We start from the raw sequence: 57,671 nt of genomic DNA on the forward strand, positions 1-57,671 counted from the left end.
AAGGTTACCGTCCACAGTTCTACTTCCGTACAACTGACGTAACAGGTACTATCGAATTACCAGAAGGTGTAGAAATGGTAATGCCTGGTGATAACATCAAAATGACAGTATCATTAATTCACCCAATCGCGATGGCTGAAGGTTTACGTTTTGCGATTCGTGAAGGTGGTCGTACTGTTGGTGCTGGTGTTGTTGCTAAAGTTATTAAGTAATTCAAGCATTAGCGACCATAGAGAGGGTATCGATTGATGCCCTTTCTTATCTAGTCTGTTTAGCAAAATGCTTTTTTGAAAGAGCATTTTGGAAAATAGATATTATTATACACAACATAATCATAGGTTTTATATGCTAGTAAGTAACGAGAGTCAAGATACAAATATTATTCTAGACAAAACAAAATGGATTTTAGTTCTAGTATTGATTGCGTTTGTTGTTTGGGGAAATTTTTATTTTGCTAAACCTAATGATATTTATCAACCTAATACAATCGTTCGGACTATTGCGGTTGTAGTCGTTTCCCTATTAACTTTGTTCATTGCGTTCACAACAAATAAAGGCAAAGCGTTCTTTGTATTTTTACAAGAATCCCGAAAAGAGTTAAGAAAAGTGGTATGGCCTACGCGTAAAGAAACAGGTCAAACAACTTTATTAATTGCGGCAATTACTATTATTGTTGGCTTGTCGCTTTGGGGAATGGATTCTTTATTTCGTTCAATAGTCTTTTATTTAACTTCAATAGGGCGTTAATATGAGTGAAACACAACAACAAAAACGATGGTATGTTATTCAAGCTTATTCTGGTTACGAAGCGCGTGTTGCACAATCATTACGTGAATATATCAAATTGCATAATATGGAAGATGCATTTGGTGAAGTATTAGTGCCAACGGAAGAAGTCGTTGAAATGAAAAGTGGTCAACGTCGTAAAAGTGAACGAAAATTTTTCCCTGGTTATGTATTAGTTGAAATGATGATGAATGATGCAACTTGGCATTTAGTGAAAAGTGTGCCAAGAACAATGGGCTTTATTGGTGGTACTTCTGATAGACCAGCACCTATTAGCCAACGCGAAGTTGATGCTATCATGAACCGTTTGCAACAAGTTGGTGATAAACCGCGTCCTAAAACCTTGTTTGAGCCAGGTGAACTTGTTCGTGTTAACGAAGGTCCATTTGCTGACTTTAACGGCGTTGTTGAAGAAGTTGACTACGAAAAAAGCCGCTTAAAAGTATCCGTTTCTATTTTTGGACGTTCAACGCCTGTAGAGCTTGATTTTAGTCAAGTGGAGAAAAGCTAATCTTTTGATATAGTTTTTTCACTGAATTAGCAGTATCTTTTACAAAACCACAAGAGTCTATCTTGTGGTTTTTCTTTTATAAAATAAATATAATACCTTTCGAGAATTTGAGAATAATAGTTCTGTTTCTAATATATTTAATCAAAGTGAGTCGCCAAGGTAGATAAAACCACTATCGGATCATAATTTAACTTATTATTAATATAATACAGGCAATCTATTCTTTTTTAGATTTTTTTATTCTTTTACCCATATCAAAGTGATATCCCAACTAATAGTTAGGCCAACGTGCTTCGATTCCTATATTATTAACTATTAAAGCAATCATGACTAATAAAACCGAACCTATAAGTACTGGTGTTATCAAGAATGAATAGTCAGTAATTCCGGACATCATGATTAGAATAGGGTTTGCACCAGCTGGAGCGTGAACTACACGTAGTAACTGCATCAATGCGATAGATGTCCCAACTGCTAATGCTATCGGTATAATTCCATTACTAAATAAATTAATGAACAACACACCTATAAAAGACGAAATAAAATGCCCTCCGATTACACTTCTTGGTTGCGCTAATGGAGATTTAGGTACAGCAAATAACAAGACGCATGTTGCGCCAAATGGAGCCATAATTGCTAATGTACCTCCCCACTGAGTGATTACGAGCAAAGTCAAAATCCCTAAAGCACCCCCAATAAATCCTCTCAATATAGCTACTGCGTGAGGTTTAGGCGGCATCACCTCTCTTCCTTTTAATTTTTCTAGCATAAATCTCTCCTGTTTGGTTAATGTGGGATTTTAATAAAACTAGTAATCGCATTAAGTAAACGGCACTGTTTACTTAATGTATATTTATTAATCATAAAGGTCAAATATTATTTATAATTAACTATATTAGAGTTGTTGTGATAGAATCAAAAATATTCTAGCAATTACAAATAATAAAAAATGAAATTTAAACCTGAAATTGTTGATACGATACTTGTTGCGGCTGAATCGCTGTTTAATGAATATGGTTATCATCCTGTTAGTTTAGAGCTTGTTGCAGAAAATGCAGGTGTATCAAAAAGAACATTATATAAATATTTTGGTGACAAAAATGGGCTTGTAAGTAAAGTGTTACTTAAGCGGAATGATTTTTTTAAAAAATCACTTACAGATGTTATCGCTGTTTTTTCTGAGAAAAAAGACAAAATCAATGCAATTATTTCATGGCATATAAAATGGTTTAAGAATGATAATTACCGCGGTTGCATGTTTGTACGAGCTAAGTCTGAATATAACAATAAAAGTGAAGAAATATGCGCTATTGTTAGTGAACATAAAAAATGGATTCAAGATAGGATTTTTGAATGTCTAGGAGGCACAAAGTCATGTGAACAAGCATCTTGTCTAATTATGTTGATACTTGAAGGTATGATATCTTGCACATCCGTTTTTGGTATTGAGGGATATGATTTTGAACAGGCAAAAATGTATATCTATGATATCGTCGATAACATTGGCGAGGATAACCTATGAATTTAAATAGCTGGCTTATAGACAATGGATAGCCATTACCTAAAGCCTCTTAATCGAAATGATCAATTTAATCTAAATTAAACGATTCCAGCTGTTGTTGTAATTCTAACCATTGTAGTTCTGTTTCTTCTAATTGATTTTTAAGTTGGCTTTGCTCTAGTAACAAAGTTGTAAGTTCGTTTTTATTGCTCGCGTCATAGATTGTAGGATCAGAAAGTTGTTCTTCAATTTGCTTTAATTGATGGGTTAATTTATCAAGCATCTGTTCTTCTTTTTGTAACTGTTTTTTTATTGGCTGCATTTGTGCTCGTAATTCAGCTTGTTTACGTTTTTGCTCTTTACGATCTTGAGCTGATATATTACATGTATTTTCTTTTTTTGGTGAATTTATTTCGTCATTTGATTGGTTATCATTTTTTTGTGCTTCGGCTAACCATTTTTGATAATCATCAAGATCGCCGTCAAATGGTTCAACTTTATGATCATGGACTAAATAGAATTCATCGGTAGTCGAACGTAGTAAATGGCGATCATGTGACACCACAACTAATGCACCGTCAAAATCAATTAGCGCTTCAGTCAACGCTTGTCGCATATCTAAATCTAGATGGTTAGTTGGTTCGTCTAATAAAAGAAGATTCGGTTTTTGCCAGACAATTAAGGCTAAAACAAGCCGCGCCTTTTCACCACCCGAGAAAGTTTTAACTGGCTCGGTGACTTTATCGCCTTGAAAATCAAATCCACCTAAATAATTACGCAGTTCTTGCTCTGTATTTTTCGGTTCGGCAAGTTGCGTTAAATGCCAAAGTGGTGACTCATCGGGGCGTAGATATTCTAATTGATGTTGAGCAAAATAGCCTAATTTAACACCTTTAGCGAGATTAATATGTCCTTCTTTAGGTGCAAGTTCTTCGGCGAGTAATTTAATAAGCGTTGATTTCCCTGCACCATTGCGCCCTAATAAGCCAATGCGCGAGCCCGGAACTAAATTAAGTTTAATTTTTTCTAGTATAATTTTATCATCGTAACCCGCTACGACTTTGTCCATCATTAACAAAGGGCTTGGTAAGAATTCTGATGGCTTAAAATTAAAATGAAATGGATTATCAACATGCGCAGGTGCAATCAGTTCCATTCTTTCTAACATTTTTATACGGCTTTGTGCCTGTTTAGCTTTTGTTGCTTTGGCTCTAAAGCGATCGATATAATTTTGTAAGTGTGCAACTTTGAGTTGTTGGCTTTCATAAAGAGACTGTTGTTGAGCAAGTTTAGTTGAACGTTGGATCTCAAAGGAGGAATAATTGCCCGTATATTCAAATAAACTTTTTTGTTCAATATGAATAATTTTATTGACTAAAGGATCTAAAAAATCACGGTCGTGAGAGATTAAAATCAACGTTCCTGGATAGTTACTTAACCATTTTTCAAGCCAAATGACGGCATCTAAATCAAGGTGATTGGTTGGTTCATCAAGCAATAATAAATCAGAACGACACATTAATGCCTGAGCCAAATTTAATCGCATTCGCCAACCACCAGAATAGGATTTAACCGGTAACATTAATTGTTCATTAGAAAATCCCAGTCCATGTAGTAGCGTTGCGGCTCGAGCGCGAATTGTCCATGCATCAATGGTATCAAGCTTTTCATGAATAACCGCAATTTGCTGACCATTATTTTGTTCATTAGCGGTATCTAACTGTTTTTCTAATTGTCGATACTCACGATCGCCATCAATGGCATATTCAATCGCAGGGATATCTAATGCCGGAGTTTCTTGATTGACCCAAGCGAGTTGCCATTGCGATGGTATATTTAACGTGCCAGCATCAGCTTGAATTTCACCTTTAATCAGTGAAAAGAGCGTCGATTTTCCACAACCATTTTTACCCACTAACCCAACTTTTTGTTGAGGATTAATGGTTGCTGAAGCATTATCTAAAAGCAAGTTAACGCCTCGGCGCACTTGGATTGAATCAAAAACTATCATGATATTTTTGTCTATTATTCAAAATAAAATAGGTTAATAAAAATTGTTTTAATCATCCAAAATCAGGGACGTTATAAAACAATCAATTTAAACAAAAAAGCCCTTTGTTAAAACAAAAAGGGCTTAAATTTAATTATTCACAGGACTATTTTTTTATTGCTGATAAAGCACGACGAATAAAGAACGTACATATACCAACAAAAACAAAGAGACCTAAAAGTTGAGGTAACATACCTAAATCGAGCGGTAGTGCAAGTGGAGCATCATTTCCACCATTGGTGATGCTAATCACAATCACAATGGCTAATAAAACGCCCACTAAGCTTTCACCAACAATCAAGCCTGATGCAATTAATGCCGCTTTACGATCAGCTTTTTTGAATTGCTCTTCTGGATCTAAATTTTGTGCTTTGGCTTTTTTGTAAGCATTACGTTTAATTACCCATGATAATAAAGTGCCAATAAAAATTGGTGTTGTGATGCTTGGTGGTAAATAAATACCTAAACCAACAGCAAGTGCAGGTATGCGAAAGTTAGATTTATTTTGGGCAAGAATTAAATCAATAATAATAATGACAGCACCTAAAGCAAGCCCTATTAAAATCATTGTCCAGTCAAGTTGATGGGCAAAAATACCTTTAGCAATTGTTGTCATCAGTGTTGCTTGTGGTGCAGCCAAAACTTGAGTTGCATCCATGTCCGAACGAGGTAAAGCGCCAGTAAAGCCGTAAGCGTTATATAAAATCTCTAAAATAGGCGCAATAACAATTGCACCAACAACACAGCCAATTAATAATGCCACTTGTTGTTTCCATGGGGTAGCATTAACCAAATGACCTGTTTTTAGGTCTTGTAAATTATCATTTGAGATACACGCTATTGCCAAAACAGCACTAGTAGTAAAGAGTGCAAGGGCTGTGGCAAAGTTGGAGCCTTCAATAGAAGCTAGCATACCATTCGCTTCACCTAAGCCTAATAAAATTAATGAAATGACAACCACTGCAACAATTGCTATTCCTGATATTGGGCTTGCTGATGAGCCAACAAGTCCAGCCATATAACCACACGCGGCAGCTACTAAAAAGCCCATAATAAAAGCAAATAATACAGCGCAAAAAACTAATGTCCAAGCCATGCCTGCTGATAATCCACTATCGGCAATAAAGCTATAAAAAGTCACTAACAAAATAACTAACATACCACCCATAATTAATAAAATAGCTTTAGGTGATAAATCCCGCTCGGTTGATGCAATATCGTTGCCAGACACATCTGAACGCATACTTTTAAATGATATTTTTAAACCTTCAATCATCGGTTTGATTAATGTTAGTAATGTCCAAACCGCTGCAATAGCAATGACTCCCGCACCAATAAAACGTATATCTTTTGCCCAAAATCCCATTGCAACTTTAGATAAAGGCTGACTGGTATCATAATCGGTGATTGCACTTAAAATTGGAACACCAAATACCCAACCAATAATAGTTCCAATTAAAATAGCAATGCCTGACATAATTCCGATCAAATAACCCGCACTCAGTAACGCTAACGAGAATCCCATAGGCAGTTGAAAAATGGATTTGCCAGCGGTAAACCAATAAGCAGTACTTTCAGATAACAGGCGAAAACCATTAGTAAAAAGACTAACAATAGAGGCAATGATGCCGCCAAATAAAATATCCTTTAAACCATCATTAGCTTCTTTATTATCGGATTTAGATCCCGCCTTTAAAATTTCAGCAGCGGCCACCCCCTCAGGATATGGCAAATTACTTTTAACGACCATAACATGACGCAATGGAATTGAAAATAAAACCCCAAGCATTCCGCCTGCGGCACATATTGCGAAGGTTAGCCAAAAGGGAAAGTCTTGCCAGTAACCAATCATTAACAAACCCGGAAGCACAAAAATAATTGAAGATAATGTTCCTGCTGCTGATGCCTGAGTTTGCACCATGTTATTTTCTAAAATAGTTGAACCCGAAAACAGTTTCAATATTGCCATTGAAATCACTGCCGCAGGAATTGCGGATGAAAACGTTAATCCAACTTTCAAACCAAGATAAACATTTGATGCAGTAAAAATGACAGTAATAAGAGCGCCAAGAATGGTGCCCCTTAAAGTAAGTTCACGTAAATTATTCATATATCAATAAAGTTAATTTAATAGGGGAGTATTATATACTTAATTCGCTTTTATCGCCTAGAAGTTCCGTAAATAGCTCTAGTTTAGTGGCTTTTATCATTATTTTGGGTGAAATAATTAGCAAAAATATCAAAATATATTGGCATTAACCTTTAAAAAAATAACCGTTTTATTATGAAACCTTTACAATGACGCTGATTAATTACTTATTTGTGGGGGATATTTTGAACGCATTACAGCGCTTACAAGCTATTATCAAACAACTTCGCGATCCTGTTAATGGTTGTGAATGGGATCGAGTTCAAACTTTCGCATCACTAAAATCGTATACTTTAGAAGAAACTTATGAAGTTTTGGATGCAATTGATAAGCAAGACATGGATGAATTAAAAAAAGAACTTGGTGATTTACTATTTCATATTGTTTTTTATGCTGATTTAGCCCAAGAACAAGGAAGCTTTGATTTTGATGAGGTCTGTTTAGCGGTTGCTGATAAGTTAGTTTATCGTCATCCCCATATTTTTACCGAAAATAAGGTAGAAAAACCTAACTGGGAACAACTTAAACAAAAAGAGCGTGATCAAAAAGCACAATACTCATTGCTCGATGATATTCCCCAAGCAATACCCGCCTTAATGCAAGCTGAAAAAATTCAAAAACGTTGTGCTTCGGTTGGTTTTGATTGGCATGATATAAAACCTGTGCTCGATAAAGTTAAAGAGGAAGTTGGTGAAGTTGAGCAAGAGCTTGAACGAAACAAGCAAGATCCACAAAAAATTGAAGAAGAGTTAGGTGATTTACTGTTTGCGACCGTCAATTTAGCTAGGCATTTAAAGGTTAAATCTGAACTCTGTTTACAGCAAGCTAATAAAAAATTTACTCGGCGATTTCAACAAGTAGAATCGATACTTAAACAAAAAAATCTGGCTTTGACTGATGCAACGCTTGAACAAATGGAAGACGCGTGGCAAAGTGTTAAACAATTAGAACAGATTAAACTCAATAGCGAAGTGGATAAAAATGACTGAACAAAAAAATGAACTGTATCAAGAAATCGAAGCATGGGCACAAAATGCGATATTAAATAGTCCAACATGGAGCATTAATCAGCTTGATTACTCAGAAAAAAGCATTACGGTTGTTGAAATGATCATCAGTGAACTGGCTGAAAAGAACTTCAGCATATCAGAAGAACAACTCAACATGATATCGCAAGAATACGGATGTTATTTATTACTCACCGCTCATAAATTATACGGAGGTGAATTTTATTGGAACGAAGAGTTTGAACAACCCATGTTAATTTGCTGTGAACCTGATGCCATGATAGTCCTCATGACATGGAACAAAGTCAAAGGGCGTTTAGTGGGCGATAAAGCTGATCATATTGCCTATTTCTTAGATGAATTTGGTAAAGCGACTTTCCAGCCAGAAAAAGGCAAGCATGTGGTTTATTTGTAATAAAAACAAAACGACGAAAACAGATAAATATGAATTATCCATTATGTTATTAAATTAAATGGAGATTGGACGTGAGTTACAAACTTTATATAGGCAATAAAAACTACTCAACATGGTCTATGCGACCTTGGGTTGCAATGAAGCATTTTGGCATCCCTTTTGATGAACAGCTTATTCGATTTGATAACTTTGACGATAATTCTACTTTTAAAGCAACCGTATCTGCAATATCGAAATATGGAACAGTCCCCATTTTAGTTGATAATGATGTGGTTATATCTGATTCTTTGGCTATTTGTGAATACTTGGCTGAAAAACATACCAATTTAGCTTTATGGCCGACAGATACTAAAAAAAGAGCTATCGCTCGAAGTTTAGTGGCTAAAATGCATTCAGGGTTTCCTGCAATACGAAACCATTTACCGATGAATATTGAAGCGGAGTTTTTCGAAATAGGGCAAATTATTTTACGCGATCATGCTGATGTTAAAAACGAAATTTCTCATCTTGATGAATTGTTATCTTCCTTCTTAAGTCTTAATTCATCTCAATCTAACTACTTATTTGGTGAGTTTACTCTTGCTGATGCTTTCTATGCGCCAATGTGCTTAAGACTCAAAAATTTTGGTATTAAAACATCGGCAACGTTAGCCAACTACATTGACACTATTTGTCAAACTAATAGCATCAAAGAATGGATAAATGGCGCAATGCAAGAAAAACACTTTATTGTAATGGATGAACCTTATCGCCTACATAGATAATGAACACGTTCTTTGATATTTCAAGTAGTTGTGTGATAGTAGCTTCGTATATTTGAAGCTATATTATCATTTTCATGAGGAAAACTTCAGGTAGTTTATACTTCATGATGAAAATACTTTTATAAAAACTTATAAGGCGTTTTGTCGAAAATCGTTTGAATTTTTAGCTTTCTATTTTTTAAATAGCTAACCATTTGCTGATTATGCCTCGTCTCTATTAAAGTGCGTAGCAAAATTTCCGCTTACTCATTTATTTGAGGGCTGGTGTGTTTGGTGAATTTTTAATTGATACGATGATTATCACACGTTTTAAAAAATGGGATACAGTGAAATTGCTATTCATTACCAAACGGTATAGAATCCTGAATATTTTTTACAAAAATTTAGCTTAAAAAGTGAATGGTTGTGTCAATGCCCGATAGTGAGCATACAGCTTATCTATAAAATGACGCTATCTGTTCTCGTGTTTTATATTCAATGGGAATCGTGCTATTTAATGTCTCATTAGGTCCTTCGGTGCGATAAATGGTTGGGCAACTGACCGTAAAGTGGTTAGCCAAATCGGTCATGGTGATTTTTCTTTATGATATAAGCGCACTATATTGCTTGTTTGAGATACGGCGTTATGTCTATGCATTACAGCCATTTTGCAAATTACGGTAAACAACGCGCGTAATTCCTACAATTAGTGAATCAGCATAGATGCTGATATATAATTAAAAAATTATCAAGATAAACAACTATTGGGAGAAATGAAATGAAAATACCTACTTATTTACAAAAATACGCAGTAGATATTAAAGAAAATGACCCTGATTATAATGGGCTAACATCTTTGTATATCCAATCATCAAATAAAGAACAATGGTTCGAGATTTACTATTATGGTGAATTATACAATGGCTATATTACTGGAACAGAACCAACATTTTGCAACATGAAAGTTATTGCAAAATCCATTGAAAGCAAAGAAGAAATATTGCTGTTTGATGCCACAGAATACGGATATAATGGGATGCTCTGTGATGGTCACTCTAAAGAAGAGAAAAAGAATAGACCACTTACCAAACTTGATGTTCCTGCGTCAAGAATAAAACTAGCGATTGGATACAGTATTGATTATGAAGAAGAAAAAGAATATTTTGACTTTGATGAAAATGGTCATGTAATACTGATTGATGATCGTAGAATAACGTGGCAAAACTTACAGCATGATGGTTTTGATTGGCTATATATTTTATTAATTGATAAAAATGGAGATGAGTTAGAAGTAGTCAATGCAGAACTTGCTTAAACTTGAGTTATTTTATTAACGACGATAGCACTGTTAAACCACATGCAGCGATTTCAAGTAAACTAGCTTATGAGTTTTTGATGGATTATTTTAACTGTGTAAATAACTCGGCGTTTTGCTATATATCATTTTTAATAATAACTAGTTGTTAATTAATAAAATATTGTCATTAACTAAATCAAATAAGCTACAGTAAAAGCAACAAATATGTACCAGCAATAAATATTGTAATGGACAATAGCATCTATAATATCCTTTATCTTTTGTATAAATAATATGTTGTCAGGAACATTATTTAGAATTTCTCTATTGTTTTTATACTAAAACGCATAGTTATCTGAAAGTTTTTGACAACTTTTTAGAATTTTAATCTAAAATCCAATAAAAAGACGATTTGGCTTTAATGCTACTGTAGTTGATATTGGTCGTTATACCGCACTTGTTTGTTATTTGCTACTATTTGAGCGATATATCTCGTATTGAGTTATCGCCATTCTTATCCGACTTAGTGCAAATAATGAGCTTTATTATCATGGTTTAGCTTGTTTGTTAGCCTAATTTATAAAATCTAAATTAAAAACCCATTTGTGCAAAAAATAATTTCCGAATGATGTTGAGATTTGTCAGTAATCTGATAGCAAAAATATTTGATATATTTTTATAAATCATTAATTAAAAAAATTTGACTGTAAGATGCTTTTGCGGTGAACGCAAAATCGAGTAAACTAGCAAAAAAACATTAATTAGTTTTAATAAATTCCGTAACCAAAGTAGATAACGTAATGAACGAACAATTAAACTCAGATAATGAAAATATTAAATCAAAAAGAGCCATTCGTAGTTTTGTTTTGCGACAAGGTCGTTTAACAAAAGGTCAAGAACAAGCTTTAATAAACTTATGGCCTATATTTGGTATTGAATATGATGCAAATGCACCTATTTGTTTTGATGCTAACAAACCGCTAGTCCTTGAAATTGGGTTTGGTATGGGGGCTTCTTTAATTGAAATGGCCAAAAATGCACCTAATAAACACTTTTTAGGAATCGAAGTGCACAAGCCAGGGGTGGGCGCTTGCTTAATGGCGATTGAAGAAAACCAATTATCAAACTTAAACGTGATGTGCCATGATGCTGTTGAAGTATTAGAAAATATGATCCCAGATCATTCACTAGACAAAGTGCAAATCTTTTTTCCTGATCCTTGGCATAAAGCCAGACATAACAAACGCCGTATTATTCAACCCCAATTTGTACAGCTAATTCGGCAAAAATTAAAATTAGGTGGTATTTTGCACCTAGCAACGGATTGGCAACATTATGCTGAACATATGTTAGAGGTTTTAACCCAAGCAGAAGGTTTTGAAAACTTATCACCAAGCGGCAATTACATTCCAAGACCTGCTGATAGACCAATTACCAAATTTGAAAAACGAGGACAAAATTTAGGTCATGGCGTTTGGGATCTCCAATTTGTAAATAAATAATGATGCTAAGGAGCCACTATGCAAAATGAAACGATCGATCTACTTTGTCGGCATCGCTCTATTCGTGCTTATAAAGCAACTAGCTTAACTCAAGAGCAAATAGCTTTAATTGTTAGCGCAGCACAGTCGGCTTCTAGTTCTAATTTGATTCAATGTTCAACAATTATTCGTATTACAGACCCCAGCAAACGCGAAAAACTAGCTCATTATGCAGGCGATCAAAAGTATGTTATCCAAGCACCTGAATTTTGGGTGTTTTGCGCCGATTTTAATCGCCATTATCAAATTGATCCAAAACTTAATCTTGGCAAAGCAGAGCAGCTATTATTGGGCTGTGTTGATACAGCAATTATGGCACAAAATGCCGTAACCGCAGCCGAATCATTAGGATTAGGTGCTGTATATATTGGCGGATTGCGTAATCATCTTGATAAAGTAACGCAATTACTTGATATACCGAAATACGTCCTGCCACTTTTTGGGCTTTGCCTTGGCTACCCCGATCATCATCCAGAACTAAAACCAAGATTACCAAAAGAGTTAGTGTTTTTTGAAAACCACTATCGACCAATTGATCATGCTATTTTGAAAAAGTATGATGCTCAAATGGATGATTACTATGAAACCCGTAGTACCAATCAGAAAGTCGGTGGTTGGAGTGATAAAATTGCTAATACAATAAATAATGAGCAACGCGATTTTATTCTCAATTATTTGCATAAACAAGGATGGATCATAAAATGAACAATAACCATTACCAATTAGATAAAGTCGTTATACTTAGCCGTCATGGTATTCGCACACCATTACAAAACACGTTACAATTTTTAGAGAAAGTCACTCGCTTTAAATGGCCAAAGTGGGATCACCCTTATGGTTATTTAACCACGCGTGGTGGAGTATTAGAAGCCTATTTTGGCCGCTATTTAGCAACTTGGCTTGAAAAAAACAATATAAAATTATCAACACATAATACTGAATTATTTGTATATGCTAACAGCTTGCAAAGAACCGTCGCGACGGCTCAATTTTTGATAACAGGTGCCTTTGCTGGATATGATATTCCTATTCACCATAAATTCCCGATTGAAAAAATGGATCCGATCTTCGATCCTAGTTTGCAATACGATTCACCCGAATTTAAACATGCCGTATTGCATGATATCGATGAAGCTGACAAAGCGGCTAACATTTTTAGCAATCTAGCTCCTGCTTATGAAATTCTTTCTGATATTTTAGATTATAAAAATTCGAAGTTATATGCAAAATATCAATGTAATTTAGCCGATATTCCATCAGAACTCTATTTTAAAAAACACGAAGAACCAGCACTGCTAGGGCCTCTTGCAATAGGCGCTTCGGTCGTTGATGCATTTTTATTACAATACTATTCAGCCTTCCCTAAAGAACAAATCGCATGGGGCAGGCTAACTAGCCAAGAACAGTGGCAACAACTTATCGAAATTCGTAATCAATATATTAATTTTGTTTTCCATTCTAAAACACTTGCCAAACATTCTGCAACGCTCCTTATTAATATGATAAATGATCTTATGCACAAAGATAATAAAGTGAATCTACTGGTTGGGCACGATAGTACCATTGCAGCGTTACTTGGCATATTAAACTTTAAAGACTATCAGTTACCCAATCAATTTGAAACAACTCCCATCGGTGGGAAAGTGGCTTTACAGCGTTTTCGTCACTTACCTACGGGTGAATATTTCTTTAAAGCCGAATATATTTATCAAAGCTTTGAACAACTCCATAACGGTCAAGTACTTGATGCCAATAACCCGGCACAACACTATCAGCTTCAACTGGAAAATGCTTCTGTTAATAGTGATGGTTATTATGATTGGTCAGATTTTGAAGAACGAATGGAATCTATCAAGACTAAATAATTAACCATTAGATTACCTAATTCTGCCTATCATGGAGGGAATTAGATAATCTCATCATATACAAAAGTACATTGTCAAAAGTTTCGGGTAAGTAAGTGTATAAATATCAGTGTGTTTCCCACTAGTATAGAACAAAAATACAAGACACTAAATAATATTTATATGTCAATGTCATTAATTTTAAGAAAGAGTATATTTTACTTGTTTAAATCTATACCAATAAATCAAGCTGAATCTTATTATTGATATTGCCTTTTATTTTTGCAAAACAATTATCTATTATCTATTATATTTATGTTCACCTTTACAAGACTAATGTATGTTAAAATCTGCTTCGCAGGAACATATCTATTCCTAGGCTTGATCGCATTTAGTTTTACTCTGATTTCTTCTTTGCATTATCATAGCGTGAGCCATCGGATCTATGGAGGCATAAGAACAGTGAAGAATCTGAAGATTAACGGAAAATCACTATAATTATTACATTAGATAAAGGTTTTATTATGAAAATATTAGTCACTGGCGGCTGCGGATATATAGGAAGTCATACCTGTGTCCAACTCATTCAATCGGGCTACACTCCCATTATTATTGATAACTTGTTCAACAGTAAAGTATCAGTATTAGATAGAATACAAAAAATCACGGGTCAATCTGTCAATTTTTATCAAGGCGATGTGTGCGATGAAAAACTATTAACTAAAATTTTTGCAGAACATGATATTAAAGCTGTGATTCATTTTGCAGGATTAAAAGCAGTCGGTGAATCGGTACATAAACCACTTGAATATTATGAAAACAACGTTTACGGCAGTATAGTACTTATGAAAGCAATGCGTGCTGCTGGTGTTAAACAGTTAGTGTTTAGCTCATCAGCCACTGTCTATGGCGAACTCGCTCCTGTACCTTATGTTGAAACCTTACCACAAGGTTTACCAACTAGCCCATATGGCAAAAGTAAATTAATGGTAGAGCAATGTATCATGGATTTGGCCGTTGCTGAACCTGATTGGTCACTGACTTTACTACGCTATTTTAACCCTGTTGGCGCACATCCAAGCGGATTAATGGGGGAAGATCCACTCGGCATTCCTAATAATCTTATGCCTTATATTACCCAAGTTGCTGTAGGCAAGCGAGAATCATTAGCAGTTTTTGGCAATGATTATCCAACAACAGATGGCACTTGTGTTCGTGATTTTATTCATGTCGTTGATTTGGCTGATGGGCATATTGCTGCACTAAAAGCTGATCATAACAAAACAGGCGTACATATTTATAATTTAGGTTCAGGTGTGGGCTACAGCGTATTACAAGTTATCAAAGCGTTTGAAAAAGCGTCAGGGAAACCACTTAATTGGCATTTTGCACCAAGACGAGCAGGAGATTTACCCGCATTTTGGGCCGATGCTAAAAAAGCTGAGCAAATACTAGGTTGGAAAACCAAACTCACGCTTGATGACATGGTAAAAGACTCATGGAATTGGCAATCAAATAACCCTCAAGGTTATCCTGATTAACAAATAAGTTAAATAAGATTAAATATACAAAATTAAAAGAAGAGACAAAAAAGGATATTTTTAATCCTGTTGTTCATCCTCATCGTTGTCACAGCCCATTGATCAATCAATGGGTGCTTGTTTTTCCACGTATGGCAAAACGTCTATGGCAAGGACAACAAGAAATATCATCCGCTAATTATAATGTATTATTTGTTTTTACTAATAATTTTTCAGCATTAATGAAAAAACTACGCCTAAAAATCGCGATCCATTATTCCAGCTACAAATCGCAAAAGGCACTAGTCGAATGATCTGTTTTTCACCTGATCACAGTAAAACATTATCTGAATTTGTTTTGTCCGCTATTAGGGCTAATTGCTTTTTACCCAATGAGATTGCGCGCAACGATCTAACTATATGAAATTATTTTGAAAAATATCAGAACAGTTTATTAGTTGATTATGTCGAACTAAACGCTGGCTTGCCATTGCTCCTTTATTACATTCCGTTCCGTCACAGTAGAAAATCACTATCATTTACCCACCTATGCCAATAGTATCACCAATAATAATCTAGTTAGTGTCACTATATTCAATATGATTTGCGGTAGCCAAAGCTTGTATCTGAGAAACGTCAAGAACGACAAATAACTGGTGGTTATGATCATGCTTATTTATTAGATAAAACAAAAGCTATCGCTGCCGAGCTTATTTCGTCGGATAATAAAGTAATGATGAATGTGATTACAACCAAACCTTCGTTACAAGTTTATACTGGCAATTTTTTGCAGCATACACCAAATCGACACAATGGGGAATATGGCAACTTTGCTGGCGTGGCATTAGAAGCGCAATTTTTACCTGACAGCCCTCACCATGCTAACTGGTCACAACCAAGCTGCTTATTACAGCCAGATCAAACTTATCATTATCAAACAACTTATCAATTGATCATTTTATAAATGATTCAATAACTGTAAAAAACACAATAAAAAGCCAAATAAAATTAATTATTCTATCTGAATAATTCTATTAAATTCTTTATTACTAAAGGCACTACCAAGTAATATTCCGCCATTAATTGTATTAATGCAATTAATAGGATTTTGTCAGCTTAAGCTAACAATCCATAACAAAATTAGGTATCATATAACCATCATCGCTAATGGATAATATGAAATATGAAAAGCAAAACCTTAACGGCTATTTTCCCTGGCACTTTCGATCCCATAACTAATGGTCATATCGATCTTATTACACGAGCGTCATTACTCTTTCCTCGCTTAATTATTGCTATTGCAGAAAATCCAAGTAAAAATACGCTCTTTTCATTAGAAGAACGCGTTAATTTAGCTTCAACCGCCGTTGAACACCTACTTAATGTGGAAGTGATTGGCTTTGATAATTTAATGGCTAATTTTGCTCAAACCCATAATGCAACAGTGATCGTACGTGGTGTTCGTACAACACACGATTTTGAATACGAAAGGCAACTTGCTGAAATGAATCGTGCGTTAAAATCTGATTTAGACACTATCTTTTTGATGCCATCTATTGCAATGGGATTTATTTCATCAACAATTGTAAAAGATGTCGCCTTCCATGGCGGTGATATTACAAATTTAGTGCCACTGCATGTCAAAACAGCATTATTAACGCGCTTAGCATAAATAAACGTATATGGTTAATTTTTACACTCCACAGAAGAAAAAACTCACACCACAAAAATTGACAGTCACAGTCTTATCCTTAGATGCTTTTGGGCAAGGCATTGCCAATCATAAGGGTAAAACAATTTTTGTTAAATCAGCCTTGCCAGATGAAACTGTTGATATTGAACTGACTGAAAATAAAAAAAATTATGCTAAAGCTAAAGTCATTCGATACCATAATCAGAGCAAAGATCGCGTTAAACCACAATGTGAATATTATCAACAATGTGGCGGTTGTGAATTACAACATATTTCCCCAAATTTGCAACAAAAAGCAAAGTATGATGCGTTAATCAATCTGTTACAAAAAGAAACAGGGCAACCTTTGACAAATATTATTGAAAGCTCCCCCCAAATTATTGCCGATCAGCCTTACCATTATCGTCGACGAGCAAGACTTTCGATTAATGTTGTTAAAGGTAAATTGGTCATTGGATTTCGCCAAGCTGAATCAAATCAAATAATTAATATCAAACATTGTCCGGTATTAGTTGACGAATTAGATGCGTTGTTAGCACCATTACACAGCATGCTCAATTGCATAAAACAGAAAAAAGCACTTGGCCATATTGAATTAATGTCGGTCGATAGTGGTATTATTTTTGTATTAAGGCATACCATGCCTCTGGTCGATCAGGATGTTAACCTATTAAAACAATTCGCCGAAAATAACCATATTTCGCTTTATTTTCACGGCAAAGATTTAGTACATATTACTGGTAATACCGAACATTTTTATTTGATTAATCATTTAAAATTAACCTTCAGCCCACTCGATTTTATTCAAGTAAATAGTAAAATTAATCAAAAAATGATCGAGCAAGCACTTGATTGGCTAACGTTACAACCTACTGACCAAGTCTTAGATCTGTTCTGTGGTATGGGTAATTTTTCATTACCTATAGCTACATTAAGTAAAACATTAACGGGCATTGAAGGTGTTGATGCCCTAGTTGAAAAAGCAAAATTTAACACTATATTAAATAGCACTGAGATTTGTGCGGAAACCAATTTTTTAACTAGTAACTTAGACGATACCCAACAATTTTCGATATGGAGTCAATCACAATATAATAAAGTATTATTAGATCCAGCAAGAGCTGGTGCGTTTAATGCGACAATAGAAATTGCAAAATTAGCTCCGTCAAAAATCGTTTATATATCCTGTAATCCTGCGACGCTAGCCCGAGATAGCAAACAACTTTTAGATGCAGGATATCAAATTGATCAAGTTGCTATATTAGATATGTTTCCGCAAACCAAACACATTGAATCAATGCTGTTGCTAATAAAATCAGGAACATAAATTATGGTATCTATTCGAGGCGCACACCAACATAGTGAAGAACATTACTCGCTGACTCAATTTGATGTTGAACGATGGATAAAACAAGAATTGTTATTAACCAGTCCAACATTTTATAAAAAGTTTAGAGAAGTTTGGGATTTTTGTTTTGAAAACAGCGCAGGTGCGCCGGAGCAAACTTTTTGTTTCGAAAACGCAATAGAAATGGTCGAGATTTTATCGACACTTAATATGGACATTAATAGTTTATGTGCCGCTTTATTGCTTCCTTTTGTTGATAACAAAATCATTCGTCGAGAAGATATTCCTGAAGATTTTGATCGTGAAATTTCTCATATTATTTCTAACATTGTCAGAATGAAGGAAATTCGCCAACTACGAGCCATTCGTAACGGCAGCGCCACTACCGAACAAATTGATAGTATCCGTCGTATGCTACTTGCGATGGTCAATGACTTTCGAAGTGTAGTAATTAAATTAGCAGAACGTATTACCTATTTACGCAATTTAATTAATGCCCCCCAAGAAGAACAAGTGCTTGCCGCTAAAGAGTGTTTTAACATTTATGCCCCTTTAGCTAACCGTTTAGGCATAGGTCAATTAAAATGGGAGTTAGAGGATTTTTGTTTCCGCTATTTATATCCAGATGAATATCGTTTGATTGCTAAAAAATTGCAAGAAAAGCGATTAGATCGTGAGTTGTATATCAAGCAATTGGTTCATCATTTACAAGCACTGATGAATCAAGATCATATCCGCGCTGAGGTTTATGGTCGCCCTAAGCATATTTATAGTATATGGCGCAAAATGGAGCGTAAGCATCTCGAATTCGAGGATCTATATGACATCCGTGCCGTACGGATTATCTGCGATCGTATTGAGGATTGTTATAATGCATTAGGCATCGTCCATAGCCATTACAAACATATCGCTAAAGAATTTGATGATTATGTCGCTAATCCAAAACCAAATGGTTATCAATCAATCCATACTGTCGTTTATGGACCACAAGATAAAATAATCGAAATTCAAATCCGTACTGAACAAATGCACAATGATGCTGAACTAGGCGTTGCCGCTCATTGGAAGTATAAAGAAGGCAGTACTGACAAAATGACTGCTTATGATCAGCGAATTTCTTGGTTGCGTAAATTATTAACATGGCAACAAGAGATGTCTGAAAGCGGTGAGATTCAAGAAGCTGTGCGTAGTCAAATTTTTGATGACCGCGTTTATGTTTTTACCCCTAAAGGCGATGTTGTTGACTTGCCTGCGGGTTCAACTCCACTTGATTTTGCTTATCATATACACAGTGATGTTGGGCATCGTTGTATTGGTGCTAAAGTCGGCGGAAGAATTGTACCATTTACCTACCATTTAAAAATGGGTGATCAAGTTGAAGTCATTACCCAAAAACAACCTAATCCAAGCCGTGACTGGCTAAATCCGAATACTGGATTTGTTAATAGTAGCCGTGCAAGAGCTAAAATTCAAGCTTGGTTTAAAAAACAAGATCGACATAAAAATATTGTAGCAGGTCAGCAAATTTTAGAGCACGAGCTTGAACCTTTAAATATTAGTTTAAAAAGTGTTGAAAAACTCTTAATCAATAAATATAACGCTCATTCTTTTGACGAGGTACTTGCTGGTATTGGTAGTGGTGATGTAAGAATTAATCAATTAGTCAACTTTATCAATGCTCAATTTAACAAACCAACGGCTGAAGAAGAAGATGAAGCCGCCTTAAAACAGATTGCCCAAAAATCGAACGCTCAAACCAAAAATACCAATAAGACCGGTAATAAAAAAGGCAGTGAAATTATTATTGAAGGTGTGGGTAATTTAATGTACACCATTGCAAATTGCTGTCGCCCAATTCCTGGCGATCCCATTGCGGGATTTGTTACTCAAGGGCGGGGTATCTCGATTCATCGAGCTGATTGTGAACAATTGCAAGAACTAAAAAATCATGCTCCCGAACGTATTACTCATGCTGTTTGGAACAACAATACCTACTCAAGCTATACCATGGTGGTACAAATTGTTGCTAACGATCGCAGTGGTTTATTGCGAGATATTACTACAATTTTGGCTAATGAAAAGGTTAATGTTCTTGGTCTAATTAGTCGCTCGGATATGAAGCAGCAATTAGCGACTATCGATGTTGATATGGAAATTTTTGATCAGGATTCGTTAAATCGAGTACTCAATAAAATAAAACAACTACCTGATGTTATTGAAGCCAAACGTTTTCAAGGCTAATTGACATGTTAAATTGCCACTTTTTATTTAGTGGCAATAGGTTAAGACTTATTATTTTCTTTCTAAAATTTCAAACTGATATGGATAGCCATTTTTATCATCGGCTTGATGCGGTTCTTGATAAATAACTTGCCATTGCTCAGGCGAATAATCAGGAAAATAAGTATCGCCCTGTAGTTTTGCCTTTATATGTGTTAAATAAAGTCGATTCACTAAAGGTAACGTCTGCTTATAAATATTACCACCACCAATAATAAACGCTTCATCAACATGCTGTGTTTGAGCTAACAATATCGCGGCATCAATTGATGGTACCCAACTTACATTTGGAACCATGTTAGATTCTATGATTGCTTGCCTTGAAATAATAATATTATGACGCCCTGGTAACGGACGACCAATAGACTCAAATGTCTTTCGCCCCATAATAACAGGTTTATTAAGTGTATTTTTTTTAAACCATGCCAAATCTGCGGGTAAATGCCAAGGCATTTGATTATTTAAGCCAATTACATGATTATCCGCCATGGCTACAATAATACTTAATATCATATTCGCTCCTTTACACATACCCTAAAGATTTTATTCGCTGATTCACATTTTCAGGAAAGATAGTTTGGCTCCAAAGCCGTTCACTTAAAGAAAGTAATGACTCTTTTTGCCCTGAAACAATCCAATTAGCCAGTGCTGTAGCCACATCAGGGTAGATTATTGGTTTTGGCGAAGGTAAATTAAGCCAGTATTTGAGTTTGATACAGTTTAAATTTTCCATAACTGTTGCCATATCAAGAGAACGCAAACATTGAGCATTATAAATTTGTTCAAATTGACCTGATACAGGTTTAGTTAGAATCTTTTTACCAAGGGTCAATGCTTCAGAAATCAATGCAAATCCTGTATTTGAAATAATTCCAGAGCAACGAACTAAAGCTTGAGTAAAATTATCACGCCCAAGCGGTTGAAAATTAATATTACTTTGTTGTGATGTTTGTTTTATATCTGGATGAAAACAGATAAATTGGTGCTCTTTAAACTGCTTTAACAATACCGTAATTTCATCTAATGCTTCAAATGGCAAATAGACGATGATGTTTCCATCCTCGGTTGGCGCAGTTTCAAATGTGTCAATCATAGGGGGGATTAGCTTATGCCCAAAATGAAACCAATGTAGGCCAATTGGTTTAGTGACGGGAGCGTAATATTTCATAATCACATTTGCGACTAATCCATATTCTTTAGGTTTAAGATATTGGCAAACTGCTTGATTGCTTATACCTAAACATTCACGATGTTGATGATGTGCAGCCCAAGCACTTACTGGCTCAAAATCGCTAATTATGCAATCATATTTTGATAAATCAAGCTCACGGACATCTTTAATGAGCCTGAAAGCTCGAATACGTTGCACAGTTTTGCGAAAATTAATTTTACCATTAAGGGTGGCAAACGTGACACCACGATAGGTTTTATAATCGCCAAAAGCTTGCATGTCGAAATAGTCTTTAGGATCGCGGCCACTGAAAATATAATCAACATTCGCACCAACCTTTTTCAGTGCGTTAGCTAATGTTCTACAGCGACTGACATGGCCATTTCCTGTTCCTTGAACACCAAAGAGAATTTTCATATCTTTATGATTCGTCAATTTAAGTTATACAAATATAATAGCAGAACAGCTTATTATTATGTAAATTATTTTGTATGATTAAATGCAACATGATATTCATGATTAGTTGTCATAATTCAACATTGGTTAACGTTATTACTCATTAGTCTAAATGAAGCAACAGTGCTTCATCTAGTTACTATAAAATAGTCTCACTTAAAGTGTATAAATTTTGTATAACTTTGCTTCTTTTTTCAGTACAATAGCCTAAGTAATTGTTAGATGAATAGTGAGATTTGCATATGTCATTAAGAATCATCAATAAACAAAATTACCTTATTGTTGCATTAGCAATTATTTTCTTTTTATTTGCTGATTCTGCAAGATATTTGACAATCACAATTGGCTCATTAGTTACTGTTAATGATATTTCACACCACATAATCGCTAAGTTAGGCATGAATGAGCATAATGATTGCCATTCTTTATTACAAAAATCATCTCATGATTCAGCTTGTACCACTTTTAATCTTCAGTTTTTACCACATTGTGAACTATACCTTACATTTAACTTTGCTCAAAAATATAAAAAGTTTATTCCTGAATTAAAACTACTAAGAATTGTTTAATTAATTTGTATTTTCAATAAAAAATTAGTCGAAATATTTATCTTTGCAGTAAAAATTTTTTGTTATTCGTTTTTATCACTAATCACTAGATAGTGATTGATTATTATAGAAAAATGATTATAGGAATATTATGAAACGTCGAAATTTTTTGTTCAATATTACAGCGGCTTTAAGTGGGGTAGCAGTTACAAAAGCCTTTGCCAAAATGGATAATTCAACTATGTCAGGTATGGCTTGTGAAGCCAACTCTGATCAGTGTAAAACAGGTGAAATGGGAGACATGAATATGAAGATGAATATGGGTAACAAAGTTTCACAAAAATTATTACCGACCTCAGCTTTGCCACAAGGTCTAAATTTACCAGAATTAACTCATTTAGAAAATACCAGTAATAAACAAGGTATTTTTGAAGCAATCTTAGAGGCTAAACCCATTAAGTTAAAGTTAACACAAGATATTACAACAGAATTTTGGGCATATAATGGTCATATCCCCGGTCCAATGATTGAAGCTTTTGAGGGAGATAACGTTAAAATTACTGTTAAAAATAACTTACCTCAAGCGACAACCGTACATTGGCATGGTTTGCTGATCCCATCTAATCAAGATGGTAATCCACAAGATCAAATTCCTGCTGGAAGTAGCCGAACTTATGAGTTTACTATACCAGAAGGGAATGCTGGTACCTATTGGTATCATCCACACAGCCATGAAACAGTAGCAGAACAAGTTGCGCGAGGATTAGCTGGCATATTTATTGTACGCAGCAAAAACGATCCGCTCGCATTCTTGCCTGAACAACACTGGTTTTTTTCAGATTTAAAATTGACTGATAAAGGCGAAATTGCGGATAATTCAATGGTTGATTGGATGAATGGCCGCGAGGGACAATTTGTGTTAATTAATGGTGGTTATCGTCCCAAAATCACCATAAATACGGCAACAAGGGTACGAGTTTGGAATGCGTGCTCTGGTCGTTATCTTAATTTATCTATTCCTGGCTGTGATGTTTATTTGGTTGGTACGGATGGTGGATTAATGCCAGCTCCTGTTTTACTCAATAAACCTCTGCTATTGTCGCCAGCTGAACGTGCAGAACTTGTCATTTTGCCAAAGCAATCTGGTACAGTGTATTTACAATCTATCGGTTACGATCGCGGAAAGATGGGCAATGTACCACCAGAACAAGATATCATACTGGGAGAATTGGTATTGACACAGTCAAAATCAATGACTATCCCGTCAACCTTACGTTCATTGCCAAAACTAGGGCAGGCAACGACCTATAAATCTATTGAATATACCGAAGTCATGGACATGAAAGAGCCGCGTGGTGGTGTGTTATTTTTAATTAATGGTAAACGCCATGATATGCAAAGGATCGATTTGAAAAGCAAAATTCATGAGGTTGAAGAGTGGACAATTTTCAATAACTCTCATATGGATCACAATTTTCATATACATGGCGCACAGTTTATTGTTGTTTCACACGAATTGAATGGTGAAAAAAATCCACCTGAATATGTCGCCTTAAAAGACACTATTAATTTACGTCCACATGAAAAGATCACCATAAAAATTCAACAAAATATGGCCGGATTACGTATGTATCATTGCCATATTGTTGAACATGAAACACTCGGTATGATGGGGCAATTAATGGTGGAATAATATTCCTTCCTATTCTTCCCTTAATTCAACTTTTTAGTATGGTTGGATTAAGGGAAAATAAATTAACATAAAATTACTTTAGTTGTTTTTTCTAATTCAGAAACTTGTTTTTTATCGACCAAATCATTAGTAATGAGTGCAGTAATTTCACTCCATCCACAAATTTTATATAAACTTTTGCGATTAAACTTAGTATAATCTCCGAGAATATACCTTTTATCGGAATGAGAAATAATTGTCTTGTCTATATATGCATCAGAAGATGATGGGCTAGATGGTCCATTAAGATTACTAAAGCCATCCGTGCCCAAGAAACAAACATCTACCTGAATTTCATTAATCATTGAAACTGTCCAGCCACCAAAAACAGATGAACTTTTATCACGTAATTCGCCACCAAATAAGAAAACTTGGTTTTGTGATGAGATCAATACATTAGCTACAGGTAAAGAATCAGTAAAAACTTTAAAACCAGAACGAAATGATAACAATTTAGCTAATTCTAGCACTGTACTACCTGTTCCAATAATCATTGAGCAATTATCAGGAATTAAAGTTAATGCTTTTTGTGCAATACTTTTTTTTAGACTTGCATTTTCTTTTTCTCGAATTTTAAAAGGGTGCTCAATTGCGCCCTGTTTAAGAGTTGCTCCTCCATGGCTTTTGACTAAAAAGCCTTTTTTTTCTAATGCTAATAGATCTTTACGAATTGTTTCATACGTTACTTGATATTTACGAGCCAATTCACTTACATACACAGTTCCTGCCGTGATTAACTCTTCTAAAATCAATTCTCTTCTCTCATTCATTAGTTGCATTGTTAACAACCTCAAGTATCTTAATATGGATATAAGTTCTTCAACGTTTATCATACGTAATTATTATCGACATTTTACAGCAAAGTTTATTTTATTCCTTATTTATCTTAAATCTTTCTATTCCCTACTCAAAATTGCCGTAAAAAAACAACTTAAATTTGATATTTATTGGTTTTTATTTTAATTAAAAACAATATATTATTTGTTTTGTGATTTTGATCACATTGACTTGCAAACAAAAACCAATTATAAAGTTGGTTATCAATATAAATAAGGAGAACCAATGAAAACCAAAATTGCTATAGCCTGTGACGATATTGGATTTGAATACAAACAAGTAATAAAACAATACCTAATCCAAGAAAAAAATGCTGTTATTGTTTATGACCCAGTGAAGGTTAAAGAAGATGGAATTAACTCTTTTGCCAAGTTAGCTGATGAAATGTCAATTTTAATTCAAAAAGATGTTTGCCGTTTAGGAATTTACATTTGTGGAACGGGTATTGGTTTTACTTGTCAAGCTAATAAACATTGGGGAATTCGCGCAACAGCTGTAACTAACCCTTATTCAGCCAAAAGAGCCAGACTAAGTAACAATGCACAAATTATTGGGCTTGGTTGTCGAGCTAATGGACTAGAATATACCAAAATGATTATTGATGCTTGGCTTGATGAACCTTTCAATTTTGAAACAGCACGAGAAAATTCTAAAAAAAACCTACTTGAAGCTGAACGCAATGATAATGCTTTATTAGTCAAACCTATGCATGTTGCATGGAATATGGGATTTAGAGCAGATGAGTAATCAACAAAGGAGTCACCTATGGAACTGATCACACAATTTATTAATGATTTAGGCAATTTTATTTTTATTCCTATCATATTTCTAATATTTATGGCCGCACTCGGTCGGCCTATCTCTGAATGTATATCTTCTGCAATGAAAGTCGGTATTGGTTTTATTGCATTAAGTATGACCATTAAGTTTATGCTTGACAAAATGGCACCAGCTGTAACAGGACTTGCTGAAAGTACGGGATCTTCGCTTAGCGCAATTGATGTTGGTGGAGCGGCTACAGCGGTAATGGGATTCGGTTCGAGTATGGGGCCGATTATTATTCCATTATGTGTTGCTGTTAATATATTACTTCTTATTATGAAAATTACTGACTGTGTAAATGTGGATGTATTTAACTTGCACCAAAATGCATCAATGGGAGCTATTGTTGGCGTTTATTCAGGAAGTTTTTTATATGGTGTATTAACAGCAGCTCTTTTCCACGTATGGGCATTAATTGCCGCCGATCTTGGTGCTAAAAATAATGAAAAATTTTATAATTTACCAGAAGGTGTTTCGATTTCTCATCCTGTAGCAAATACCTATCTTATTTTTGCTTATCCGTTTAATTGGATTTATGACCGTATACCTGGTTTCAAAAATCTTAGCATTACAGCTGAAACCATTCAAAAACGTTTTGGAGTACTCGGTGATCCAACTGTGGTTGGATTTATTATTGGAGTATTGCTTGGATTCTGTGGTTATTCATGGCAAACCCCATATAAAACTATCATTGAAAGTCTCCAATTAGGTATGTATTTAGCCGCAGTAATGCTGTTATTACCAAGAATGACTTCTATAATGATGGAAGGGTTAGTACCATTATCAAATGTAGCTCGAAAAAAATTAGTTAAACGGTTTCCCAATCGTGACATTACTGTCGGCATGGATACTGCATTAATCGTTGGTAACCCTTCGGTTATCGCTCCCGCTTTATTACTTATCCCTGTTATTGTCATCTTAGCAGTTATTTTACCTGGTAATAAGGTGATGCCATTAGGAGATTTATCACAATTTGTATTCTTTATTGCTTGTATGGTACCTGTATTTAAAGGAAACATTCTCCGAACATGGATAACATCCATTTTTTTGTTTGGTGGAGGTTTATATATTGCTTCATGGATGACACCTTCAACAAATGAAGTATTCCAAAAATTTGGTACTAATCCAGACGCAACAGTGATGTACACCTCATTAAACCCATCAGCAAATCCATTTACAGGGCTTTTTGCCGCAATCAGTCATGTAGGCATATTAGGTTATATGTTGATTGGTTTAATTTTGTTATCAATTGGTTATTTATTAAAGAAAAAAGAAACAAATTCAAATATCAATAGCGAGGTTTCAAAATGAAAAAAGTATTAGTGGTATGTGGAAATGGAATTGCTTCATCATCAATCATGGTTTCAATTTTACAAGACTATTTAAAAGAACAAAATTTAACTGCACAAGTGGATAAATCATCACTAATGGCATGTAATGCAGATACGTTTAATAGCTACGATTTGGTCGTCTCATCAACCAAAATCGATAATCCTGAGATAAAAACAAAAGTTATTGTCGGTGCAGGTTTACTTACTGGCCTAGGAGAAGAGACTATATTCGAAGCGGTTAAACAAGAACTAACAAAATAAGAGGCCGACTATGTTTATTTTAGTTCATGATTTAGAAGAAAGTATTCACAACTATCAAGATGCAATAAGCTCATCGGGCTCTTTTTTATTAACCAAAAATTATATTCATGCTGATTATATTAATGCATGCATAGATCGTGAAAAAGAGTATCCAACGGGATTAATGATGAGTAATGGTATTGGCATTGCAATCCCCCATGCCAATTATCAACTTGTTAAATCTGACGCTATTAGTTTGGTACGTTCGACTAAAGGCATTGTATTTAGGCAAATGGAAAATGCTGACTTAATGGTAACTTGCCATTTAATCTTTAATTTGGCGTTATCAACTAGTAATCAACATTTATCGATACTTAGAAAACTATTTACTTTATTTCAGAACGAAATTTTTATTACCCAGTGCCAGCATTTAAGTTGTCTACAAGCAGAAGAATTGATTGCTCAGCAATTAAATACGAAATGAATTTCAATCTTGGTAAAGTTTTATTGGAAAATGACTAACAACAATTTACTAATAAAAATAAAAGTTTAAGTTAAATAATAGCATATTTTTATCTCGGCAATAGTTCAGGCTATTGCCCTTATAAGGAAAAAAAAATGCAATCACAATTAATCATTGAAGAATTAAATCGTTCGGTTAAAACATTAACGGAACAAAATATTACGAACTTGATACAAAAAATACAACAACATGATCGTATTTTTGTTTATGGTACAGGACGATCAGGTCTTATGCTAAAAGCTTTGGCAATGAGGCTTATGCAACTTGGGCTAAATGCCTTTGTCGTAGGCGAAACGACAACACCATCAACAAAACAGGGCGATTTATTAATTGTAGCATCGGCATCGGGAGAAACAAACAGTGTCAATATGATAGCAGAATCTGCACTAAAGCAATCTATTGATCTTGCTATTATCTGTGCATCGCCTAATTCTACACTAGCAAAAATTCAAACTCCTGATATTATTTTGCAATCTGGTAATAAATATTCCACATCACAAATAAGCCAACAACCTCTGGGGAGCCTTTTTGAACAAATGTTACTTGTCATCTTTGACACAGTCATTCTTACCATGAGCAATCAACAAAAAGATAGTAATGATGATATGGCTCATCGCCATGCCAGTTTAGAATAACGCCTGACTGATATGATAAACGCCACTTATTTTTTTAAATAAGTGGCGTTTATCAAATAATCATAACCGTACTAGCTTTATATCCATATTACTTAATAATCCCCGTAAAAAGCTTATTTTATACATATGTAAATTAAAAATAATAAAAAATGACCATTTGTAATAATTGTTTTTCATTTTTGCTAAAAATGCTAATATATCATCATTATGACAATGATATATTATTGGCAAAAACTCAGCAAATGCTTGATTATTAAAACCGCGTTATCTCACTTATTGTTAGGTGTAATGGCTGCTGGGTTCGGTTTATATCAACATGAAGCGCTTCCTTCGGAAGCTCCTGTTTCGCAAATTGGGATCATTGCAATTGCATCTATTGTACAAGATCACCAAGAAGTAGAGCGAAAAAAATCACAAACGCTATCACATTTACAAAAACGATGTATCGCAGCGCTTTTTGTTATACCTAATAGTATTGAACTTTCACCAAGTAAAGTTATTCGACTATCCCCTTATAACGGCATACGAGCTGGACCTAAAGCTACCGTTTAATGAGCTTATCACTCAAATAAAACTAATTTTTATATAAGGTTAATTCCTTAAATCCGCATTGAAAAAATAAGAGAAAAGTTATGTTATTAAAATTATTAACAAAAGTATTTGGTAGTCGCAATGATCGCGTTTTAAAAACCATGCGTAACCGAGTTGAAAAAATTAATGCACTTGAACCAGCCATGGAAGCATTGTCAGATGAAGAATTAAAAGCTAAAACCACAGAATTTAAACAAAAGGTTGCTGCAGGTATCCAATTAGATGATATTTTGGAAGAGGCTTTCGCGGTGGTGCGCGAAGCAAGTAAGCGTGTATTTGGTATGCGTCATTTTGATGTGCAGTTAATCGGTGGTATGGTATTAAATGAACGTTGCATTGCCGAAATGCGCACAGGTGAAGGAAAAACCTTAACGGCAACATTACCTGCTTATTTAAATGCACTAACAGGTAAAGGTGTGCACGTTGTTACGGTTAATGATTACTTAGCACAGCGTGATGCAGAAAATAATCGTCCATTATTCGAATTTTTAGGATTAACTGTTGGTATTAATTTACCTAATATGCCACCACAAATAAAACGTGAAGCCTACAATGCTGATATCACTTATGGTACTAACAATGAATATGGTTTTGATTATCTACGCGATAATATGGTATTTAGCAAAGATGCTCGAGTACAACGTCCATTACATTACGCCTTAGTCGATGAAGTCGACTCAATTTTAATTGATGAAGCAAGAACCCCACTGATTATTTCAGGTCAGGCCGAAGATAGTTCTGAAAGATATATTAGTATTGATAAAATCATTCCTTATTTAACTCGCCAAGAAAAAGAAGACTCTGAACAGTTTCAAGGGGATGGAGATTTTTCCATTGATGAAAAATCACGCCAAGTTAATTTAACCGAGCGTGGATTAGTTAAAGTTGAAGAACTATTGATTAAACAAGGCATCATGAAAGGTGATGAATCGCTTTATGCGCCAAGTAATATTGTTCTAATGCATCACGTTAATGCAGCCCTACGTGCTCATCACTTATTTCATCGCGACGTTGACTATATTGTTAAAGATAACGAAATAGTTATCGTGGATGAACATACTGGTCGAACCATGGATGGTCGTCGTTGGTCTGATGGTTTACACCAAGCGGTTGAAGCAAAAGAGCATGTTAAAATCCAAAATGAGAATCAGACACTAGCTTCAATTACGTTCCAAAACTATTTCCGTTTATACGAAAAATTAGCGGGGATGACAGGTACTGCGGACACTGAAGCATTTGAATTTAATCAAATTTATGGGTTGGATACGATTGTTATTCCAACAAATCGTCCAATGCAACGAAAAGATCAATCTGACCTTGTCTATATGACTGAAAAGGAAAAGATTAACGCGATTGTTACTGATGTACAAGAATGTGTAAAACGCGGCCAACCCGTTTTAGTTGGGACAGCATCAATCGAAAAATCAGAATTAGTTTCACAAGCATTTAAAAAAGCCGGCATTAAACACAATGTGTTAAATGCTAAATTCCATGCTCAAGAAGCTGAAATCATTGCTAATGCTGGGAGTAAAGGTGCCGTTACTATTGCAACTAACATGGCGGGGCGTGGTACCGATATTATGCTTGGTGGAAATTGGCAAAGTGATATAGCTAAAATTGAAAATCCAACGCAAGAAGATATCGAAAAAGCGAAACAAGTTTGGCAAACAAAACACGAAGAAGTGATTGCATTAGGTGGGCTTTATATTTTAGGTACAGAGCGTCATGAATCGCGTCGTATCGACAACCAGTTACGTGGTCGTGCTGGTCGTCAAGGTGACCCTGGTGCTTCACGTTTTTACCTATCACTTGAAGATCCATTGATGCGAATCTTTGCCTCTGAACGTGTCGGTAACATGATGCGTAAACTGGGCATGAAAGAAGGCGAAGCCATTGAACACCCATGGGTAACTAAAGCCATTGCCAATGCACAAAAGAAAGTTGAAAGTCGCAACTTTGATATTCGTAAACAACTTCTTGAATATGATGATGTTGCTAACGAACAACGTAAAGTAATTTATCGTGAACGAAACAGTTTACTTGATAATGCCGACATAAAAGATACCATTGATTCGATCCGAGGTGATGTATTTAATACACTCATTGACCAATACATACCACCACAATCAATTGAAGAAATGTGGAATATCCCTGGACTTGAAGCCGCGCTAAAAACAGACTTTGATTTGGATTTACCCATCGCCAAATGGTTAGATGAAGAGCAGAACCTACATGAAGAAACATTGCGCGAACGTATCTTACAAATGGCACAAGAAAGATATTTAGAAAAGGAAAATACTGCTGGTGCTGAAGCATTTAGGCACTTTGAAAAAAGTGTCATGCTACAAACACTTGATACGCTTTGGAAAGAACACTTAGCTGCTATGGATTATTTACGTCAAGGTATTCATTTACGTGGTTACGCACAAAAAGATCCAAAACAAGAATATAAACGCGAGTCCTTTAATATGTTTGCTGGCATGTTAGAATCGTTAAAATATGATGTTATTGGTCTTTTAAGTCGTGTGCAAATTCGCTCACAAGAAGAAGTTGATGAAGCAGAACGTCAACGTCTTGCTGAAATGGAAAAACTAATGGCTAAACAACAAGCTAGTCATGAATCTGTGACCACCATGAATGGCGAGGGTGAAGATCAGACAGTCGGGGCCACAACACAACCAATGGTGCGAACTCAAGCTAAAGTTGGACGTAATGATCCGTGCCCTTGTGGTTCAGGTAAAAAATATAAACATTGTCATGGTGCTGTTCAGTAAGGTAAAAATTTAGTATCATCACACAAAGTTGATGATTAAAACGTCGATTAGGATCGGCAATAAATTGAAATAGGGGGAGTTGCTGCTTTCCCTAATTTTACTCATAGGCAAATAGAATTATGAATAAACATATTGAAATTGCTGTAGGTATTATTCGTTCACAAAATTGTCAAATCTTTATCACCCAACGCGGTGAAGACTCTCACCTTGCTGGTTTTTGGGAGTTCCCAGGTGGAAAAATCGAGGCAGGAGAAACCCCATATCAAACCCTACAACGCGAAATTGCTGAAGAAGTAGATATCTATATCCATCAAGCCCAATTCTTAGATGTTTTTGAACACAGTTATGATGATCGTGATATCATAATTCATGCTTATTTAGTTGAAGAATGGGATGGTGTTCCTTTCGCTAAAGAAGGTCAACCAAGCCGTTGGATTGATCAAGAAGATTTGAATGCCGACGAATTTCCTGACGCCAATCGGCCGATTATCGAAATGCTAAAAAATTTGGATAAACAAATCTAGTCTATTTATTAGTATTTATTTTTGTCAGCTTTGTTTATTAAGATTAGTTTATTTTGTCATTTCTATTTCTTCTGTTTTTAACTTGAGACAGTTCTAACATCGCCTTTATAAATCAATGCGCTACACAACTAAGAGCGCTTTGCTAATTTCCATTGTTATCAGGCCGAATTTTCCGCACATAATCTAAAGTGATATACAATAAACAAGGAAAAAACAGGTTAAATATAGCAACTTTTTAAGTAAAATAAATTTTTTATTCGCTAGATAATAAGCGTTAAAAAATATATAATGCCGCGAATTTTTGATGTTAATTACCATTAAAAATAGTGTTAAATTAAATTAAATAAAATTAAGGTGTTAATTATAATGAAAGAATATAAGGTAGTTGTTTTTCAAGAAGGAGCATTGTCTTCATTACTTTTAGGCTCAGCTAATGCTAATGAAGTTAAATTTTCAGAATTTTTAAACAAAAATGCTCAAGATGGTTGGCGCGTAGTAACGATGGAAAAAGATATGCGCCGCTTGTTCTTGTTTTGGAAAAGAGAAGCCTATTTAATTGTAATGGAACGGGAACGTAGTTAAATAAAAGTCTGAATATCATTACCTATTTTTTTAATGAATTCATTCAAAGCATGAATATTTTAGATTAATAATTTCGTCTTTTTTAAGGTAATGGCATTTTTACTCATACGTGCCTGATAAAAAGTGAAATACATTAGCGATTGTTAAAATTGGGAATCAATATATCTATTCATTGTATTGTATTCCCACTAAATCAGATAAACTCAATCAATCTTTTTTAAATAAAGCAATATTATTTAACAACAGGCAATTTCAAGTAACTACCATATTTTTATAAAAAAGCAAAAGGACGCGTTAAGATTTACGCTGTAATTTTTGTTCTGCTAGAGCCAAAAAAACAATACCAATAATGATAGATAACCCGCCAAGCATACGCGTCAAGGTAATTTGCTCATCAAAAGCAATAACCGAAACCAACATCACGGTGACCACCTGTAGATGAGACGCGGCAAAAGCGGGGCCTACTGGTGCGTTTTTTAATAATACCATCCAAGTGACAAATGCGCCTGTATAACCAAGCATGACTAAATAGGCCCAGCCATGAGAGAAAACACGAATTAACCAATCGACACTCACTTCAAGTGGCATTGCCGATAATGCCGTTAATTTAAAGCTTGTTTGACCAAACGTATCAAAAAATAGTAGCAAAATAAATCCAATAATATAAAATTTTTTCATTATGTAAGCCCGACTAAAACGACACCAGTGGTAATAAAAAATATTCCAATGATACGGAATAATGTAAGATGTTCTTGAAATAAAATGCGCCCAGCCAACATAACCGTAATAATATTAAATGATCCTAATAAAATACCTTGTGACAAAGGGACTTCACTTAAAAAAGCTAGCCAAAAAATAAAACCAATAAAGTATGCGGCAAAACCTAGCCAAAGCCAAAAATTACCAAATAATTTTTGCCAATAATGCAAACCTTGCTGATTTTTCGAGGTGATTGCCGCATACTTAAATGCAATTTGTCCCATCGTATCACAGGCAATATTTATTAACCAAAGTATAATAATTAAGATTGACACTGCTGACAAAATCCATGTATTTCAAGCACGCTATGTTTGATTAAAAAATCACTTTGCTGTGCTAATTGCTTAAGCTGATGTTCGATATCTTGTGAATGTTTTTCAATGATCTGTTGACATTTATCACAAATAAATAAAATTGAAATATGCTGTGGATCTTGAAAGTGTGGGCAAATAATATAACTATTAGAAGATTCAACTTTATGGATGAAACCTTGCTCTAGTAAAAATTCAAGCGCACGATAAATTGTAGGTGGTTTAGCCTGAGGTTCACTGACTTTGAGTAGATCTAAAAGATCATAGGCACTCATCGCTTTATTTGCTGTTAACATAATATCTAAAACTGTTCGACGTTGCGTTGTCAGTTTAATACCCCGCTTTTTGCATAAAGTTTCAATCTTTTCAAGGAGCAGATTATGCATTCGGTTTCCTTTGCCTTTCGTCATTATTTTTTTGTGCCGCTTTTCTTCGTCTTATTTCTTTAGGGTCATTGATTAAAGGTCGATATATTTCAATGCGGTCACCATTTTTAACCAATTCATTGAGATCACAACGTTTGCCATAGATGCCAATTAAATGTTCATCTAGTTTAATCTGACATAACGATAAGATATTGGATTTTGTAATTGCTTGCAAGACATTCGTTTGCTCATCGACATCGCAATTAATTATCGTCGGGTTATTTGGTAACGCATAAACAACTTGAATATTTATCATTTATAAATCTGCCTTGCTCGTTTTGAAAACGCATTAACCATACTCGTCATCACTTCTTTAAACACAGGAGAAAAAGCAATATCTAGTAGCTTATTTTTAAACTCAAAATCTAAACTAAAACTAATTTTACTTTTGCTATCACCGAGTGAACTAAATTGCCATCTTCCCGATAGGTGTTTAAATGGTCCTTCAAACAATTTTATCTCAATAGAATGTGGTTGATTAATCTGATTTACTGTAGTGAAAGATTTTTTAAAGCCTAACTTTTCAACTTCAATAAACGCTGTGTACGTATTATCTTGTTTGCTAATAATACCAGTTGCGATACAATCAGGAACAAATTCAGGGTATCGAGCAATATCATTCACTAAGCAAAACATTTGCTCTACAGAATAAGGCTCGATAACTTCGTGAAAAACGTGTGCCATAATAATAAAATAAAAAGTTAAAATTAGTGGCATATCATATCATGTAACTTTATAATAACGCACATTATGACTAAGAAAAAATCACATAAGCCAGGTTCGGCAACCATTGCATTAAATAAACGCGCACGCCATGAGTACTTTATTGAAGAGGAAATTGAGGCGGGCTTATCCCTACAAGGTTGGGAAGTAAAATCCCTACGCGCAGGAAAAGCCAATATTAGTGACAGTTATGTTTTACTTAAAGATGGTGAAGCATGGCTCTTTGGTGCAACTATTACACCTCTTAATGTCGCGTCAACACATGTTGTGTGCGAACCAATGCGCACACGTAAATTATTGTTAAATGAACGAGAACTAAACTCATTATTCGGTCAAATTAATCGCCAAGGTTATACTGTTGTTGCGCTTTCACTTTATTGGAAGAACGCTTGGGCAAAAGTGAAAATTGGTGTTGCTAAAGGTAAGAAAGAATACGATAAACGCACAGATATTAAAGAGCGTCAATGGCAAGTCGATAAAGCGCGCATTATGAAAAACGCCAATCGATAATACATGGTTACTTGCAGAGTATCGTTTTAGCGGTGGCGTATAATTTGTGGCTTGATAAAAAATGCATTGTTTTTTAATTCTTTAAAGTTAAGTAAATCATCTATTACATTAACACAAGTATGAGCCATACTTTGAAAATCTTGAGCAATAGCATCAATCGGATAGTAAGAATAATTAAGATAAATATTATAATCATAAGAACACAAACAGATCTGTTGTGGTTTGGCGTCCACTTCAACTAAATAGCTCAGTACTTCTTGTAGTAAATTACATGAAGGTGTAAAAATAGCTTTTGGCAGTCTTCCTAATTTTTTATGAAGATTTTTGAGTAATTCATATCCTTTATTGGGGCAATAGTTATCACTGACTAACCATTGTGGATTAATGGTTAAACCTACATTTTTAAGACCCTGTTTAAATCCCTTAAGCCTAGCTTCAATGGACGTTAACTGTGTGTCACATCCAATAAAATAAAATTCATCGAATTGCCTTGCATACGGCTGAATTAGCTCAGCGACCGAGTTTAATGATTCACTAGTAATAAATGGCAATGGTGTATCTTTAAGATAGCGATCGAAAAATAGCACAGGGATATTTTGATTAATACCAATATAAAACTCATCGCTATCTAATGAAGTAACAACAATCATTGCATCGACTTTTCGTTCAACTAAGTTTTGTGCCACTTTAATTTCTATGTCTTTATTATAATGACTACAAGTAATTAATAATTGTATGTTTTTTTTCCTAAAACAAGCTTCTAAATAGTGCAAAAATATGGAAAAAAAAGAATTGGACATATCTGGTACTATTACACCGATGGTATCAGTACTATTTGCTTTAACCAAATATTGACGAATATGAGCCTGTTCACTGTATTGCTCAGCAATGGATAATACACGTTGCCGTGTTTGTGGTGAAATACGATATTTTTTATCTCGTTTATTAAAAATATGGCTGACGGTCGTTGCCGACACGCCAGCTAAACGAGCAATATCATTGATTTTTAATTTATTACTCGCCATAGATATCACTATTTCCTTTTATATCAACGAGGAGTGCGCAGCTGTTTGTTAGGAAATATTGGATTACAGTTAACCGATGGATTTTGGTACCAATATGCAACACTGGCAATATCATCACAACGCTCATATAATCTTATATCATCATTACCAATTTGTTGAAAGGTAAGCTTGATATTTTTGTGAAATGCAATCGGATCAGGTAAATGCCAACGATATAAACCATGCATAGGCAATGCATCGTCACCAAAACCGTGTACTGGATTTGCATCTCCAGTTTGAAAAAAATCGCGCGTTGCATCACGCTTAGTCTGATAAGGGTAGCCCATAAATAGCGTTTGAAAACATTTAGCTGACGGACGTCCTTGGCTATCACGATTGTGAAACGCCCACGCCCCACCAAAATAGTCTTCAGAGCCTGTGGAGTGTTGAGTTGGATATTGACTATCATCATCCAGATAGAATTTAAATTCTCCTTCTCCCCACCAGTAACGTTCCAAGGCTGTTAATGCTAAGTAAGTACCAACATAGTAGCCATGACCTTCGATATTATCTAATAATACATAATCTTCGGCATAATTAGTTACTCTTTGTCTGCGCCATTGAGCATGAAAATAAAGCGGTGCTTCAAATGGTTTTGGCATTAAGGCATAATTAATGGTGAAAAAGAAATGCTGTAAATCTGCTTCATGTTCATTTTGAATTTCAATCCTCGCTTTTCTATTAAAAGGCATTCTAAAATAGCTATTAAATCCACCGGTTGGATTGACTACAATGGGCATGGAGTTAATATCACATCTTGCGCCAAAACCATTACAGAAAAAATCACCGATAGGGCTTTCGACTGATGGTACTAGTTCATCATCCCAATAAATGCGGATAACAACATCACGTAACACAAAACTACCGCGATGTGTTCTATCTGTTAAGGTAAACCACATATGACGAATTTCGGCAGGTCCTGTAATTTCAGCGATAGTGACTGTTTCACCTGCTGGTATTGATATGCAACCTTGCCCTTTACGACTTGGCCCTAAAGCGCTCGCTTTCATGCAAGATTGACCTTTTTCACCCGTCATATTTTCAGGCGAAATGGTTCTGGTTTGTTCAAAGTGAAATTGTGTGACTGAATTATATATGTTCATTGTGAATCCTTACTAACGTTTATTAAATGTAATTTTCTTTAACTATTTTTTATTTGTATCTTCTGTTTTTTATCACCATTTAAGAAGAAAATAGCAAAAATCATAAATCCTAAAACAACTAATCCAAGATGATTAAATGTGGTTGCCGCACCGGCAGTATCGTAAAAATCACCAACCAGGGTGGAAAACAAAATAACACCGACAGAGCCTGCCACCTGATAACCGATTAAAAAGACAGTTGCGGAAAGACGGGCATTAAAATTAATATCAATATATTTAAATACCGAGACTAAAATGGTAGAAATTTCTAAGCAGTGCATAAGCTTAATGACAGAAATAATCGCAATACTATTAACATGTCCAGTAAGGAATATACGAGAAGCTGAAATAAACGCAGCAAAAATTAACGCGTTTTTTGCTCCCACACGATTTACAACAAATGGAACACAAAACATGACCGCCGCTTCTAAAAAAACTTGAAAAGAATTTAATATGCCATATAAGCGATAACCATCATTGATATCGTCAAACTGCTGAGTAAAATAAACAGGGAATAACTGTTGATCATAAATATTATAAAGACTATAAGTTCCAAGTACATAGATAACAAATATCCAGAATTTTTTCAGTGTAAAGACTGATATAATTTCATTAAAACTTAGCTTGTCTTTTTGTTGGAAGACAACTTCTGATGATTGATTTAAATCGGGTTTAAAATTGAGATTAAGTAGCATAAAGCAGATACCTACACCCGATGCAGCCCAAAAATTTAGATGCGGATTAAGACTAATTAAAATACCGGCAATAAAGGTTCCTACTGCATAAGCGATGCAACCCCACATGCGGCATTGACCGAACTCGAAACCAAAAGCGCGGCTGATTTTTTCACAGTAAGAGTCAATTAACCCCATCCCTGCAACCCAACCAAAGCCTAAAAAGAAACTACCAAAGATGACACCAATGTAAAAGCTATGCTTTAGTAACGGTTCATAAACATAAATTAATGCAGGCGCGGCTAATGTGATAATAATACTTTGAAACCAGATAAGATGTTTTTTCAACACCAATTTATCTTGATAAACACCATACACAATCATAATAATGAGCGAAACAAAGTAATTAAATGAATAAATAATACCAGTCTGTTTTGCTGTTAAGCCAATCTCCTTACTTAGCCATATGGCATAAAACGAAAAAACAAAACTACCTGCAGCGTAATACATAAAACTGTAACAGGAAGCGAACCAATAAGTCGGCTTGTTATAAAATGCACTTGTCATAATTTATCCTATAAAGAGTGAAGCACTGCAATTGAGTATGCAGAGCTAAAAATTTAGCTTTAAAAGGTTTATTGGATAAATGTGATCAATATCAAAATTATTTAATTAACATAGATAAGGAAAGCTATTGTGTATAATACATAGCTCTTAAATTGATAAGTTACTATAGAAAAGTTTGAAAAATTTATAGAAAGAAACAAAATATTGAAATTGGCTAAGCTTTAATATAACCGATAGGAAAATAATTTTACAATCTAACTGGCGTTATTTTGTACACTAAATAACGCCAATACATTATATTTTGATTCATTTCACGATAACACAACAAACTAACGTTGATCGTCAATAGTCACACCAGCTGGTGGTGTAAACTTGAACTTGTCTAATGATACTTTACCTAATTTTTGTCGAGACAAATCATAAAAACTGCGTTGTCCATCTTCTTCAATTATCGTAAAATTTGAGATCATCCCAGTTGGTAAAACCGAAATAATAAAGTCTTGATTAGAACCATCGGTGGCTTTTAGTGTAAACGAATTTTGCTTACGTGTAACGTTATAAGCATTCCATATTGAATTATGACTATCAGTAATAAGTAACATTAAACGATTATCAACTGCTTTTTTTAAATCCATTACAGTTACTTGTTCAACAGCGGGCGTATAAACCCACATATTTTTTCCATCGGAAATAATTGATGTTACATCTGGCTCGTTCATGGTCCAATTGAAATAATAAGGTCTAGTCACCCATAAATCACCTTTACCCTGTTGAACGGGTTGATTATCGATAGTTTTTACATCTTGCGAAAACTGTGCATAAAACCCATCAATTTTATCTAGACGCTGTTGTAAAACTTCTTTATCGCCTGCCCAAGCTGTCCATGCACTAAACAATAATCCTACCAATAATAAAAATTTCTTCATGATAAATCCTTATGTCTGCCTATTTGTTAGCTAATAACTGTATTCTAATAAGCTAAATGTTGGTGAAAAATATTACCGTGTTTCGTTTTATGGGGAAAACTATTTTCTTTTTCACTTATTGATTAACGAGTATATAATACATTTCATATTGCAAAAACTAAATATAGTGTACCATGCCGAGTATGTCTTTTGAATTTACCACTGATGAGTTTAAGCCTTTAGCGGCAAGAATGCGTCCTCGCACCTTGTCAGAATATATAGGGCAAACCCATTTATTAGGGAAAGGAAAACCATTGCCCAGAGCTATTGAAGCGGGTAATTTGCACTCAATGATTCTTTGGGGACCACCTGGCACCGGCAAAACAACATTAGCTGAAATTATTGCTCATCATGCCAATGCAAAAGTTGAACGAGTGTCTGCCGTTACATCTGGTATAAAAGACATTCGCGAAGCGATTGAACGCGCTAAAATTAATCAACAAGCCGGCATTCGCACTATTTTATTTGTTGACGAAGTTCATCGCTTTAACAAAAGCCAACAAGATGCTTTTTTACCCTATGTTGAAAACGGTACCATAACATTTATTGGCGCTACGACCGAAAACCCATCATTTGAACTCAATTCCGCCTTACTATCGCGCGCACGAGTTTATCTGCTAAAATCATTAACCAACTACGAGATTGAACAAATTTTACAACAGGCAATGGATGATCCCGACCGTGGTTACGGTAACCGAGATATTCTTTTGCCCGAAGAAACCAAAAAACAGATTGCTGAATTTGTAGGAGGGGATGCAAGGCGTGCACTTAATACACTTGAATTATTGGTTGATATGTCTGATGGTCATGCGCTTACACCAGAATTACTCAAAGAGGTAATGGGGGAACGCAGCGCTAGGTTTGATAATCAAGGAGACCGTTTTTACGATTTAATTTCAGCAGTCCACAAATCGATTCGGGGTTCAGCACCCGATGCCGCACTTTATTGGTATGCAAGGATTATTTCAGCTGGTGGTGATCCGCTTTATGTAGCACGTCGATTATTAGCGATAGCCTCAGAAGATGTCGGCAATGCCGATCCAAGAGCAATGCAAGTAGCACTAGCCGCGTGGGATTGTTTTACGCGCGTAGGTCCTGCTGAAGGTGAACGCGCAATTGCCCAAGCGATTGTTTATTTGGCTTGTGCACCAAAAAGTAATGCCGTTTATCTTGCGTTTAAGCAAGCAATGAGTGATGCCCAATCTAAATCAGATTACGATGTACCCGAACATTTACGTAATGCACCAACTAACTTAATGAAAAATTTAGGGTATGGAGCGGAATATCGTTATGCTCATAATGAGCCTAATGCTTTTGCTGCTGGAGAAAATTACTTTCCACCAGAAATGGCCAATACAAAATACTACCACCCTACAACACGTGGTGCTGAAAAGAATTATGCTGATAAATTAGCATGGATAGATGAACAAAACAGCATTAGCTCAGTTCAGCGTTACAAATCTAAAAAAAATAGCTAATTTTGTGGTGTGTTTGGGTTTATCTCCTTTCATCTATTGCACCACCTTTTCTTGAATATTTAATATCTCTAATACATGTATTGATAAATATTTGTAAAAATTTTCAAAAGATCTTAACTAATTATTTAATAGAAAATAACTATTATTTTTGCAATAATCAATTCATATATACTGTTTAGGTTAATTTTTTCATTTTATCAAATGCAAATTTTAAATAAAAATTTAAGGCGATATGTAATGAATAATTTTAAGTAGAAACAAAATAATATTAAGTAGAAAAGAGTAGTATGAGTAAAATTATAACCCAAAAAAATTTAAATAGAATTGTAACTGGGCTAAGCCCATTCATTTTTAGTACAATGAGTTACGCAAACCTAACAGCCAAAACCACTAAAGAAATTCAAGGAACAGCGCCATTATTATCACCGATTATTGAGCAACATATAGAAGAATTATCGTTATTTGGACTTAACGTTGGTGGCAAAAATTATTATGGCAACGAGATCGCTCAAATTCCCATATCACCGGCTTATCCGTTTAAAAATCAAATTAAAATAGCGCCAATTCAACAACCTAATACAGAACAATATTTAGATATTGACGGTGATGAATTAGGGTATCTTGTTACACAAACATCACCGAAAATGGTTTGGTATTATACAAATGATAAAAATCAATTGGTGGAATTTATACCGAAAAACTTCGATACCTTTTGTTCTTTAGCAAAAGAAGGAAAATTTGGTCCATATAAGATAAAAATATCAAGTGATTTAATTTTAACTTCTAAGTATGGTATTCCGTTTACTAATCAATACCCAAATGAGAGAGTTACCAAACAACCATCGATGACTTATACAATAATTTCTGATTCAGGAATCTGTTACGCAAGACCAGAGCTAGAGCCTGTAGAGGCAACGGCAAGTAAAGCAAATCAATGGGTTGAAAACAAAGGGTTTTTAGTTCAATCTACAGTTGACCCAAGTAAAAATTTTCCAACAACGGCTTTTTATGGTGCTAAATTTGACCTTTTATTAGCTAGACCTGGGCTTGCTAAGAATTATGATTGGACTCTCGTGAAAGGGAGTGAACTTGTCACTATTTCTAATAATTCCGATGTAGTCACTGTCAAATTTAATACTCGTCAAGCAATGGACACAGGTATTGCTTGGCGAAATGTTATCAAGTCTGAAAATGGATATACTGTTATCATTCAAGGAAAAAATAAAAACACAGGCAATATTATTCAATACTCATTCGCCATTACTAAATGGTTTACTGATTGGGATAAAAAAATGATTGGTTTACCTCAAGCTAGCAAAGGAAGTATAGAAGATATTATTGCAGGATGCAGATCATTAGATGGTCATTATCGTATAGGTTATGCAAATGAAGTAAGTAATGCAGTACTTGGTAAACAAGATTCTGTAATTTTCACTCGAGAGATAGGCACATTATTAGGTGAATGGGGATATACTTCTCAAGAGGCTTACCCGAATTCTTGGGCGGCAAAAATTACTGGTAAAAAGCAGCAAAATCGTACTTATCAACGAGTCTGGGTATATGATACAGTTATGCAAAGCTATTGCGACTTACATCCTTATAACGCTAAGTATCATTGCCGGACAGAAAAAGAGGGTAAAAATGCTGTCTGTATTGCTATTAAATAAATACTATTAATTTAATATTCTAGAACATTTACTCGATAGTATATAGCGCTTTGTCGACATATGATATTAATCGGCGTCGTTATAAATAGTGTCATCTTGTAGAGGATACTTCAGCAAAAAAGTTATGTTACTTTGTGACTGAGTAGTATAATATTGATTTCAAGTATAAAAGAACATCGCCAAAAAATGAACAATTCTTATTGTTCTAAGTATAAAAAGAATTTTCTAAAATTAAGAGGCATCTTAATCATTTTTGGATTTCCTAATGATTAAAAAGTGTTAATTAAAAAAATTAACACTTTTTATCTTAATATTAATTCCCAACAAAAAAAGTTTTAACCGATCAAATTAAGTGTCATTGATATATATGATTAATTGTCCATATGGAAATTGATCAAATTAAATGATTTGTTTATATCAAATAAAGCGCCTATGCTAGACAAACTTCTATCTAAATTCTAAATCAAAAATCTTGATTAAAGTCACAATGATTGTTTTTAAATAAAGATAATAAATAATGGAATAATAATGAATATAGCTAAAAAATATGTTAAAACAATCACATGTACAATATCCTTATTGCACTTTACAACAAGTTATGCCGTTTTATCAACACAAACCTCCAATATGATTGAAGGAACTAAACCCAAATTATCTATCACTGTTGAAAAACATATTGATGACTTAAATCTTTTTGGCTTAGCTATTGATGAAAAAAATTATTATGGCGATGAAGTGAGCCGTGCTCCATTTTCTACTGCTTATCCGTTTAAAAACCATATTAAAATAGCCACTTTAAAACAACCTAATGATGAGCAATACGTTGATCTTGAGGGTGATGAGTTAGATTCGCTTGTCACAAAACAAAAAGCAGAAATGATTTGGTATTATACAAATTCATCAAACCAATTAGTCGAATTTATGCCAGCAGATAATGAAACTTTTTGCTCATTAGCACAAAAAGGGCAATTAGGGCCTTATAAAATAAAAATATCTGCTGATTTAATATTATTATCAAAATATGGCATTCCCAATTCTAACGAATATCCCAATGAAAATATCGTCACGCATCCATCTAAAATTTATACTGTATTAGAAGACTCAGGCATTTGTTATGCAAAACCTGAGCTTGCGCCTTCACAAGCAGAAGCAAGTGCAAAAGATCAATGGAACAAAAACTATGGATTCTTAACTCAGTCTAATATTGACGCTAGTACAAACTTTCCAACCACGGCTTTTTATGGTGCTCAATTTGATCTTTTATTAGCTCAAAAAGGGCTTGCTCAACATTATGTGTGGAAAGTTGTACAGGGTGATAAACTTGTCACTATTTCTAGTAATGCCGATATTGTTACTGTGATGTTTAATACAGCAGAGGCAATGAATACCGGCACAGCATGGCAGCATATTATGGGCTCAAATAATGGATATACAGTTATCATTCAAGGAAAAAATAAAATTACAGACAGAATTATTCAATACCCATTTACTATTACCAAATGGTTCAGCGGTTGGGATAAAAATTTAATAGGTCAATCAATGGCCAATAGGGGAAGTGCTGAACAAATAGTTTCTGGATGTGGAGAATTAGATGGTAATTATCGTGTAAGTTATGCCGATGAAGTAAGTAATGCTCCAATGGGTAACTCAGCAAGATACACTCGGGAAATAGGTACATTATTAGGCGAATGGGGCGATCCAAATCAAAAAGCTTATCCCGGTTCCTGGGCGGCTGGACCTAGACAGAATAATTCTTTTAGACGTATTTGGCTGTATGACACTGTTGAACAAAAATACTGTGATTTACACACTTACAATGCGGTATATCATTGCCGAGGAGAAACTGAACACAAAAATGGTATTTGTACTTCTGTTAAATAAAACTTTTAATTAAACGTATCCAAAAGATCTACATTAATAATATGTAGATCTTTATAATTCTACTAATTTTTATTTTATATTTTTGAATTATCTTCTTTTATTGATGCATAAAGCAATGCTCTCCTTGTTTGCACGAAAGCTAGAAACCTTGGAAATAAATAATCATAAAATATTAATTATCGTCTAAGCCAAACAAATCAAATCTTTAACCAGTAACAAGGAACGTTATAAAACCATCAGATTAACGTTAAAAAATCTTCTGAATATAAAACATTAAAACAGACAGGGTATGTACTTAACTGTTTACTGTTTAGGTTATATTTTTGTAAAAAATATTCAGGATTCTATACCGTTTCGTGAACCATTGAGAATTGCAGTCTCTATTTGTTAAAACGTATGATAACCATCGTATCAATCAAAACATTTACAAAATCTCCCCTGCTCATAAACGAATGGGAAAGCCGAAAGCGATAGCAACTTTAATAAAGATATGGTGTTCGTTTTTTAGGTTATATTTTTGTAAAAAATATTCAGGATTCTATACCGTTTCGTGAACCATTGGGAATTGCAGTCTCTATTTGTTAAAACGTATGATAACTATCATATCAATCAAAACATTTACAAAATCTCCCCTGCTCATAAACGAATAGGAAAGCCGAAAGCGATAGCAACTTTAATAAAGATATGGTGTTCGTTTTTTAGGTTATATTTTTGTAAAAAATATTCAGGATTCTATACCGTTTCGTGAACCATTGGGAATTGCAGTCTCTATTTGTTAAAACGTTGGATAAGCATCAGTTAGGATTCAAAGGATAAAAATAAAAGTTTAAGCAATTTATTCTCTTTATAATAGGGTTAACCGCATTGCACAATTATGGTGAAAACGCCTTATAAGTTTTTAGAGGGTTATTGTAATTACTAAGTATAAGCAACTCAGCATTTTCCTACAAATAAGGCTTGATTTTAGTTAATAAATTAATATTGCTGATTAATAAACACACTATATATAGTAATAAATTAATTAATAGGTACTATATATTGTATATTTTGATAATTATCAATTATTATAGCTAACAATAAATTTTACAATTTGAGTCGATAGGAAGAATGAATAAATCAATATTAGTAACAAAACGAGATGGAAAAAAAGAGCCAATCAACCTTGATAAAATTCATCGGGTTATTGCGTGGGCGGCTGAGGGTTTAGAAAATGTTTCCGTTTCTCAAGTTGAATTGCGTTCACATATTCAATTTTACGACGGTATTCGCACATCGGATATTCATGAAACAATAATCCGTGCGGCTGCCGACCTTATTTCACAAGAAGCCCCTGATTATCAATATTTAGCAGCGCGTTTGGCCATTTTTCATTTACGTAAAAAAGCATATAACCAATTTACGCCTCCATCACTATACGAACATGTTAAAAAATTGGTCGACAGTGAACGTTACGATAAACATTTACTTGAAGATTATACCCAAGAAGAGTTTGATCAAATGGACAAAATGATTGACCATTGGCGAGATATGTCGTTTTCATATGCTGCGGTCAAACAGCTTGAAGGGAAGTATTTGGTACAAAATCGTGTTACTGGCGAGATTTATGAAAGCGCACAGTTTTTATATGTTTTAGTCGCAGCTTGTTTATTTGCTAACTATCCTAAAGAAACACGCCTTAACTATATTAAACGTTTTTATGATGCTGTTTCTACCTTTAAAATTTCATTGCCAACTCCTATTATGGCAGGTGTTCGTACGCCTACTCGCCAATTTAGTTCTTGTGTATTAATTGAATGTGATGATAGCTTAGATTCAATCAATGCAACAGCAAGTGCGATTGTAAAATATGTATCGCAACGCGCCGGAATTGGCATCAATGCGGGGAAAATTCGTGCTTTAGGCAGCTCAATTCGTGATGGTGAAGCTTTCCATACTGGCTGTATTCCATTTTATAAATACTTCCAAACAGCTGTTAAATCTTGTTCGCAAGGTGGTGTTCGAGGTGGCGCTGCAACCGTTTTTTATCCTCTTTGGCATTTAGAAGTCGAAAGTTTATTAGTTTTACGCAACAACCGTGGGGTTGAAGAAAACCGTGTTCGTCATCTCGATTATGGGGTACAAATCAACAAATTAATGTATCAACGGTTAATCAAAAACGAAAATATTACCCTATTTAGCCCATCAGATGTACCCGGACTTTATGAGGCTTTTTTTGCTGATCAAGATAAATTTGAAACGCTTTATCAGCAATATGAGCAAGATGTTAATATTCGCAAACGCGTGGTTAAAGCGGTTGAACTTTTTGCATTATTAATGCAAGAACGCGCATCAACGGGGCGTATTTATATCCAAAATGTCGATCACTGTAACATCCACAGTCCATTTAATGCTCAATTGGCGCCTGTTCATCAATCTAATTTATGCATGGAAATTGCGCTACCTACCAAGCCACTTAATAATGTCAATGATGAAAACGGGGAAATTGCACTTTGTACGTTGTCGGCCTTTAACCTTGGCAAAATCGAATCATTAGATGATTTTGAAGAGCTTGCTGACTTAACTGTACGTGCACTTGATTCACTACTCAATTACCAAAATTATCCAGTTCCTGCAGCTCGAAACTCTTCAATCAATCGTCGCACATTAGGCGTTGGCGTCATTAACTATGCTTATTATTTAGCAAAAAATGGCGTTAAATATTCTGATGGTAGTGCTAACAATTTAACGCATCGTACTTTTGAAGCCATGCAATATTACTTGCTAAAAGCCTCTAATAACCTTGCTAAAGAAAAGGGAGCATGCCCACTATTTAACGAAACAACCTATGCGCAAGGCATTTTACCAATCGATACTTACAAAAAAGATTTAGATACTATTACCAAAGAGCCTTTACATTATGATTGGGAATCACTACGAGAATCTATCAAAGCGTATGGGCTGCGTAATTCAACTTTATCGGCATTAATGCCATCAGAAACATCTTCACAAATATCCAATGCAACAAACGGCATAGAACCACCACGAGGGTTTATTAGTGTTAAAGCTTCGAAAGATGGTATCTTAAAGCAAGTTGTGCCAGATTATAATGGGCTAAAAAATTTCTATGAGCTACTTTGGCAAATTCCTAATAATACGGGGTATTTGCACTTAGTGGGAATTATGCAAAAATTTATTGACCAATCAATTTCGGCTAATACCAATTATGATCCGACTAAATTCCCAAATGATAAAGTTCCAATGAAACAATTATTGGCTGATTTATTAACTGCTTATAAGTTTGGCGTAAAAACACTTTATTATCACAATACCCGCGATGGTGCTGAAGATATTCAGGGTGATATAGCACTGACTAAAAACGATGATGGTTGCGAAGGTGGCGCTTGTAAGATTTAGCCATTGTTAAAACAAAAAATAGCTACACGCTAACACTTAGTTTTTATGGGGGGTAACAAGTCATTCCCCCATTTAATTTACCTTTTACACTGTCGGAAGGTAGCGGTAAAAGCAACGATAAATTAGTAGGAGTTCTTTTATGAGTATGAATTACAGTACTTTCTCGCATGTGCATAATGATCAACTCAAAGAACCGATGTTTCTTGGACAATCGGTAAATGTTGCACGTTATGATCAGCAAAAATATGAGATGTTTGAAAAGTTGATTGAAAAACAGCTCTCGTTTTTCTGGCGACCAGAAGAAGTTGATATATCACAAGATCGTATTGATTATTCACACCTTCCTGAACACGAAAAGCATATTTTTATTAGTAATTTAAAATATCAAACATTACTCGATTCCATTCAAGGACGTAGTCCCAATGTTGCATTACTGCCACTGATTTCAATTCCAGAACTTGAAACTTGGGTAGAAACCTGGTCGTTTTCAGAAACCATTCACTCACGTTCTTATACTCATATCATTCGCAATATTGTTAATGATCCATCGGTTGTGTTTGATGATATTGTCACCAATAAAGAAATTCAAAAACGCGCAGGTGATATTGCAGGTTATTACGATGACCTTATTAGCTATGCCAGTTACTATAATTTATTTGGTGAAGGCAAGCATACCATTAATAATCGCACCGTTTCCATTAATTTACGTGAGCTGAAAAAGAAACTTTATCTGTGCTTAATGAGCGTCAATGCGCTTGAAGCCATTCGCTTTTATGTCAGTTTTGCCTGCTCATTTGCCTTTGCTGAGCGTGAACTAATGGAAGGCAACGCAAAAATCATCAAACTGATTGCTCGTGATGAAGCTCTACATTTAACTGGCACACAGTTTATGATAAATACGCTGCGTAGTGGTGAAGATGATCCCGAAATGGCAGAAATTGCCAAAGAGTGCGAACAAGATTGTTATGATCTATTTTTACAAGCTGCCAATCAAGAAAAAGAGTGGGCCGAGTACCTGTTTGAGGGCGGTTCAATGATTGGTTTAAATAAAGATATATTATGCCAATATGTTGAGTATATTACTAATATCCGCATGCAAGCAGTCGGGCTAAAATTACCATTTGAAGTCAAATCCAATCCAATCCCATGGATTAATAACTGGTTAGTGTCTGATAATGTACAAGTTGCACCGCAAGAAGCTGAAATGAGCTCATATTTAGTCGGACAAATTGATGCTGAAATTAATGAAGATGATTTAAGTGATTTTACATTATAATTTTATACTCAAACGCATACTTTCCTGAAACTTTTTAACAAAAGGAACAAATTATTGTTCCTTTTTAATAAAGAATCAAAATGATAACCAACTGTTGCTTGATGGCAAAACTGAATGACACCAAGATATTTATTATCTTTATTTTGTAAATAGCCCACCGTAAGTATAAAACACGACAAAGAAAATAATGCTGCGCGTTTTATTGCCTTATATTTCATTGGTGTGATGCTATTGAAGCAAGCTTTCTGAAGATCACTGCATAAATGTATGTCAGTCACCGCGCTCGGTGTTGAATAATCATCCGAATAATCTAGCTTAATAGTAGTTAACACCACAACTTAAGCCAACAATAACGCCGCTGATGCAATATTAACAGATTAAATTATTTAAAGTTAATCTACTCATAGCTTATCTACCTTGGTCGGCACTACACATTGAAGCTTGCAAAATTTGCATCGTAAACGTTTTTTTTAAATAAAACCCGCGTGGACGCGTTAAAATAATTTGCCCATTTTCACCCACTGCTTCGGTCAAAGATTGCCCGTTGGCTGCTTTAGGTCTAATTTGTAAATAAGTGCCATATCGAGCCGTAATTTTTTCAACATGCCCTAGCGCTATCATATCCATTAACTCTTCCCAGTCCTGTTTTAGCTGTTGTTCTTGTTCTTGGGTTGGTGTCCATAAAATAGGTTTCCCCACTTTTCGATGTGAAAGTGGAATTGTTCTTTCTCCCTCTATTGGGATCCAAAGTACTTTGGCAAGCTTGTATTTAACATGGCTTGTTTCCCAAATAACACCATGATTAGCCATTAATGGCGTGACACTGACAAAGGTGGTTTCTAATGGTTTACCCTGCTTATCAACAGGAATCGTTTTTAGCTCTATACCAAGATTAGCAAAATCTTGCTCAGCTTTACTACCTGCATTTGCACCTAAAAACGTTTCAATAAGGTTACCTACCCAACCTTTTTGTTTGTTTAAGTTAGCGGGTATAGTGATGTTTAAGTATTGTGCTATTTCACCAAAAGAGTATCCAGCAACTAACTGTGCACGATTTAATAGCTCTTGCTCACTTTTCGGAATAGATAATATCATTACTGAGGAATTTAAATAGACTTATCAATAAATCAAACAGCCAAAAAAGCTTGGCTGCGAATAGCAAAATTTATATCAATTAACTGAATTTTTCAACCCAAGTAGCATAAGTATTAATAAATAATGATAAAAATTCTTTGCTTTTTTCGGTAATATTGCCTTGTTCATCAAAGGCAGTACTTACACCGCCAAAATAAGCTTCTGGTTGTTGTAATGTTGGCATATCTAAAAAGACTAAAGATTGTCGTAATTGATGATTTGCTCCAAATCCACCAATCGCACCAGGCGAAACCGAAATAATTGCAGCCGGTTTTTTTGACCAAATACTTTTACCATAAGGGCGAGAGCCCACATCTATTGCATTTTTGATAACCGCTGGCAAGCCACGATTATATTCAGGCGTTACAAAAATAGCACCTTGACATTCTGCTACTTCTTGACGGAAACGAGTATAAGAGGCAGGCGGGGTATCAGTATCAATATCTTCATTATATAAAGGTAAATCGCCAATTTGGATAATTTGTAACGAAAGTGATGGTGGTGCAATTTTCTGAAAAACTTTTGCCACTTTTAAGTTATAAGAGTCTTTACGTAAACTCCCTACTAATACAGCAATTTTTTTACTCATCTTAAATCTCCACGTAGTTTTAATAAGAGGCATTGAATATGCCTCTTATTATTGTCATTAATAATTATTTATTAATGTCCTGATGAGTCGACTTTTCGGCCGGCTTCAAATAAGAACCATGCACGCTGCTCAGTTTGATCTATCCACTCTTCGATTAAGCTTGCAGTAGCAGTATCATTATATTTATCACAGATATCATGGGCTACACGCATGCGTTCTGTTAGTCTCACGTTATCTTGGCAAAGTTCGGCAAGCATATCTGATGGTTCAACAAAATCAGCATTATTATCAGAAATACTTTGTAATTTAGCGATATGACCAATTGAACGTAGTGTTGTACCACCTAATTTACGGACACGTTCAGCAATTGGATCGGTCATTGCAAATAACTCATCACCATGATCATCTAACATTAAGTGGTAATCACGGAAATGAGGGCCACTCACATGCCAGTGGAAGTTTTTGGTTTTTAAATATAAAGCAAATACATCTGCTAAAACAGAATTCATTGCTCCAGAAATATCTTTTGATGCCTGTTGACCTAAATCAGTTGGAAACAAAATCGCTGCTTGTTGTAGTTTTTTAGCAGAAGTCGTACTTTTAGCCATGATATATTCTCCTTTAAATTGAATAATAAATACCCGTATTGACAAAATTACGCCAACTTAATGTTAATGTCCAATAAAAAAAGTTAATTTTTTACTATCATTGCTATTTCAGTAACCTATGATTCTTTTTTTCATTTCTTTTTATTTATTAATCTTTTTGAAATATTTTCTTTCAAAATAAAAGAAAATATTTCAGATTGTGATCTAGTTAAAAGTTTTTGCATTTCTTAGTTGATATTATCTGCTCGAAATTTAACGAAAATAGGAGGAAATATGATTGATGCTATTTCATTTGGAGCTGAATGGTTTATTGGTTTATTCCAAGAAGGAGGTAAAGTATTTGTTGGTATGGTAACGGGAATTTTACCATTATTAATTTCACTGCTTGTTGTAATGAATGCGGTAATTAAATTTATTGGGCAAGAGCGTATCGAGCGTTTAGCTCAAGCATGCGCCGGCAATCCTATCTCTCGATATCTTTTATTGCCATTAATAGGCACTTTTGTTTTTTGTAATCCAATGACATTAAGCTTAGGTCGTTTTATGCCAGAGTTTTATAAGCCAAGCTACTACGCTGCATCTTCTTATAGTTGCCATTCAATGAATGGATTATTCCCACATGTTAATCCAGGTGAACTATTTGTTTATTTAGGTATTGCAGCTGGTTTAACTAAATTAGGTCTGCCACTCGGCCCTCTTGCTGTGAGCTATTTTCTTGTTGGTTTAGTGACAAACTTTTTTAGAGGTTGGATTACTGACTTTTGTACCGCCATTTTTGAAAGAAAAATGGGGATTAAATTAGAAAGAAAAGTTCATTTATAAATAATCATAAGGAATATCAAAATGATTAAATTTATTCGAATTGAAAAAGGTGAAGCAGGTTGGGGCGGTCCATTAGAGCTTCCTGTGATTGAAGGTAAAAAGATTGTTTATATCGCTGCAGGAACAAAACCTGCTATCGTTGACATATTAGTCGAGTTAACAGGGTGGGAGGCAATTGATGGCTTTAAAGAAGGTGAACCACCTAAAGATGAAATTGGTGTGGCTGTGATTGACTGTGGTGGCACGTTACGTTGTGGTATCTATCCTAAAAATCGTGTTCCAACTATCAATATTCACGCAACGGGTAAATCAGGTCCACTTGCTCAATATATCGTTGAGGATATCTATGTTTCAGCGGTAAAACCCCACAATATTAAGTTGATAGAAAAAGAAGGTGATTTAGTAAGCGAAAATCCATCAGTAGTCAAAGAACTGCAAACCAATAATAAATCGTCTGAATTTAAAGATTATGACAGCAGTAAAAAAATTACTGAACAAAGTGACGGATTACTAGCAAAAATTGGTATTGGTATGGGATCTGGGGTTGCCGTTTTTTTCCAAGCTGGCCGTGACACTATTGATACGGTACTTAAAACAATACTTCCTTTTATGGCGTTTGTATCTGCAATTATTGGAATTATTATTGCATCAGGCTTGGGTAACTTTATTGCTCATGGTTTAGTTCCGCTAGCAAATAACCCAATTGGACTTATCATTTTAGCCTTAATCTGCTCTTTCCCATTACTTTCACCATTTTTAGGGCCAGGTGCGGTTATTGCGCAAGTAATTGGAACGCTAGTTGGGGTGCAAATTGGTCTTGGTAATATTCCTCCCCATTTAGCATTGCCAGCATTGTTTGCAATTAATGCGCAAGCCGCATGTGACTTTATTCCTGTTGGTTTATCGCTTGCTGAAGCGAAACAAGACACAGTACGTGTCGGTGTTCCCTCCGTGCTTGTTGGTCGCTTTTTAACTGGTGCGCCAACGGTATTAATTGCTTGGGCTGTTTCACTATTTATATATCAGTAACCATTTCAAATTGTTAAGAGGGGTAAATGATGTCAAAGACTATCTATCAATCACAAATTAATTCTATTGGAGAGTTTGCCCAAGAAGCTTTAGCCGATGGCATGTTAATCCTATTTAAGGATGGTGCGCCATCAGACTTAGCAGATTACTGTTTTGTTCATAGCCATGATGATTTTCAGCTAGAACTACAAGTAGGACAAGCACTTCAATTAGGTAATCAAAGTTATCTCATCACTTCGGTTGGTGAAGTTGCTAATGCTAATTTTCGTGAATTAGGGCACATCACATTAAAGTTTGATGGTAACTGTGAGGCAGAGCTACCTGGAACTGTTCACCTAGAGGGGCAATGCCCAACTCAGCTTTCAGTTGGTGATGAAATTAAAATTTTAAATCGATGAGGAATATAAAAATGAAACAAGTTGCAGTCATTATTGGTGGGGGACAAACCCTAGGAGAATTCTTATGTAATGGTATTGCTGATGCGGGCTATCATGTTGTTGTTGCTGATTTGAATATGGACAATGCCAATAAAGTCGCCGACGCAATTAATCAAAAGCATGGTGAGGGGACGGCAAAAGGATTTGGTGTTGATGCTACAAATGAAGAAAGTGTGCTGCAATTAGCGCAAGATGTTGATAATGTGTTTAAACGTGTTGATTTAATGGTGTATAGCGCAGGCGTTGCAAAAGCAGCACCTATTACCCATTTTGCATTGAATGATTTTCAGTTATCTGTTAATGTTAACCTCACTGGTTATTTTTTATGTGCACGTGAATTTGCCAAATTAATGATCAAATACAATACGCAAGGTCGAATTATTCAAATTAATTCAAAATCAGGGAAAGTGGGCAGTAAACATAATTCAGGATACAGTGCCGCCAAATTTGGTGGGGTCGGGTTAACACAATCTTTAGCTTTAGATCTTGCCGATCATGGTATTACCGTTAACTCATTGATGCTGGGTAATTTGCTTAAATCACCCATGTTCCAATCATTATTACCTCAATATGCAAAGAAACTGGGTATCCCAGAAAGTCAAGTTGAACAAGTCTATATTGATAAAGTACCACTCAAGCGTGGTTGCGATTACCAAGATGTACTTAATGTATTGCTATTTTATGCAAGTGATAAAGCTTCTTATTGTACTGGGCAATCAATCAACATTACTGGTGGACAAGTGATGTTCTAGATAACACATAGGATGCGAAAATTTTGTAAAAAATTTTCGCACTTTTAATCTTATTAAACTTAACATGGAGTGCCTATATGAATATGACCACCTCTTTAATTGTTATCGCACTTATTGCTTGGTGTATTCAAATCATATTTAGTTGGCATCAGATTCGTCGTTTTAATCAAGCTTTTTTAGCGATGAAAAAAGGGGCTTATTTAGGGATTGGCCGTAGCCAAACAAAGCGATTTAGACCAAGAGTATTAATTGCTATTTCATTAGATGAACACCAAATTGTTATCGATTCAGTATTAATGAAAGGCATCACTGTGTTTGCTTTACCAAAACCCATTGCTCAATTACATGGTTTATCTATCGCTGATATTATTCCTGCAAATATTTTCCCAAATGATCCTGTTAGTCAAAGTGCATTGACTGTAGCGTTAACCACAAATAAAAAATAATTAACTTTTATTTTGAAAAATATTCCCTTTTATTGTGAAATAATATATTTTAAAGTGATTTTACGTATGATGCGCGCCGATAATGGTAATGGGATTTAATTGTGAAAGTGAAGCAACGACAAACAGCGATTCTGGAATATCTACAAAAAAATGGGCAAATCAGCGTAGAAGAGTTGGCCGAGCATTTTAAAACAACAGGGACAACCATTCGTAAAGATCTCACCCAACTGCATGAAAGTGGTTTAGTTTTGCGTACATACGGCGGAGCAATGCTAAATCGAGAGGTTGGCGATAGAGCCATAGATCATAAAACTTATATTAACACGGCACAAAAAAAAGCCATAGCAGAAGAAGCCGCTAAACTAATTCATGAGGGCGACTCAATTATTTTTGATGCAGGAAGCACGGTTGCGCAAATGATCCCCATGTTAGCAAGGTTTAATAATTTAACGATTATGACCAATAGTTTGCATATGGTCAATGAGCTGGTTGCTAATGATAATGATCAAACGATTATTTTAACGGGAGGAACGTTTCGTCGAAAATCGGCCTCCTTCCATAGTAATAACGCTTTAGCCATCGCGGCATTTGAATCTTATACTTTCGATAAGCTATTTATGGGCGCTGATGGGGTGGATTTGATCGGTGGCGTGACAACTTTTAACGAAAGTTATCATGGCAGTGTAGCTATGAGCAAAGCTGCTGCTAAGTTAATTTTATTAGTTGACTCCTCAAAATTTGGTCGCCGTAGCCCCAATGTTGTTTGTGATTTAAGTGCTGTCGATACGATCATTACTGATGATAATTTAGATAATAAATATTATGATGCACTGACCCAAAAAGGCATTAAAGTTATTAAAGTAAAGACCAACGAAACATAAATAAAGTCGATTTTTTCATAGAAATTTAACTATTTTTGAGGTTGGTTAAGAATTTAATCTGCATAATAATTATATTTTTATCTTTAGGAAAGCACTATGTTGTTTACACTTTATCATTAAATAATCCACTTAAAACTCATAAGATGTTTTTACTTAAATTGCTTAACTTTTTGTTTTATTTAATTTTTTAAAATTCGGATATTTGCTGATTATGCTATACCGCCATTAAAGTGCGTTTCATATTTTCTGCAATCCTGTTTATTTAAGCAAAAATAGGTTTCGTAAATTTTGGCTTATGCGATAGTTATCACATTTAACTTTCATCTTAATAAATCTTAACAAAACGTGTTTTTTTGCTTTCAAGCAATGTTAATTTTTGTTTATAATTTACTTTGCTCTTTTCGTGATGTAGTGCCCTTTGTATATTTCAGGTGTTTATAGCATGATTTTTACAGGACTATTCATAAAAAAGGTGGGTAAACTATCAAAATTTATCTGGCAAATTAATTTGATTACATAAAAATAAATTAAGCTGAATAAGGCTTATATATGGAAATGGGTAATAGTAATGATGGAACGAAAAGTCACATCTTTTGAACAATTAACAAAACGAACATCAACAGCATTATTGGGCTTAATGGTCTCAACAAAAGCTATTGCGCTATCGGCAACGACCACTAACATTAT

General features: G+C 34.8%; 59 protein-coding genes and 1 pseudogene (1 of these 60 running past the window's edge). 41 read left to right on the top strand and 19 right to left on the bottom strand.

The window, feature by feature from the left end; translation table 11 throughout:
- The 3 genes from ACYIAL_RS04545 to nusG all read left to right on the top strand — a co-directional run.
- A partial coding sequence (locus ACYIAL_RS04545) for an EF-Tu C-terminal domain-related protein (RefSeq protein ID WP_483751097.1) occupies positions 1–212 on the top strand: 212 nt, incomplete at its 5' end.
- A 133-nt stretch (positions 213–345) separates the two neighbouring features.
- Complete coding sequence (secE, locus tag ACYIAL_RS04550; RefSeq protein WP_065638494.1) at positions 346–747, top strand: preprotein translocase subunit SecE; 402 nt, start codon at positions 346–348, stop codon at positions 745–747.
- Position 748: 1 nt separating this feature from the next.
- Positions 749–1,297 (top strand): transcription termination/antitermination protein NusG, encoded by a 549-nt coding sequence (nusG, locus tag ACYIAL_RS04555; protein ID WP_085248546.1) that lies wholly within the window; start codon positions 749–751, stop codon positions 1,295–1,297.
- Between the two features lie 271 nt (positions 1,298–1,568).
- Here nusG and ACYIAL_RS04560 read toward each other — a convergent pair whose 3' ends face one another.
- On the bottom strand, positions 1,569–2,066 hold the full coding sequence (locus ACYIAL_RS04560) for an HPP family protein (protein WP_483751098.1): 498 nt from the start codon (positions 2,064–2,066) through the stop codon (positions 1,569–1,571).
- Positions 2,067–2,246: 180 nt separating this feature from the next.
- Between ACYIAL_RS04560 and ACYIAL_RS04565 the strand changes: the two genes are divergently transcribed.
- A complete protein-coding gene (locus ACYIAL_RS04565; protein ID WP_483751099.1) occupies positions 2,247–2,819 on the top strand; it encodes a TetR/AcrR family transcriptional regulator in 573 nt (190 codons plus the stop codon).
- Between the two features lie 67 nt (positions 2,820–2,886).
- Here ACYIAL_RS04565 and ACYIAL_RS04570 read toward each other — a convergent pair whose 3' ends face one another.
- Positions 2,887–4,809 carry an ABC transporter ATP-binding protein gene (locus tag ACYIAL_RS04570; RefSeq protein WP_483751100.1) on the bottom strand — a complete coding sequence of 641 codons (1,923 nt, stop codon included), beginning with the start codon at positions 4,807–4,809 and terminating at the stop codon, positions 2,887–2,889.
- Positions 4,810–4,954: 145 nt separating this feature from the next.
- The gene (locus ACYIAL_RS04575; RefSeq protein WP_174797025.1) at positions 4,955–6,958 is read right to left on the bottom strand and encodes an OPT family oligopeptide transporter; all 2,004 of its coding nucleotides are present in this window, start codon (positions 6,956–6,958) and stop codon (positions 4,955–4,957) included.
- 224 nt (positions 6,959–7,182) lie between these two features.
- Here ACYIAL_RS04575 and mazG point away from each other — a divergent pair, with 224 nt between their 5' ends.
- From mazG to ACYIAL_RS04590, 3 genes are all read left to right on the top strand, one after another.
- Positions 7,183–7,986, top strand: a complete 804-nt coding sequence (gene mazG, locus ACYIAL_RS04580) for a nucleoside triphosphate pyrophosphohydrolase (RefSeq protein ID WP_483751101.1) — start codon at positions 7,183–7,185, stop codon at positions 7,984–7,986.
- On the top strand, positions 7,979–8,419 hold the full coding sequence (locus ACYIAL_RS04585) for a phage holin family protein (protein WP_065638500.1): 441 nt from the start codon (positions 7,979–7,981) through the stop codon (positions 8,417–8,419). Before mazG ends, ACYIAL_RS04585 begins: the two co-directional genes overlap by 8 nt.
- A 71-nt stretch (positions 8,420–8,490) precedes the next feature.
- Positions 8,491–9,183, top strand: a complete 693-nt coding sequence (locus tag ACYIAL_RS04590; protein WP_483751102.1) for a glutathione S-transferase family protein — start codon at positions 8,491–8,493, stop codon at positions 9,181–9,183.
- 434 nt (positions 9,184–9,617) lie between these two features.
- Here the strand turns inward: ACYIAL_RS04590 and ACYIAL_RS04595 are convergent, their stop codons facing one another.
- Positions 9,618–9,752, bottom strand: coding sequence for a hypothetical protein (locus ACYIAL_RS04595; protein ID WP_255458436.1), 135 nt, complete (start codon positions 9,750–9,752; stop codon positions 9,618–9,620).
- A gap of 188 nt (positions 9,753–9,940) precedes the next feature.
- On the opposite strand from ACYIAL_RS04595, the gene ACYIAL_RS04600 reads away from it, so the two are divergent.
- The 10 genes and pseudogenes from ACYIAL_RS04600 to relA all read left to right on the top strand — a co-directional run bounded on the left by ACYIAL_RS04600 (position 9,941) and on the right by relA (position 20,646).
- Entirely contained in the window at positions 9,941–10,477 is a 537-nt protein-coding gene (locus ACYIAL_RS04600; RefSeq protein WP_483751103.1) for a hypothetical protein, read from the top strand.
- A 782-nt stretch (positions 10,478–11,259) separates the two neighbouring features.
- Positions 11,260–11,961: a tRNA (guanosine(46)-N7)-methyltransferase TrmB gene (gene trmB / locus ACYIAL_RS04605; RefSeq protein WP_065638502.1), complete on the top strand. Its 702-nt coding sequence runs from the start codon at positions 11,260–11,262 to the stop codon at positions 11,959–11,961.
- A gap of 18 nt (positions 11,962–11,979) precedes the next feature.
- Positions 11,980–12,705, top strand: a complete 726-nt coding sequence (gene nfsA, locus ACYIAL_RS04610; protein ID WP_483751104.1) for an oxygen-insensitive NADPH nitroreductase — start codon at positions 11,980–11,982, stop codon at positions 12,703–12,705.
- The gene (locus tag ACYIAL_RS04615) at positions 12,702–13,865 is read left to right on the top strand and encodes a histidine-type phosphatase (RefSeq protein WP_483751105.1); all 1,164 of its coding nucleotides are present in this window, start codon (positions 12,702–12,704) and stop codon (positions 13,863–13,865) included. Before nfsA ends, ACYIAL_RS04615 begins: the two co-directional genes overlap by 4 nt.
- A 503-nt stretch (positions 13,866–14,368) precedes the next feature.
- Positions 14,369–15,385 carry a UDP-glucose 4-epimerase GalE gene (gene galE, locus ACYIAL_RS04620; protein WP_483751106.1) on the top strand — a complete coding sequence of 339 codons (1,017 nt, stop codon included), beginning with the start codon at positions 14,369–14,371 and terminating at the stop codon, positions 15,383–15,385.
- 56 nt (positions 15,386–15,441) lie between these two features.
- A pseudogene (locus ACYIAL_RS04625) lies at positions 15,442–15,734 on the top strand (galactose-1-phosphate uridylyltransferase); the annotation flags it as partial.
- A 279-nt stretch (positions 15,735–16,013) separates the two neighbouring features.
- The gene (locus tag ACYIAL_RS04630; RefSeq protein WP_483746957.1) at positions 16,014–16,328 is read left to right on the top strand and encodes an aldose epimerase family protein; all 315 of its coding nucleotides are present in this window, start codon (positions 16,014–16,016) and stop codon (positions 16,326–16,328) included.
- Positions 16,329–16,547: 219 nt separating this feature from the next.
- The gene (gene coaD / locus ACYIAL_RS04635) at positions 16,548–17,036 is read left to right on the top strand and encodes a pantetheine-phosphate adenylyltransferase (protein WP_483746941.1); all 489 of its coding nucleotides are present in this window, start codon (positions 16,548–16,550) and stop codon (positions 17,034–17,036) included.
- Between the two features lie 10 nt (positions 17,037–17,046).
- Positions 17,047–18,384, top strand: coding sequence for a 23S rRNA (uracil(1939)-C(5))-methyltransferase RlmD (gene rlmD, locus ACYIAL_RS04640; protein WP_483746940.1), 1,338 nt, complete (start codon positions 17,047–17,049; stop codon positions 18,382–18,384).
- A gap of 3 nt (positions 18,385–18,387) precedes the next feature.
- Positions 18,388–20,646: a GTP diphosphokinase gene (gene relA, locus ACYIAL_RS04645; protein ID WP_483746939.1), complete on the top strand. Its 2,259-nt coding sequence runs from the start codon at positions 18,388–18,390 to the stop codon at positions 20,644–20,646.
- A gap of 51 nt (positions 20,647–20,697) precedes the next feature.
- Here the strand turns inward: relA and folA are convergent, their stop codons facing one another.
- Positions 20,698–21,198 (bottom strand): type 3 dihydrofolate reductase, encoded by a 501-nt coding sequence (gene folA, locus ACYIAL_RS04650; RefSeq protein WP_483746938.1) that lies wholly within the window; start codon positions 21,196–21,198, stop codon positions 20,698–20,700.
- A gap of 10 nt (positions 21,199–21,208) precedes the next feature.
- On the bottom strand, positions 21,209–22,273 hold the full coding sequence (locus ACYIAL_RS04655) for an MJ1255/VC2487 family glycosyltransferase (RefSeq protein WP_483746937.1): 1,065 nt from the start codon (positions 22,271–22,273) through the stop codon (positions 21,209–21,211).
- 281 nt (positions 22,274–22,554) lie between these two features.
- On the opposite strand from ACYIAL_RS04655, the gene ACYIAL_RS04660 reads away from it, so the two are divergent.
- The gene (locus ACYIAL_RS04660) at positions 22,555–22,881 is read left to right on the top strand and encodes a hypothetical protein (protein WP_174797037.1); all 327 of its coding nucleotides are present in this window, start codon (positions 22,555–22,557) and stop codon (positions 22,879–22,881) included.
- A gap of 130 nt (positions 22,882–23,011) precedes the next feature.
- Entirely contained in the window at positions 23,012–24,553 is a 1,542-nt protein-coding gene (locus ACYIAL_RS04665) for a multicopper oxidase family protein (RefSeq protein ID WP_483751107.1), read from the top strand.
- 62 nt (positions 24,554–24,615) lie between these two features.
- Here ACYIAL_RS04665 and ACYIAL_RS04670 read toward each other — a convergent pair whose 3' ends face one another.
- The gene (locus ACYIAL_RS04670; protein ID WP_483746935.1) at positions 24,616–25,371 is read right to left on the bottom strand and encodes a DeoR/GlpR family DNA-binding transcription regulator; all 756 of its coding nucleotides are present in this window, start codon (positions 25,369–25,371) and stop codon (positions 24,616–24,618) included.
- Positions 25,372–25,654: 283 nt separating this feature from the next.
- On the opposite strand from ACYIAL_RS04670, the gene ACYIAL_RS04675 reads away from it, so the two are divergent.
- From ACYIAL_RS04675 to ACYIAL_RS04715, 9 genes are all read left to right on the top strand, one after another.
- Complete coding sequence (locus ACYIAL_RS04675; RefSeq protein ID WP_483746934.1) at positions 25,655–26,176, top strand: RpiB/LacA/LacB family sugar-phosphate isomerase; 522 nt, start codon at positions 25,655–25,657, stop codon at positions 26,174–26,176.
- Between the two features lie 18 nt (positions 26,177–26,194).
- Positions 26,195–27,562 carry a PTS galactitol transporter subunit IIC gene (locus ACYIAL_RS04680; RefSeq protein WP_483746933.1) on the top strand — a complete coding sequence of 456 codons (1,368 nt, stop codon included), beginning with the start codon at positions 26,195–26,197 and terminating at the stop codon, positions 27,560–27,562.
- Positions 27,559–27,843 (top strand): PTS sugar transporter subunit IIB, encoded by a 285-nt coding sequence (locus ACYIAL_RS04685; protein ID WP_483746932.1) that lies wholly within the window; start codon positions 27,559–27,561, stop codon positions 27,841–27,843. Before ACYIAL_RS04680 ends, ACYIAL_RS04685 begins: the two co-directional genes overlap by 4 nt.
- A 10-nt stretch (positions 27,844–27,853) precedes the next feature.
- Complete coding sequence (locus ACYIAL_RS04690) at positions 27,854–28,306, top strand: PTS sugar transporter subunit IIA (protein WP_483746931.1); 453 nt, start codon at positions 27,854–27,856, stop codon at positions 28,304–28,306.
- Positions 28,307–28,440: 134 nt separating this feature from the next.
- Positions 28,441–28,980, top strand: coding sequence for a 6-phospho-3-hexuloisomerase (hxlB, locus tag ACYIAL_RS04695; RefSeq protein ID WP_483746930.1), 540 nt, complete (start codon positions 28,441–28,443; stop codon positions 28,978–28,980).
- 207 nt (positions 28,981–29,187) lie between these two features.
- Complete coding sequence (locus ACYIAL_RS04700; RefSeq protein WP_483751108.1) at positions 29,188–29,532, top strand: hypothetical protein; 345 nt, start codon at positions 29,188–29,190, stop codon at positions 29,530–29,532.
- Between the two features lie 80 nt (positions 29,533–29,612).
- Positions 29,613–32,345, top strand: a complete 2,733-nt coding sequence (secA, locus tag ACYIAL_RS04705; protein ID WP_483746928.1) for a preprotein translocase subunit SecA — start codon at positions 29,613–29,615, stop codon at positions 32,343–32,345.
- Between the two features lie 119 nt (positions 32,346–32,464).
- Complete coding sequence (mutT, locus tag ACYIAL_RS04710) at positions 32,465–32,869, top strand: 8-oxo-dGTP diphosphatase MutT (protein ID WP_065638513.1); 405 nt, start codon at positions 32,465–32,467, stop codon at positions 32,867–32,869.
- Positions 32,870–33,235: 366 nt separating this feature from the next.
- Positions 33,236–33,451 carry a DUF4177 domain-containing protein gene (locus tag ACYIAL_RS04715; RefSeq protein WP_174797040.1) on the top strand — a complete coding sequence of 72 codons (216 nt, stop codon included), beginning with the start codon at positions 33,236–33,238 and terminating at the stop codon, positions 33,449–33,451.
- A gap of 294 nt (positions 33,452–33,745) precedes the next feature.
- Here ACYIAL_RS04715 and ACYIAL_RS04720 read toward each other — a convergent pair whose 3' ends face one another.
- The 5 genes from ACYIAL_RS04720 to ACYIAL_RS04740 are packed head-to-tail and all read right to left on the bottom strand — an operon-like array spanning position 33,746 to position 35,663.
- Positions 33,746–34,129, bottom strand: coding sequence for a DMT family transporter (locus tag ACYIAL_RS04720; protein ID WP_174797041.1), 384 nt, complete (start codon positions 34,127–34,129; stop codon positions 33,746–33,748).
- Positions 34,129–34,485 (bottom strand): EamA family transporter, encoded by a 357-nt coding sequence (locus ACYIAL_RS04725; RefSeq protein ID WP_483751109.1) that lies wholly within the window; start codon positions 34,483–34,485, stop codon positions 34,129–34,131. The genes ACYIAL_RS04720 and ACYIAL_RS04725 overlap by 1 nt, the downstream gene beginning before the upstream one ends.
- The gene (zur, locus tag ACYIAL_RS04730) at positions 34,473–34,907 is read right to left on the bottom strand and encodes a zinc uptake transcriptional repressor Zur (RefSeq protein WP_160430258.1); all 435 of its coding nucleotides are present in this window, start codon (positions 34,905–34,907) and stop codon (positions 34,473–34,475) included. Before zur ends, ACYIAL_RS04725 begins: the two co-directional genes overlap by 13 nt.
- Positions 34,900–35,202, bottom strand: coding sequence for an RnfH family protein (locus ACYIAL_RS04735; RefSeq protein WP_483751110.1), 303 nt, complete (start codon positions 35,200–35,202; stop codon positions 34,900–34,902). Before ACYIAL_RS04735 ends, zur begins: the two co-directional genes overlap by 8 nt.
- A complete protein-coding gene (locus ACYIAL_RS04740; RefSeq protein ID WP_174797043.1) occupies positions 35,199–35,663 on the bottom strand; it encodes a type II toxin-antitoxin system RatA family toxin in 465 nt (154 codons plus the stop codon). The genes ACYIAL_RS04735 and ACYIAL_RS04740 overlap by 4 nt, the downstream gene beginning before the upstream one ends.
- A gap of 33 nt (positions 35,664–35,696) precedes the next feature.
- On the opposite strand from ACYIAL_RS04740, the gene smpB reads away from it, so the two are divergent.
- Positions 35,697–36,179 (top strand): SsrA-binding protein SmpB, encoded by a 483-nt coding sequence (smpB, locus tag ACYIAL_RS04745; RefSeq protein WP_065581660.1) that lies wholly within the window; start codon positions 35,697–35,699, stop codon positions 36,177–36,179.
- 26 nt (positions 36,180–36,205) lie between these two features.
- On the opposite strand, the gene ACYIAL_RS04750 is transcribed toward smpB, so the two are convergent.
- From ACYIAL_RS04750 to lolA, 4 genes are all read right to left on the bottom strand, one after another.
- The gene (locus tag ACYIAL_RS04750; protein WP_483751111.1) at positions 36,206–37,204 is read right to left on the bottom strand and encodes a LacI family DNA-binding transcriptional regulator; all 999 of its coding nucleotides are present in this window, start codon (positions 37,202–37,204) and stop codon (positions 36,206–36,208) included.
- 23 nt (positions 37,205–37,227) lie between these two features.
- Positions 37,228–38,346 carry a glycoside hydrolase family 172 protein gene (locus ACYIAL_RS04755; RefSeq protein ID WP_483751112.1) on the bottom strand — a complete coding sequence of 373 codons (1,119 nt, stop codon included), beginning with the start codon at positions 38,344–38,346 and terminating at the stop codon, positions 37,228–37,230.
- Between the two features lie 38 nt (positions 38,347–38,384).
- A complete protein-coding gene (locus tag ACYIAL_RS04760; protein ID WP_483751113.1) occupies positions 38,385–39,626 on the bottom strand; it encodes an oligosaccharide MFS transporter in 1,242 nt (413 codons plus the stop codon).
- A 329-nt stretch (positions 39,627–39,955) separates the two neighbouring features.
- The gene (gene lolA / locus ACYIAL_RS04765) at positions 39,956–40,552 is read right to left on the bottom strand and encodes an outer membrane lipoprotein periplasmic chaperone LolA (protein WP_160430249.1); all 597 of its coding nucleotides are present in this window, start codon (positions 40,550–40,552) and stop codon (positions 39,956–39,958) included.
- Between the two features lie 173 nt (positions 40,553–40,725).
- Between lolA and ACYIAL_RS04770 the strand changes: the two genes are divergently transcribed.
- The 5 genes from ACYIAL_RS04770 (at position 40,726) to nrdB (ending at position 50,286) form a co-directional block, all read left to right on the top strand.
- Positions 40,726–42,069 (top strand): replication-associated recombination protein A, encoded by a 1,344-nt coding sequence (locus ACYIAL_RS04770; protein ID WP_483751114.1) that lies wholly within the window; start codon positions 40,726–40,728, stop codon positions 42,067–42,069.
- 287 nt (positions 42,070–42,356) lie between these two features.
- Positions 42,357–43,736 carry a hypothetical protein gene (locus ACYIAL_RS04775; protein ID WP_483746923.1) on the top strand — a complete coding sequence of 460 codons (1,380 nt, stop codon included), beginning with the start codon at positions 42,357–42,359 and terminating at the stop codon, positions 43,734–43,736.
- Positions 43,737–44,264: 528 nt separating this feature from the next.
- Positions 44,265–45,617, top strand: a complete 1,353-nt coding sequence (locus ACYIAL_RS04780) for a hypothetical protein (protein WP_483751115.1) — start codon at positions 44,265–44,267, stop codon at positions 45,615–45,617.
- A 1,107-nt stretch (positions 45,618–46,724) separates the two neighbouring features.
- Positions 46,725–49,010: a class 1a ribonucleoside-diphosphate reductase subunit alpha gene (gene nrdA, locus ACYIAL_RS04785; protein WP_483751116.1), complete on the top strand. Its 2,286-nt coding sequence runs from the start codon at positions 46,725–46,727 to the stop codon at positions 49,008–49,010.
- A gap of 145 nt (positions 49,011–49,155) precedes the next feature.
- A complete protein-coding gene (gene nrdB / locus ACYIAL_RS04790) occupies positions 49,156–50,286 on the top strand; it encodes a class Ia ribonucleoside-diphosphate reductase subunit beta (protein ID WP_483751126.1) in 1,131 nt (376 codons plus the stop codon).
- Positions 50,287–50,694: 408 nt separating this feature from the next.
- On the opposite strand, the gene mutH is transcribed toward nrdB, so the two are convergent.
- The 3 genes from mutH to ACYIAL_RS04805 form a co-directional block, all read right to left on the bottom strand.
- Entirely contained in the window at positions 50,695–51,381 is a 687-nt protein-coding gene (gene mutH / locus ACYIAL_RS04795; protein ID WP_483751117.1) for a DNA mismatch repair endonuclease MutH, read from the bottom strand.
- 79 nt (positions 51,382–51,460) lie between these two features.
- On the bottom strand, positions 51,461–52,009 hold the full coding sequence (locus ACYIAL_RS04800) for an NADPH-dependent FMN reductase (protein ID WP_483746919.1): 549 nt from the start codon (positions 52,007–52,009) through the stop codon (positions 51,461–51,463).
- Between the two features lie 71 nt (positions 52,010–52,080).
- Positions 52,081–52,617 carry a Dps family protein gene (locus tag ACYIAL_RS04805; protein ID WP_160430242.1) on the bottom strand — a complete coding sequence of 179 codons (537 nt, stop codon included), beginning with the start codon at positions 52,615–52,617 and terminating at the stop codon, positions 52,081–52,083.
- Between the two features lie 273 nt (positions 52,618–52,890).
- On the opposite strand from ACYIAL_RS04805, the gene srlA reads away from it, so the two are divergent.
- The 7 genes from srlA to ACYIAL_RS04840 all read left to right on the top strand — a co-directional run.
- Positions 52,891–53,439, top strand: a complete 549-nt coding sequence (gene srlA, locus ACYIAL_RS04810) for a PTS glucitol/sorbitol transporter subunit IIC (RefSeq protein WP_085247674.1) — start codon at positions 52,891–52,893, stop codon at positions 53,437–53,439.
- A gap of 21 nt (positions 53,440–53,460) precedes the next feature.
- Positions 53,461–54,468, top strand: coding sequence for a PTS glucitol/sorbitol transporter subunit IIB (gene srlE, locus ACYIAL_RS04815; protein ID WP_160430240.1), 1,008 nt, complete (start codon positions 53,461–53,463; stop codon positions 54,466–54,468).
- A 29-nt stretch (positions 54,469–54,497) separates the two neighbouring features.
- Positions 54,498–54,866: a PTS glucitol/sorbitol transporter subunit IIA gene (locus ACYIAL_RS04820; RefSeq protein WP_160430239.1), complete on the top strand. Its 369-nt coding sequence runs from the start codon at positions 54,498–54,500 to the stop codon at positions 54,864–54,866.
- An 11-nt stretch (positions 54,867–54,877) separates the two neighbouring features.
- Positions 54,878–55,657, top strand: a complete 780-nt coding sequence (gene srlD / locus ACYIAL_RS04825; protein WP_160430238.1) for a sorbitol-6-phosphate dehydrogenase — start codon at positions 54,878–54,880, stop codon at positions 55,655–55,657.
- Positions 55,658–55,734: 77 nt separating this feature from the next.
- Entirely contained in the window at positions 55,735–56,103 is a 369-nt protein-coding gene (locus ACYIAL_RS04830) for a transcriptional regulator GutM (protein ID WP_483751118.1), read from the top strand.
- A 101-nt stretch (positions 56,104–56,204) separates the two neighbouring features.
- Positions 56,205–56,984: a glucitol operon DNA-binding transcriptional repressor SrlR gene (gene srlR, locus ACYIAL_RS04835; protein ID WP_065638531.1), complete on the top strand. Its 780-nt coding sequence runs from the start codon at positions 56,205–56,207 to the stop codon at positions 56,982–56,984.
- Positions 56,985–57,552: 568 nt separating this feature from the next.
- A protein-coding gene (locus tag ACYIAL_RS04840) for a PH domain-containing protein (RefSeq protein WP_483751119.1) crosses the window boundary here: on the top strand, positions 57,553–57,671 show its 5' portion. It continues 1,495 nt past the right edge of the window; 119 of the gene's 1,614 nt are visible here — the first part of the coding sequence; the start codon lies at positions 57,553–57,555; its stop codon lies beyond the right edge, outside the window.

This window comes from Gilliamella sp. X-57 (genome assembly GCF_057063565.1).

Coding starts and splice junctions, on each gene's coding strand:
- secE (WP_065638494.1), top strand. CDS start 346: ATGCTAGTAAGTAACGAGAGTCAAGATACAAATATTATTCTAGACAAA.
- nusG (WP_085248546.1), top strand. CDS start 749: ATGAGTGAAACACAACAACAAAAACGATGGTATGTTATTCAAGCTTAT.
- ACYIAL_RS04560 (WP_483751098.1), bottom strand. CDS start 2,066: ATGCTAGAAAAATTAAAAGGAAGAGAGGTGATGCCGCCTAAACCTCAC.
- ACYIAL_RS04565 (WP_483751099.1), top strand. CDS start 2,247: ATGAAATTTAAACCTGAAATTGTTGATACGATACTTGTTGCGGCTGAA.
- ACYIAL_RS04570 (WP_483751100.1), bottom strand. CDS start 4,809: ATGATAGTTTTTGATTCAATCCAAGTGCGCCGAGGCGTTAACTTGCTT.
- ACYIAL_RS04575 (WP_174797025.1), bottom strand. CDS start 6,958: ATGAATAATTTACGTGAACTTACTTTAAGGGGCACCATTCTTGGCGCT.
- ACYIAL_RS04585 (WP_065638500.1), top strand. CDS start 7,979: ATGACTGAACAAAAAAATGAACTGTATCAAGAAATCGAAGCATGGGCA.
- ACYIAL_RS04595 (WP_255458436.1), bottom strand. CDS start 9,752: ATGACCGATTTGGCTAACCACTTTACGGTCAGTTGCCCAACCATTTAT.
- ACYIAL_RS04600 (WP_483751103.1), top strand. CDS start 9,941: ATGAAAATACCTACTTATTTACAAAAATACGCAGTAGATATTAAAGAA.
- trmB (WP_065638502.1), top strand. CDS start 11,260: ATGAACGAACAATTAAACTCAGATAATGAAAATATTAAATCAAAAAGA.
- nfsA (WP_483751104.1), top strand. CDS start 11,980: ATGCAAAATGAAACGATCGATCTACTTTGTCGGCATCGCTCTATTCGT.
- ACYIAL_RS04615 (WP_483751105.1), top strand. CDS start 12,702: ATGAACAATAACCATTACCAATTAGATAAAGTCGTTATACTTAGCCGT.
- galE (WP_483751106.1), top strand. CDS start 14,369: ATGAAAATATTAGTCACTGGCGGCTGCGGATATATAGGAAGTCATACC.
- coaD (WP_483746941.1), top strand. CDS start 16,548: ATGAAAAGCAAAACCTTAACGGCTATTTTCCCTGGCACTTTCGATCCC.
- rlmD (WP_483746940.1), top strand. CDS start 17,047: ATGGTTAATTTTTACACTCCACAGAAGAAAAAACTCACACCACAAAAA.
- relA (WP_483746939.1), top strand. CDS start 18,388: ATGGTATCTATTCGAGGCGCACACCAACATAGTGAAGAACATTACTCG.
- folA (WP_483746938.1), bottom strand. CDS start 21,198: ATGATATTAAGTATTATTGTAGCCATGGCGGATAATCATGTAATTGGC.
- ACYIAL_RS04655 (WP_483746937.1), bottom strand. CDS start 22,273: ATGAAAATTCTCTTTGGTGTTCAAGGAACAGGAAATGGCCATGTCAGT.
- ACYIAL_RS04660 (WP_174797037.1), top strand. CDS start 22,555: ATGTCATTAAGAATCATCAATAAACAAAATTACCTTATTGTTGCATTA.
- ACYIAL_RS04665 (WP_483751107.1), top strand. CDS start 23,012: ATGAAACGTCGAAATTTTTTGTTCAATATTACAGCGGCTTTAAGTGGG.
- ACYIAL_RS04670 (WP_483746935.1), bottom strand. CDS start 25,371: ATGCAACTAATGAATGAGAGAAGAGAATTGATTTTAGAAGAGTTAATC.
- ACYIAL_RS04675 (WP_483746934.1), top strand. CDS start 25,655: ATGAAAACCAAAATTGCTATAGCCTGTGACGATATTGGATTTGAATAC.
- ACYIAL_RS04680 (WP_483746933.1), top strand. CDS start 26,195: ATGGAACTGATCACACAATTTATTAATGATTTAGGCAATTTTATTTTT.
- ACYIAL_RS04685 (WP_483746932.1), top strand. CDS start 27,559: ATGAAAAAAGTATTAGTGGTATGTGGAAATGGAATTGCTTCATCATCA.
- ACYIAL_RS04690 (WP_483746931.1), top strand. CDS start 27,854: ATGTTTATTTTAGTTCATGATTTAGAAGAAAGTATTCACAACTATCAA.
- hxlB (WP_483746930.1), top strand. CDS start 28,441: ATGCAATCACAATTAATCATTGAAGAATTAAATCGTTCGGTTAAAACA.
- ACYIAL_RS04700 (WP_483751108.1), top strand. CDS start 29,188: ATGACAATGATATATTATTGGCAAAAACTCAGCAAATGCTTGATTATT.
- secA (WP_483746928.1), top strand. CDS start 29,613: ATGTTATTAAAATTATTAACAAAAGTATTTGGTAGTCGCAATGATCGC.
- mutT (WP_065638513.1), top strand. CDS start 32,465: ATGAATAAACATATTGAAATTGCTGTAGGTATTATTCGTTCACAAAAT.
- ACYIAL_RS04715 (WP_174797040.1), top strand. CDS start 33,236: ATGAAAGAATATAAGGTAGTTGTTTTTCAAGAAGGAGCATTGTCTTCA.
- ACYIAL_RS04720 (WP_174797041.1), bottom strand. CDS start 34,129: ATGAAAAAATTTTATATTATTGGATTTATTTTGCTACTATTTTTTGAT.
- zur (WP_160430258.1), bottom strand. CDS start 34,907: ATGCATAATCTGCTCCTTGAAAAGATTGAAACTTTATGCAAAAAGCGG.
- ACYIAL_RS04735 (WP_483751110.1), bottom strand. CDS start 35,202: ATGATAAATATTCAAGTTGTTTATGCGTTACCAAATAACCCGACGATA.
- ACYIAL_RS04740 (WP_174797043.1), bottom strand. CDS start 35,663: ATGCCACTAATTTTAACTTTTTATTTTATTATTATGGCACACGTTTTT.
- smpB (WP_065581660.1), top strand. CDS start 35,697: ATGACTAAGAAAAAATCACATAAGCCAGGTTCGGCAACCATTGCATTA.
- ACYIAL_RS04750 (WP_483751111.1), bottom strand. CDS start 37,204: ATGGCGAGTAATAAATTAAAAATCAATGATATTGCTCGTTTAGCTGGC.
- ACYIAL_RS04755 (WP_483751112.1), bottom strand. CDS start 38,346: ATGAACATATATAATTCAGTCACACAATTTCACTTTGAACAAACCAGA.
- ACYIAL_RS04760 (WP_483751113.1), bottom strand. CDS start 39,626: ATGACAAGTGCATTTTATAACAAGCCGACTTATTGGTTCGCTTCCTGT.
- lolA (WP_160430249.1), bottom strand. CDS start 40,552: ATGAAGAAATTTTTATTATTGGTAGGATTATTGTTTAGTGCATGGACA.
- ACYIAL_RS04770 (WP_483751114.1), top strand. CDS start 40,726: ATGCCGAGTATGTCTTTTGAATTTACCACTGATGAGTTTAAGCCTTTA.
- ACYIAL_RS04775 (WP_483746923.1), top strand. CDS start 42,357: ATGAGTAAAATTATAACCCAAAAAAATTTAAATAGAATTGTAACTGGG.
- ACYIAL_RS04780 (WP_483751115.1), top strand. CDS start 44,265: ATGAATATAGCTAAAAAATATGTTAAAACAATCACATGTACAATATCC.
- nrdA (WP_483751116.1), top strand. CDS start 46,725: ATGAATAAATCAATATTAGTAACAAAACGAGATGGAAAAAAAGAGCCA.
- nrdB (WP_483751126.1), top strand. CDS start 49,156: ATGAATTACAGTACTTTCTCGCATGTGCATAATGATCAACTCAAAGAA.
- mutH (WP_483751117.1), bottom strand. CDS start 51,381: ATGATATTATCTATTCCGAAAAGTGAGCAAGAGCTATTAAATCGTGCA.
- ACYIAL_RS04800 (WP_483746919.1), bottom strand. CDS start 52,009: ATGAGTAAAAAAATTGCTGTATTAGTAGGGAGTTTACGTAAAGACTCT.
- ACYIAL_RS04805 (WP_160430242.1), bottom strand. CDS start 52,617: ATGGCTAAAAGTACGACTTCTGCTAAAAAACTACAACAAGCAGCGATT.
- srlA (WP_085247674.1), top strand. CDS start 52,891: ATGATTGATGCTATTTCATTTGGAGCTGAATGGTTTATTGGTTTATTC.
- srlE (WP_160430240.1), top strand. CDS start 53,461: ATGATTAAATTTATTCGAATTGAAAAAGGTGAAGCAGGTTGGGGCGGT.
- ACYIAL_RS04820 (WP_160430239.1), top strand. CDS start 54,498: ATGTCAAAGACTATCTATCAATCACAAATTAATTCTATTGGAGAGTTT.
- srlD (WP_160430238.1), top strand. CDS start 54,878: ATGAAACAAGTTGCAGTCATTATTGGTGGGGGACAAACCCTAGGAGAA.
- ACYIAL_RS04830 (WP_483751118.1), top strand. CDS start 55,735: ATGAATATGACCACCTCTTTAATTGTTATCGCACTTATTGCTTGGTGT.